Here is a 57,671-nt window from a genome sequence, read left to right as displayed (position 1 = left end):
CAACGATGGCGTTTGGCACAGCCGCCTGAGCGCGCGTGGCGCGGCCGCTTGGGTGCTGGCCATCGTGCTCACGGGTTTCTACGTCTTGCTCTACTTCTTCCCTGCCCAGCTCGGCCTGGGCATGGATGGCGAAGCGAACCGCGGGATCGTCGCGCTCTTCGATCCGCTGAGCCGCGTGCTCAGTGGCAACGCGGCCTCGCAATGGTTCGTGTACGGAGCGCTTTACACGTTCGCCATCCTCGCGATGGGCCTCAAATTCATCCTGAAGCATCGCCACAGCCGCTATCAGATCATCCGCACCTGCTCGGTGATGTTCTTCCAGCTGGGCTTCGCCTTCCTCATCCCTGAGTTGTTGCAACGGCTGAATTACCCCTACCACAACTTCGCCAACATGTGGCCGCTCAACTACTACTTCTTCGATGAGTGGAGCGTTCGCGGGCTATTGAACAGCGGCGGCTTCGGCCTCTTCATCCTCTTCAGCGGCGTGGCGATGATCTTCCTGGTGTCGCCGCTGCTCACCTACTTCTTCGGCAAGCGCTGGTTCTGTTCCTGGGTGTGCGGCTGCGGCGGACTGGCCGAGACGGCCGGTGATCCGTTCCGCCAGCTCAGCGATAAAAGCCTGCGCGCATGGAAAGTCGAGCGCTGGCTGATTCACAGCGTCCTGGTGTTCGCCATCGTGATGACAGCGGCCGTGGTATGGAGCTACATCGGCGATGGCAGCGGCTTCTTCGTCACGCGCGGCATGCTCACCGGTCTGCTGGCCCTGGTGCTCGGTGGCCTGGCGGTAGTGGCGCTCGTGCGGCCGGGCATGTTGAAGGAACTGCAGCCCGCGGTGCGTTGGGGGCTCGTGGGTGTGCTGGGCACATTGGTCCTGGTGGCGGTCACCGCATGGATCGGCGGCAGGTCGCAGCTCTTCTTCATGGAAGCCTATCCGCTGCGCGAGTGGTACGGCTTCCTCATCGGGGCCACCTTCAGCGGGGTGATCGGCGTGGGCTTCTATCCGCTGATGGGGTCGCGCGTGTGGTGCCGATTCGGATGCCCCATGGCGGCGATCCTCGGACTGCAGCAGCGCTTCTTCTCGCGCTTCCGGATCACCACGAACGGCGGTCAGTGCATCAGCTGCGGCAATTGCAGCACGTATTGCGAGATGGGCATCGATGTGCGCAGCTATGCCCAGCGTGGCGAGAACATCGTGCGCGCCAGTTGCGTGGGCTGCGGCCTCTGCGCCAGCGTTTGCCCAAGGGGTGTGCTGAAGCTGGAGAACGGCAAGCCGAGCGCCCGGTTGAACAATGCACCGCTGAGCATCGGTCCAACGGGAGTGAAGTTGGAGTTGTGATGGCCTTCTACGTGCTCATTCCGCGAGGATCCTCTGTGCATGTCAGGTCGTGGGGCCCTGGGCGACTCCATGGCCAACAGCCCACAACGCCCTTCAACCAGCACCATGCGCACCGCACTCCTCCTCTCCGTCCTCCCTTTTGCGCTTAGTGCGCAAACACTTGTCTCCACCCAGCCGCAGGACCGCACCGCGCTGCTCGAGGAATTCACCGCGATCAATTGCGGCAATTGTCCCTTGGGCCATGCCACCGCTGCCGGCTTGGTGAATACGCATGGCGACGACCTCGTGGTGGTGAATGTGCATGGCGGCAGTCTGGCCAACCCCGGCTCGGGCCAGCCTGACTTCCGTACCACTTTCGGGACAGCCATCTGGAGCCAGTTCGGCGTGAATGCGCAGCCATTGGGGCTGGTGAACCGCCGTCCGCACAACGGGAACACCGTGCTCGCACGCACGGTATGGGGCGCCGCCACGAGCAACGTGCTCGCACTGGCCTCACCGGTGAATGTGGGCCTTGCCGCGCAGTTCGACGACGCCACGCGCGAGCTCACGGTGCAGGTGGAAGCCTACTACACCAGCACGGGCTCCGGGGCGAACGACCGCTTGCACGTCCTGCTCACCGAGGATGGCATCATCGGTTACCAACAGGACTACATGAACGGTGCGCACCCGGCCTATTCGCACCAGCATGTCCTGCGCAGCTACATCTCACCGCTGTGGGGCGATGAGCTCATCGGACAGGACGTCGGCACGTTGCATCAGATGAGCTACTCCTTCACCGTGCCGTTGGAATGGGACATCGCCAACGGCAACGTGGTGGCCTTCGTGGGCGAGGATCAGGGTGAGGTCTATCAGGCCAAGGCGTTGGGTGCTGCAGACTTCTCGACCGGTGTGGGCGAGACCGTGGCCTCCTTGCCGGCCCCCTTGGTTCATCCGAATCCGGCGAATGATGCGGCGGTGATCGATGCGGTTGGTGCTGATCGCAGCTCGCCATTGGTCCGGGATGCAATGGGAAGGACCGTGCCTGTTCCCTTCAGCCTTGCTGATGGCCGCTTCATCCTGGATGTTTCGAGCATCCCTGCAGGCCTTTACTCCGTGCAGCTTGCGAACGCCTCGGCGGTGCGCCTCGTTGTGGCGCATTGAGCCACTGCGCGGATCGGCGATCTTGCGTGCATGGAGAAGAACAACATGCTGAAGACCGTCGCCTACCGTCCGCAACGGTTGCCGGCGGCGGAGATGATCGAGCGTTCAAGAGCGTTCCATGAACTGCTGAATGGAAGGCGCAGCGTGCGCCACTTCAGCGATGAGCCGATCGCTCCGGCCGTGATCGACAGCATCATCCGTGCAGCCGCCACTGCGCCGAGCGGCGCTCACATGCAGCCGTGGACCTTCTGCGTGGTGACCGACCCCGCGATCAAGCGCGCCATCCGCGAAGCGGCGGAGGAAGAAGAGCGCGAGAACTACAACGGCCGCATGAGCGCGGAATGGCTGGAGGACCTGGCGCCGCTCGGCACCGATGAGCACAAGGAATTCCTCGAGATCGCTCCCTGCCTGATCGTGGTCTTCAAGAAGGCATACGGCATCAAAGCCGATGGCAGGAAGAAGAAGCACTACTACGTTGACGAGAGCGTGGGCATTGCCAGCGGCATGCTGCTGGCCGCGGCGCGAAACGCCGGATTGGTCACGCTCACGCACACACCCAGCCCGATGAACTTCCTGGCCCGCGTGCTGCAACGCCCAGAGAACGAGCGCGCCTTCCTGCTCATTCCCATCGGCCATGCCGCTCCGGATTGCCAGGTGCCTGATCTATCGCGCAAGCCGCTGGAGGAGGTGATGGTCCGATATGAAGCCGGCGCGCTCTCGTAGAACCAGCGCCTTTTGACCCGGGAGCGCGCACGGCCCGGGCGCGTTAGCCGGGGCTAGCTGGTTCGCGTTACTGCACCATCAACCGGATGCTCTTCCCCAACGCAGCCCCATTCCACATTGGCCGCAGCAAATACACGCCCTTCGCGAGCGTCACAGTGCTCATAGTCGCCGCAGAAGAGCGCTGCACGAGCCGTCCGGTCATGTCGCGCCATTCCACTTGCGTATTCGGTGGCATGCCGGTGAAGCCCACCTGATCCATGGCTGGATTCGGGAACGCCTTCCAGTCGGTCTCGTCACCCGATTCGGCGATCGCATTCGCATCGCTGGCAACGGCCCAATAGTTCCGGATGAAGTTGTTGTCGGTGTTGCTCTCGTTGCGGAATCCGACCCGCGTGTAGCCCGTTCCGGATCCGGTGGTGTAGAAATAGTAGTAGAAATCCATCGTGCTGTTCGCGGGCAATTCAACCAGTGCTGTGTCCACGTCGGGCAGGTAGCACACATCGGCGCAGAGGGAGCTGGTCCAGCCCGCAGGCATGTTCACTTGCAGCTTCACGATCCGCACCAGACAATCCTCGGCGGTGGGGTTCGCGAGCGTGGCGTGGCCGGTGATGGTGGTGCCGGCGTCTCCCCAGATGGTATCGTTGCTCACGCTCTGCACGGTGAAGCTGCCGCCGAAGTCCTGCGTGCACTCGCTCGGAAGGCCCAGCAGCGAATCGATGTCGCAGTAGATATCGTCGTCGTTCCTGTGGAGCCAATCGTGGTGGCGGAAGATGCTGCCGTCGGTATCGATCAAGTAGGCATTGTTGGGCTGGGGACCGTAGTAATTCCACCAGTTGTTGCACGGCCCATCGAGGTAGATAGGTGCATCGATCTGCATGCTGTCCAGCAGCGCCTGCAGCACGGCCTTGCGGTCGCCATAGGTCTCGGGCTGCTCGTAGAGGATGCCTGCATTGATATTCTCCTGTCCCGTGTTCACCGCGCCGAAATAGGGGCTGATGTCGAGGTAGGGATGCGCCTCTGGGGTGTACACGATGATGGTGGTGAGCTGGCTTCCATAGAGGTCCACCACCTCGTTGATCACCGGCACCTTGTTGCGGAACACCGGGCAGGTGTAGCTGCAGCTGATCATGAGCACGGGCTTGCCCAGCAAAAGGGCTTCCTCCAGGTTGAAGGTGTTCCCATCCTTGTCGTAGAGGGTGAAATCGGCTGCGCTCTCGCCTTCAGGCCTGCCGCAGCTGGTGATGGGCGGCGTCTGGCTGGGCAGCGTGCAGATGGGGTCGTTGTCGGCGGGCATGGCGCCGATGCCGATGGAGGGCAGGAGCGTTGGCTGGGCCGTTGCCGAGATCAGGCCTAGGCTTGCGCCAAGTACGAGTGTGTGTCTTCTCATGGTCCTCTACGACAGTACGAAGATGGAGAAGGTTTGATTGCTAGCATTACCGGTGGCCTTGATCGCTCACCCGTCCATCGTCCATGGTGATGATGCGGTCCGTCCTCCGCGCGAAGTCCTCGTCATGCGTCACCACCAGTAGGCTCTGGCCCTTGGCAGCCAGCGCCTGGAAGATGCCGAAGACGATGTCGCTGTTGCGGCTGTCGAGGTTGCCGGTGGGCTCGTCGCACATGAGTATGAGCGGCTCATTGATGAGGGCGCGCGCGATGGCCACGCGTTGCTTCTCGCCGCCGCTCACCTGATTCGCGAGTTTGCGCGCCTGATGCGCAACGCCCATGGTGGCCAGGTGGGCCATCGCCCGTTCCTCCACCTCGCGCTCGCTGAGCAGGCCACGCTTCAGGCCGGGCAGCATCACGTTGCGCAGCACGCTGAACTCGGGGATGAGGTAATGGAACTGGAACACGAATCCGATCTTCTCGTTGCGCAGGCGGCTCAGGTGCTCGTGCGGCGCGCCGGTGATGCGCTCGCCGTCGAGGAGCAGCTCGCCCGCGTAGTCCGTGTCCATGGTGCTGAGGATGTACAGCAAGGTGCTCTTGCCGCAGCCGCTCTTGCCCATCACGCTCGCGAACTCGCCGCGCATCACGCGCAGGTCAACGCCCTTGAGCACTTGCGTCTCCACCGGGTCGTGGAACGACTTGGTGATGGCACGTGCCTCGATGATGGGATCGCCGTTGCTCATCTCATTTGCCGCGGATGATCTCCACCGGGTCAACGCGGCTGGCTTTGCGCGCGGGGAAGAGCCCGGCGATGAAGGTGGTGACGAGCGCGAAGGCCACGCCGATGAGGTAGTACTTCACATGGTGGTCCACCGGGTAGGTGGTCATGGTGGGCAGCGCATCGAAGTGGAATGGGATGCGGTCGATGCCCATGGCGAGCAGCCCGCCCAGCAGCAGCCCGGTGGCCGCCCCGAAGGCCCCGATGATCATGCTGAGGTTGATGAAGATCACGCGCACATCGCCGCCGCTGAAGCCCGTGGCCTTGAGGATGGCGATGCTGTCGAGCTTCTCGTAGATCATCATGTTGAGGATGTTGTAGATGCCGAAGCCCGCCACGAGCAGGAGCACCACGCTCACCACGTAGCTGATGAGGCTGCGCACGCTGCTGCCGGTCTCGAACTGCGCGTTGGCGGTCTGGATGTCGAGCGCATCCACGTCGAAGCGGCGCGCGTATTCCTTGGCCATTGCCGGGGCCGTTGCAAGGTCCCTCAGGCGCACCTGGATGTCGGTGATCCAGCTGCGCGGCTTGGCCAGCAGGTTCTGGGCGGTGGACAGTGATACGAAGCAGGTGACGTTGTCGAAGTCCGCCATGCCGCTCTGGTAGAAGCCGATCACCTTCAGCGTGAAGCGGTCGCCGGAGATGGTGGAGACTTGCACCGCATCGCCCAGGCCCGCGCGCATCTTATCTGCAAGGCCCTTGCCCAGCACCACGCCGTTTGCGCTGGCGGCAATATCCTGCACGGAGCAGCCGAGCAGGTAGTCGCTGAAATGGAGCAGCCGGTCCTCTTCCAAGGGATCTATGCCCTGAATGGCGCCGTTCACCTCGATGGTGCCGGCATTGAAGAAGACCTGGGCGGTCACCTTGGGCGCGATGCCATCCACGCGCGGATCCTTCCGTAGCGCATCGATGATGCCTGGCGCGTTGCGCACGGCCAGCTTATCGCTCTTGGGCTTGATCCGGTTGATGAACGGGTGCGCTACATCCTCGCCTGCCGAACGCTGGAGCAGGGGCAGGAGCTCCAAGGGCTGCTGGTCCGCTGGACGGATCTCGTTGTAGATGCGGATGTGAGGCGTGCGATTGAGGATGAGGCCGTCGAGCAATCCGTTGAGGCCGTTCATGAAGCCGCTCAGCGCGATGTACATGCCGATGCTCATGGCCACGCCAACCGCCGCGACCACGCTTTGGCGCATGCGGGCGCGCAGCAGGGTGACGGAGATGCTCAGGAGCAGCCGGTTCATCATCGCCTAAGGGAGAAGAATCGCCGTGGTGCCGTCGATGCCGGAGAGGATCTCCACGCGCTGCATGTCCCTTAGGCCCACCTGCACCTCTCGGCGCTCATCCTTGCCCACCAGCACGTATCGCTCATCCAAGAGGTAGGCCGCAGGGATCGTGAGCGCACGCTCCTTCCGGGCGAGCACGATGTTCGCCTCCACGGTGAGGTTGGGGTAGAGCACCGGTGGCGCTTGCTTGAAGATGGCCTCCACGGTGAAGGTGCGGGAGCGCTCGTTCATCAGCGGATCCACGCGCGACACTGTGCCTTCGAGCACCTGGCCCTTGTAACTATCCATGGTGATCAGCACGTCATGCCCGGGTTTCACGCGTACGATGTCGTACTCATCCACCTGCAGCTCCATCAGGAAGGCATCGGCGCGGCCCACCGTGGCCAGTGCCCGCTGCGGGTTGGCCAGCTCACCGCGCTCGATGAGCACGTCGTACACGCGGCCATCAAGGAGGCTCCGCACAGTATGGTCTCCCTCGGCGGAACGGCGCAAGGCCAGCTCGTTCTCGGCCAGGCGAAGCTCGTTGCGGAGTCGGGTTCGCGTCTCGCTGTGCGCCTTTTGCGCCGTGAGCCATGCATTGCGCGAAGAGGAATAGGCCAACTCGCGGCTATCGAGTTCAGCGCGGCTCCCGATCTGCTTGTCCCAAAGGGCCTTCTGCCGGGCGAATTGCAGGCTGTCGTTGGCGAGCCGGGTTCGGGCCTGTTCCACGGCAAGGCGCAATTGCTCAAGCACGGGCGAACCCACACTGGCGTTCTGCCGCAGCAGCTCCAAGGCGAGCTCGGCGCGCTGCGTCCCCAAACTGGTGGCGCGGTTGTCAATGGTGAAGAGGGCATCACCGGCACGTACGCTATCGCCGGCTTGCACATGCACCTCGGCTACGATGCCGTTCACCGCGGGGAAGGCCTGGTACTGGTCGCGTGCTTTGATGATACCGCTGGCATAGACCGCTTCGGTGATGGGGCCGGCCACTGGCGTGATGGTCTCCCGCTCGGGCCCGCAAGCCGCCAAGGCCCCGAGGACGACCACGAACATGATCTTCTGCATGCCGCTAAGATCGCGGACTTGCCGGTTGCCGGCATGACGCTCGTTACCCATCCGCGTCGAGGATAGGGTCATCCTTACGTTCTTTGCCGCTTGAACACCGTGCCCATGAGCAATCAGCAGTTCCGCAACCTCATCATTGTCGCGCTCATCCTGGCGGCCGCTGCGAGCCGCGTGATCCCGCACCCGTACAACTTCGCACCCATCAGCGCGATGGCGCTTTTCGGCGCCGCCGTGTTCCAAAGCCGGGCGCTGGCGATCGGGATCCCACTGGCTGCCACCTGGTTGAGCGATCTGCTGCTCAATAATTTCGTCTACAACCAGCACTACGAGCGCTTCACTTGGCTCGATCAGGGCTGGTATTGGATGTATGGATCCTTCGCCCTGATCGCGCTGATGGGCATGCTCACCTTGCGCACGATCAGCCCTGCGCGCATCATCGGAAGCAGCCTGGCCGCTTCGGCGATCTTCTTCCTAATCACCAATTTCGCCTGCTGGCCGGGCAATCCAACGTATGCACAGGACTTGGGCGGATTGATGACCTGCTATGCGGCAGGCCTTCCCTTCATTGGCGGCACGGTGCTCGGCGACCTCACGTACTGCGGCCTGCTCTTCGGCAGCTTCGCGGTGCTTCAGCAGCGTTTCCCGGAGCTGCGCGAGGCGAGGGCCCGGCACTGAGCGCCGCATTGCACCTTTGGGGCATGAGCTCGATCAGCAGCAACAAGGCCCCCGAGCCGGTTGGCCACTACCCGCATGCCCGCAGAGTGGGCGACTTTCTCTTCCTCAGTGGCGTGGGGCCGCGCGAACGAGGAACGAAAAAGATCCCCGGCGTGGAGCTGAACGCCGATGGTACCGTCGCCTCCTACGACATCGAGACCCAGGTGCGCAGCGTGTTCCAGAACGTGAAGTGGATCCTCGAGGATGCCGGCAGCAGCTGGGAAAAGATCGTGGACGTGACGGTGTTCCTCACCAATATGAAGGACGACTTCCCCACCTACAACCGGCTGTGGAAGGAATACTTCGAGAAGGACCCTCCATGCCGAACCACGTTGGAGATCAGCTGCCTTCCGACGCCGATCGCCATTGAACTGAAGGTGATCGCAACGGTGTGAGAAACAACCACGGATGGACACGGATGAACACAGATAGGTTCCTCCATGTGTTCACCGGCGCAGTGTTCCTGCTGAGCGCCTGCGCCACGAAGCGCACCACCAACCACGGCGAGATGTTCCCATGGCGCGATGCACGCACCGGCATTCTCCACCTGCATGCCACCTACACCGCGCCTTACTGCGGCGGGGCCGACCCCGGTCCCGAAGGAATGCCAAGACCGGAAGCCTGGCGGGGGAGCATGTACCTGCGCGCCGCCACACCGGACAGCACCGGCTTGATGGCGCCGAACGAGCTGGAACGACCGATCGTTGACACGATCCGCACCGACGGCACCGGCAACGGATACCGCGTGCTTCCTGCCGGGCGCTACCTTCTGCTCGACCAGGACCGCGTCACCGACGCGCGCTACAAGCAGCTTCTGCGCGACCATGCCGGACCCGGCATGCACACCGAGGCGATCGACAAGGCCTGCCTCGAGCAATGGCTGCGCGGGCCCTTCGGCGTGGTGTCCATCACGAGCGGAGACACGGTGCATGTCGAGCTTGAACTCTTCGATCAATGCCCGTGGTTCAACACGCCTTGCCTGGAATACCACGGGCCGCTGCCGCCGTGATCACCGCCGCATCGCCATCACTCTTCCGTAGGTGAGCGATCGCCATGCCCACTCGAATGGACCGTACTGGAACCGCGCCAGCCACCAATGGCTCCAGAGCATCTGCGCAATGAACACCGCAAGGGCCAAAGCCTCATACATCACGGCACTCACGTGCGTGCCCCAACCAAGTCCGATCCCCGTGAAAAGCGCCAGCGCAATGATCGTCTGCATCAGGTAATTAGTCAGCGCCATGCGGCCCATGGGTGCCATGACCATCAGCCGTGACTTCCATCGTTCATTGCGCCACAACAAAGCGAAACCGCTTGCGAACGCGATGGCCAATGGCACAACGCTCAAGGCGTAAGTCGCCGTGCGCACGAGCGAGGACGCTTCAGGGGGGTAACCGACATTGCTGTTCGCCCACCAGAGGACCACGGAGAATGGCAAACCCAGCGCGCAGCCCGCGAAGCAGATCCGTTTCAGCAGCGGCGCGTGGGCTTCCACATCCGCGAAGAGCTTTCGGCGCGACACCCACAGCCCGAGCAGGAAGAGACCGAGCACCTTCGGGGGTCGGTTCGTCTCGATCAGGTGCACGAAGCGGAACTTCCAACCGCGCTCGTTCATCTCCGTGAATTCGCTCCAACCACCATTGGCGCTGGCGAGAAAGGCGTCGAAGGTGGTGTTGCCGTAGCGCGCATCGCTCGCCTCCAGCCAGCGGACGAACGGCTCCACCGGGTCAACACGCGCGTTGGTCAGCACCACGACCGCATCAACGGCGATGGGCGAAAGGATGAGCGCGGCGGCGATGATCAGCAGCGTTCGATCGCTGAGCCCGCGGAAGAGCGGCAGCAACAAGCCGAGCACCGCATAGAGGAAGAGGATATCGCCCGCCCACAGGCAGCGCAGGTGCAGCCAGCCGATCACTAGCAGGATGAACATGCGGCGATAGAAGCGCCAAAGTCCGTCGTTGCCCTTCGCGAGGAAGAATCCGAAGCCGATCCCGAAGAGCAACGAGAAGATCGAATAGAACTTGCCGTCGATGAGGATGGTATGGAAGGCCTTTAGGGGCGCATCCAGGAAGGCGCCCGGCAATGCGGCCCTCGCTTCGGGCGACATGAACATGGCCAGTGAGAGCACAGCATAGTTGCTCCAGACCACACCGAATAGAGCGAAGCCCCGGAGGGCATCGAGGAGGTGGGTGCGTTCGGTGGCAGGGGCGATCGCGGCCATGATGTTGTTGAGACAGTGGCTCCTTGGATCCTATTGCTTGGTCGTTTCCCCACTTAGCCTGCCCGGCCATTTACTCACCATGGTGATCCAGATAACGAGGCAGATCCCGAACACGATCAAGCGGTTGGTTCCGCTCATACCGTTCTGGATCAGTGCATTAGTGCTGACCAGGCTGCCCAACAAATGGAAGCACGCTACGGAGATCACCGAGCCGGTAGTGTCAGTGATCCGCTCGAAGCCCCAGCTACCGAAGATGAGCAGGCCAAGGAAAACCATGTGTTCACCAATGGAGGCCGCGCTGAACGGGGTCAGATGCCAGGCGTACCATAGCAGGCCGACGATCAGCGCCCGCACCCAGATGCCACCGATGCCCATTCCGCGTACCTCATCGAGGAGATAACCCCGCCAGCCGAATTCCTCGAACAGCACGTAGCCCATGGACACCATGCCGATGATGGCACCATGCACATGACTGTCCTGTTGGCCAGCAGGATCGTCAACCCCAACCATAGCGAACAGCACGACCGGCACAACGGCCATCAACAAACTCCACCGTCGCGAGCTTCCGAAGAGAGTAACTCGGCCTGGCGGCTGGAACAAAGTGAGCACGACAAGGGCACCCAACAAGGGTCCTACACCCTCAAGCAGGTGTTTCAACGATGTCAGGCCAGCGGGCAGCGTGAGCGCCGTATACCAAGTCGGACCGTGAATGCGGAAGTACCATGAACACACCAACGCGATGCCGAAGAACACGGCGATGCGCAACAAAGCCGGTTGGCGCGACATGGAACGAAAGTAGCATGCACGGCAATGCGACAACCACTCAAGCTTGGATCCCAGTCGAGCGAATTGAGAGAACCATCACTCTCGGGGTTGCTGCTGCGTCCAGCAGTGCATGCCGCCGCCCCTCCAGTTGATGGCGCGCGGATCCACCTGCACCACCGAACGGTCGGGGAACAGCTTGGTCAGCACCTCGAGCACCCGCGCATCCTTCTCCTTCATGGATGATGGCTTGCCTTCGTGCCAATACGCGGGTGCGAAGACACGTCCGTTCGTGATCAGGAAGTTGAGGTAGCTCGCGGCCGGGATGTAGCGGATGCTGTCGCCTTCGTGCAGGTCCTCATAGCGCATCATCAGCATTCGGTCATAGCTGCGCTTCGAGGTCAACACGTGGTCGTGGAACTCGGTGTCCGGCGTGGGCACTTTGATGATGTTCAGCGCACGTCCTTCGCTGTCGCGGAACTGCTCGAGGATGCGCAGGTTCACTTCCATCCGCTGACGCGTGATGAGCTGTGCACTGTCCGTGAGGTCCGCATCATCGGGCCAAGCCAGTAGCACGGTGCTGTCGTTCACGAAACGGCAGAACTCATCCACATGCCCGCCGGTGCCTTGGTTGAACACATGGCCAAGGATGCGCGGCTCCAAGTACCACTGATCATCGGCCGGACCCTCCTTCAGCCAGATGATGTCGCGCACGCCGAGCACACGCTTCAGTTCGTGCTCCATGCTATCGCGGCTCCAACCGGGGTTGCGTTGCATGGTCACCGCTTCCACCTGCAAGAGAACGCCCTTGCCATTGACTTCCACCGCGCCGCCTTCGATCACCATATCGCTCTGCACCACAGGTAGTCCCATCCTACGCGCGAGCATGCTGGGGAAGCTGTCCTCGAAGGAGAGCAAGTGTGCCGGTGATCCCACCAGGTTATCATGGTCTCCGTAATAGTTCCAATCGGGATCCAGTACCGCGAGTGAACCATCGCGCTTTCGCAGGATGATCGGACCTGTATCGCGGACGGCGGGTGTGGCAAGGCTGTCGCCCATGACCTCCATGCGGTAACGGCTGCGCGCGATGCCCAGGCTGTCCCAGCGCGCGGCGATCGTCCGGGCGAGGCTGTCATTGTCGGCCGCACAGATCACCCGTGTTCCGGGATCCATGGCCAGCACCACCTTGTCCAGCACGGTATCCGTAGGTGCGCCGGAATAGGTGAACCAGATCGCTTCGTGCGGTTCCCATTCGGCGGGAAGAGCGTACTCCGGGATCTCCTGTTCCGGCGCACGGCAACCGACCAGCAGCGGAATGAACAACAGCACGGTCAGCGGTCGCATGCGGAAAATGGTAACCGCGTTCACCGGTGAAGGATGACTCGAGCCGATCTCGGTTCTCGCCCTTCCACCCGCACCATCACCAAATACAGTCCTTCGCGCAGCGTGCCCGGCATATCAAGTAGTACGTTGCTCGTCACCGACGACACCACTTGCGCATGCACGCGTTTGGCCGTGGCATCGAAGAGTTCGATCACCGCTTCCTTGCCGAAGTGCGCATCGTTCATGCTGATGTTCAACCGATCGTTCGCGGGGTTGGGGAATACGCTGAGGCCATCACCGATCGCGGTGGTGTAATTCGCGGGGTCCACTTCTTCCACATCCACCGTTACGCATAGCGCGTCGATCACTTCGGCCACGGTGACATCGTCGAACAAGTAGTACGCATTGCCGGACAAGCACTCGACCTCATCCTGGGGTTTCAATACACCGATGGTGATGTGCTCGTACGGTTGATCGGCGATGATCTGGCCACAGATGGTCTGCCATTCGTTGGTGACATTGACCGGACCGCCCTGCCATTCCATGTGCATGGGTGGATTGAATGGCGCGTACAACGCGGAGACCGGCTCCATGCTCAGGTGGGCCCCGAAGCCATCGCAACCGCCTTGGTCGCCGCGGAGCCGCACATTGAAGGCGATGAGATAGGGCACGCCAGGCGCCAATGGGACGCTCAACCGGCCACCGATCGCCTCGTGATACGATGAAGAAAGGGCAGAGGCGAACGCTCCGGTCACGCCACCTCCGCCGCGCGGACGTACATCGGATGCGAAGCCAGGTTGGCTCGAATTCAACTGATATGGTAGGCGGCGCAGGTCGTTGTACGCATTGCCGGAGGAGTAGCTGTCCGCAGTGGCCACTGCCGTATGCCAATCCGGGGCAAGACTGTAGCCAACGGGGTCGGGATAGCCATCAGGATCGAACTGGGTCGCGTTCAAGTCCGATTCCATGCCGGGGTTCACCACCAGGTTCGGCCCGAGGCAATCCAGATCGGCGCACGGGCTTTCCATGGGATGCGGGGTATGGAAGATGCCGAGCTTGCCACGCAGGGCGCCGGTATTGCGGCTGTACACGCGGAAATGGTACACCTGCCCATCGACCAGCGAACTGGGCAGCACCATGTAGTTGTAGCCGCACGCGATCGGCACGAGACTTCCGACGGGACCTTGGAAAAGCTCCAGCACCGCATTGTTGTCCAGGAAGTGGCAGGTGATCGTGGCCGGCTCGCCATCGTGCGTGAATTTGAACCAGATGTCGTCATCCGCGCTGTCGCCGATCACCGCACAGCCGTTGCTGGGGAGGCTTTGCGTGGCGTTGTTCGTGTTGAACTCCGCCGCATACGCGTCATGGTCGGAAATCGTCACAGCACCGCTCGCTTCATCTGAAGTACCGACCCCGCTCACCCACGGGTGTATGGTGCGGATGTAGTGCGGGCCGACCGTGCTGGAGAATACGCGCACCATCACCGTATCGCCTGTGGCAAGGCCCGTGACATTGACGCCATTGGTGCTCGTGCCACAGGCGAGTTCGTTCGCGAGCAAGGTGTCCGGTATGGTGGAGAAGCCGTGGAAGGTCTCGATGCGCATGGTCGCGGCGCCCTCCTCATAATTCATGCTCCCCACATCCACGCCCACCGTGTGCTGCGCTCCTGTTGCCACGAAGTAGAACCACACATCGCTCGCGGGTGTGCCCGTGCATGCGGCTTGTGCGAAGGACATCGAAGCGCCGTAGTTCACAAAGGGCCGCATCTGGTGCGTGAACGCATCACCGTTCGGGAGGAGCTCGATGGCACCGGCCATGTCATCGTTGGCTGGTGGCGCATAGAACTGGTGGCTAAACTCCGCGTTGTCCCCGCCACCGTAGGGATAGGTGCGAACGAAATAGGTGTTGCCCGGCACAAGGCCCGTGAAATTGGTCGCGGTCTCCTCCTCGCAGAGCAAGCTGGCGAGCGAGGCGCAGGTACCGGAGAAGAGCTCGATATGCACATCGAAGGTGACGTTGCGCGGTTGCACTACCAACGCTGCCGTGGAAGCCGTGGCCGTGAAGCTGTACCACAGGTCCTTTGATGCGGCAGCGCTGCCGCACATGGGAAGCGAAGAGGTGGCGAAGGCGAATCCGGTCCGTTGCGCGTGGTCGTAGTCGAGCACATTGGTGGGCACCAACGTGACCGCTCCTGCGCATTCGTCGTTCAAGGCCGCTTTCGCCAAGGCCACCTTCAACGGCCTTGGTGCAATGCCGCTCGTCCATAGGCGGAAGGTGTATATGGTGCCGACCACCAGGCTGTCCAGCGCAGTGCCTGTAGTGAAGCCAACGGAGCCGCATTCGATCGGGACCAGCGCACCACAGACGCCGGTGTTCAGTTCATACCGGAGCGCTGTGCCATCTGCGAAGGCACGCAGCAAGATGGTGGGCGCGGTGGCCGTGAAGCTGAACCACACATCGTCATCCGTTCCGGTTAGGCATGCCGTGGCGCTCTGCGTGGCGCCGTAGGTCACCGCATTCGTGTAGAGCAGCGGGTCATCCTGCTCCTGCACAGGCAAGCCGATCGCGTCCGTACAATCGTCGTTGGTGGTGAACCCGCGCGTTCGAATGCCGCCAACAGAGGCCCCGCCCACCTTCAGGTTGTATGTGTTGCCCGGGACAAGCGCGTTCAGGATAAGCGGGGTGGTGGTCCCTGCATTCACGATCCCATCCACACAGTTCGCATCGAAGAGCGCCATGCTGAAGGATCCCACCTTCTCGATCACCAGATCGGAGGACGGAGCGGTGAACCGGAACCAAACGTCCTGTAGTGTGGAGTAGTTGTTGACGACCGAGCCGGTCGCCGTTTCCACATTGAACCCATGCACCTGGCCGGGCTCTGCGGTCTCATTCACAGCTATGGTAATTGGGTTCGCGCACTCATCGTTCGCCGGTGGGCTTCCGATCGCTGCGCGGAACCACACATAGTTCTGCGCGACCGTGCTCTCGGAGTACACGCGCAGATGGATCACCTGGCCGGGTGCAAGGCCCGTGATCTCGCGGCGAATGTTCCAATCGTCCTCGCACCACAAGCTCGTGAGGCTTCCGCAGGTGCCGGTGAAGGCCTGCACCACCACATCGGACTCCGGCGAGATCACGACCATGTGCTTCGGAGCAGTAGCGGTGAAACGCAGCCACACGTCATCATCGCTCGCGGCGGCCACCCCGCAGCCCGCTTGCGACTGGGTGGCGCCAAGGGTCGAGAACTGCTGCCCCAGGGAGAGCGGGGTGATGTTCGGCGACGGAATGAGCTCCATGGCACCGACGCACTCGTTGTTCGTGATGGGATGCACCACGCCCCAGCGCAGCGTAAGAGCCCCAGCCACGGGCTGGTAGCTTCGGAAGTGGTAGGTGGTTCCCACCACCAGACCGTTCAGTGGCAGCGCACTGGTGACGCTCGCGCCTGTGGTGCAACCGATGCTGGTCAGCGACCCACACGCCCCGCTGAATGCCTCGATATGCACGGGGTACGAAGCATGAAGGTCGTTCACCACGATCAATGTGCTCGCCGTGGCCACGAAGGAGAACCACACATCGTTGTAGCCCGTACCGCTGCAAGCGGCAGGCGAAATGGCGTTGGCCTCGCCGGCATTGTTGCTCAATACCCACTCATCCGGCACCGCGCCGCTGCTCACCGCAATGGGATGGGCGTTGGCGCAATCGGGGTTGGTGGCGTTCTGGGCGAAGGCGAACGTTGGAACCAGAGCAAAAGCGAGGAGGGCGGTACGCATGGTCGTGGGAATTGCACGACCAAGGGAGTGCGTCGCCGGACGAATTGAAAGGAAGACCGAGGCTACGGGGAGGGATCGAGGGAACGGTTCACCCTCTCAACTCCCTCGTCACCTCCTCCAACCTCCTCCTGCTGATCTCCACACGCACGCCATTGCGCAGGCGCACACGCCCTTCGCCGTCGATGCCGTCCACGTGGCGGCGGTTCACCAACGCGCTCTTGTGTACGCGGATGAAGCCGAGCGGTGAGAGCATCTCGTCGTAGTCCTTCAGCGTGCGTGCGGAAACGAAGCGGCGCTCATCGGCGAGGTGCAGTGCGGTGTAGTTGTCGTCAGCCTGGCACCAGGCGATGTCGGCGGGGGCGACGGCGTGCGTGCGATCGCCGTGCGTGAGGGTAAGCTTGAGGGCTTGCTCATTGCGCGGTTCGATGTTGCTCAGGAATTGTTGCTGCACTTCAGGCGAGGTCGTTCCCTTCCGCTCCAGATGACGGTCGATGGCGGCGCGCAACTCACCCGCTTGCACGGGCTTGAGCAGGTAGTCGAGTGCACTGAAGCGGATGGCCTGGATGGCGTAGTGGCTGTGCGCGGTGGTGAAGATCACGTCGAAGTCCCAGCGCCCCAGCCGGTGCAGCAGCTCGAAACCATCGCCGCCGGGCATCTCCACATCGAGGAAGACGAGCTGTGGTTTGGTGTCGGCGATCAAGCGCGTCGCATCGTCGATGTTCTTCGCTTCGCCGAGCACCTGGACTTCCGGCGCCACATCGCGCAGGCGTCCACGAAGGAATTCGCGGGCGCTCGTTTCGTCGTCCACCTGCACGGCCGTGATCATGGCGGGAAGTTAGGCCAGCACCACTTCGACCCGCGTTCCTGCCGGTGCACCGTGGGTATGCAGGTCGGTGAAGGTCACGCTCCCGCGCTCCTGCAGGCGGAAGGTGAGAAGCTGCAACCGTTCATTGGTGAGCTGCAGGCCCATGCTCGGACTGCCATCCGTGAACTCGCGTTTCGGAGCAGCACTCCTTCCGATGCCGTTGTCCTCTACCGTGCAGATGATCCGGCCATCACGCTCGGCGAACCCGACGCTCACGTGCTTGTCACCTTCCTTCGTCGCCAGCCCGTGCCAGATGGCGTTCTCCACGAAGGGCTGCACCACCAGGGCGGGCACGGCGTCATCCTCTTCAAGCAGGGCGGGATCCGCGTCCACCTCATACACGAGGCCGTCCGCGAAGCGCAGCGCCTCGAGCTTCAGGTACTGCCGCAGGAAGTCCATCTCCTGGCTCAGGGGCACGCGGTCCTTCACACTGTGGTCGAGCACCATGCGCAGCAGCCGGGCGAAGCCGTCGAGGTAGCTCCCCGCCCCGACCGCATCGCCCTTGCGCACCAGGTTGCCGATGGCATGCAGGCAGTTGTAGATGAAGTGGGGGTTCATCTGTGTGCGCAGCACCTTCAGTTGCAGGAGGCGATTGATCTCCTCGATGCGTTCCTTCTGGTCCTTCAGTTCCGTGTTCAGGCCCTCGAGCACGGTCGCGTGCCTCCGCTTCTGCCGCAGGTTGCGCCACACGAGCAGCACGCCGATCAACAACAGGACGGCCATGGCGATGCTTCCATAGAGCTGCACATTGCGTACGCGCAGACGCTCCTCCTGCTCGCGCGCTTCGGCACCCAGCCGCGCGATCTCTTCTTCCTTCAATCGCGTTCCGAACTTCGTCTCAAGCTCCAGCAACTGCTCGTTCATGGCGCGCGTGAAGAGCGTGTCCTGCAGATCGCGCGCATGCTTCACCATCGTGTATGCACCGGGTATGTCGCCCATGGCTTCGAGGCACTCGGCGCGCAGTTCTGCCATGTCGATGGCCAGGTTGAGGGCGTTCCCGCTGACGGCGTTGAGCGAATCGCCCGTGGCGAATGCCGCGAGCGCATCGGTGTAGCGTTCGGCGTACATCAGTGATCGGCCGAGGTTGCTGTACGTCCAAGCCTGATTGTGCAGGTCGGTGCTATCCAGTTCGGCGAGAACGCGTTCATGCAGTTTTGCTGCTTCAGCGTGTTCTCCTCTTGCGCTCAACGTGCTTGCGAGGTTGCCAAGCAGGGCTTGCTTCACCACATGCTTGCGGTTGCCGAGCAACTTCAGGCCTTCGCGATAACAGTATTCCTCCGAATCAGCACGCTCGATGCGGCTGAACATGCTGCCCATGCTGTTAATGGCGAGCACATGTTGGATGGTATCACGGCCGAAGGTGCGGGCCAAGGCGAGGTGTTCCCTGCGGAAACGATCGGCTTCTTCGTAGTGCCTTCCTTCCACGTTGAGTTTGGTGAGCTGGTAAAGCGAGGCGAGGATCCGGGTAGTGTCCTTCAATTCCCGCGCGACGAGCCACGCGTTCTGCGCATGTTCCAGCGCGCCCCTGGGATCATCGCTCTGGTCAAGGGCGTATGCGAGGTGCCATTCGGCCTCGTAGAGGTCGATGGCTGGTGGTCGCGGGAGCGCATCCAGCACCTGCTCAGCTGCCTCGCGCAGTGAGTCCATCATGTTTGCCGAACGCAAGGCTTCGAGTCGGTCCCTTATGGGCTGTGCCCGAACCATCGCTCCAAGCAGGGCAAAAAGCACCGCGACAGAAAAGCGGATCACCATCCGAAGATCAGCATCAAAAGGATTACCCCGATCAGGTCCATCCACACCCCGGCCTTCACCATCTGCCGCATGGGAATGCGCCCCGTGCCGAAGACGATGGTCTGCATGGGCGATGCCACCGGAAGCATGAAGCCCAAGCTCGCGGCCAGCGCCGATGGCCAGAGGATGCTTTGCGGATCCATGCCCCATCGGTCCGCCATGGCGGCTAGGATAGGCAGCGTGAGGCTCGCGGTAGCGGTATTGCTGCCCAATTCGCTGAGCAGGCAAACGATCAGCGCGGTACTGCCGATCAACAGAATCATCGGCAAAGAACCGAGGCCCGCCATCGCTTCGCCGATGATGCCGCTGAGTCCGCTCTTATCAACGCCAGCCGCCAGCGCGAAACCACCGCCGATGAGCAGAAGCACGCCCCAAGGCACACGCTGCTCGGCAAAGCTCCAGCTCATGAGCGACCGTCCTTCTTCGTGCGTGGCGTAGGCATCATGCGGTTGCCGCATGCGCTTGCTCGCAGGGAGAAGGAAGAGCAGCACCGCGCCCATCACCGCCACGGCCGCATCGCTCACCTCCTTCAAGGCTTCGGCACTATCGCGCCAGCCTGTGAAGAGCTCCGTTTCGCCCTGTTTGATCGAATCGCCGGTCATCCACAGCAGCGCCACCAGCGCGAACACGCCTCCAGCCAGCCATTCATCGCGCGAGGCTCGGCCCAGCGCTTTCAGCCGCAGTTGCACAGCATCAGCGCCGCCGAGCGAATCGCCCTTCAGCTTGAATGCGATGCGCGTGAGCAGCAGCCAGGCGATCGCGAGGAAGACCGCAGCCAGCGGCAGCCCGGTGGCCATCCATTGCCCGAAGCCGATCGCATCCTGACCGGGATAGAGCTGCTTCCACAGCGCGATGAAGACGAGGTTGGGCGGCGTGCCCACCGGTGTGGCCATGCCGCCAACCGTTGCTCCGTACGCAACACCCAATAACAAAGGCACGACCAATCGCTTGCGCGCGTCAGCGGGCGCGTCCTCATCGTCGATCAGGCTCAAAGCGATGGGCAGCATCACCAGCGTTGCGGCAGTGCTGTTGATCCACATGCTGAGCAGCGCGCAGGCCGCCATCACGCCCAGAACCAGCCTTTCCGAGCTGCTGCCCACGCGCGCCATGATGCCTAGCGCGATGCGCCTGTGCAGCCCGCAGCGCTCGATGCCCAGTGCGATGATGAAGCCGCCCAGGAAGAGGAAGATGATCTCCTTGCCGTAATGCGCGGCGGTGGCGGGCACATCATCGATGCCCAGTACCGGGAAGAGCAGCAGCGGCAGGATGGAAGTGACGGGGATGGGTACGGCTTCGGTGATCCACCACAAGGCCATCCACGCCACGAGGCCCGCCATGAGGGCAGGTTGATGCCCGTGGTGGTGCATGAGCGCGAAGACCAGCAACGCGGCTAGCGGGCCGGCAATGATGAAGAGCCATCGCTTCATGGCGGGGTGAAGGTCTTGCTTGCACGCTGAAAGTGCGGCATGATGCGCTTCGGTTTCCGCCAGGTCCGTGCGCCAGGGGCGCGTCCTTCAGCAGAAGCGCCGAACAATGGAATCGACTTGCTGCGCGTACCCGCCGCCGAACAGGTTCACATGCACCAGCAAGGGATATAGACTGCAGAGGTCAACGCGGTCCTGCCATCCGATCGCAAGCGCGAGGTGTGCCTGATAGGCATCGTAGAAGGCATCATCGAATCCGCCGAAGAGCCGGGTCATTGCCAGATCCATCTCGCGGTGGCCGTAATACACGGCGGGATCGATGAGTACGGGATCCCCGGCGCTGCCGCAGAGGAAATTGCCGCTCCATAGATCGCCATGCAGCAGGGCAGGGGGTTCATGCGGGAACAGGCCGCCGAGCTTTCCGAATAGGCGCTCGAACCGGAATGCAACGCCTTCTCCGAGGTGGCCCCGATCGCGAGCCTTGCGCAGCAAGGGCTCCAGCCGGTGCAGGATGAAGAAGCGGTCCCACGAATCCTCTTCCGCATTGATCTGCGGGAGGCTGCCGATGTAATTGTCGCGAGCCAAGCCAAAGCGCTGCTGGGTATGCCGGTGCAATTGCGCGAGCCCGTAGCCGAAGCCCTCCCAGAACGCCCGCCCCTTGAGCCCTGGTTCCAACCACTCCATGAGCAGGAAGGCGTGCCCTGCGCTTTCGCCATGAGCGATCACGCGCGGCACTGCCAAGGGCCCGGCCGCCATCAAACGCTGCAAGCCATCGGCCTCTGCCTCGAACAGGCTAGGGAAGCGATCAGCCGTGTTCACCTTCACGAAGAACCGGCCTTTGGAGGCGTCGAGCCGATAGCAGTCGTTGATGCTGCCACCACCAACTGGGAGAACGCCCGAAATGGTCGTCTTTGCGCCGGAGTGCCTGCCTATGGCCATGGCCAGCTCGTCAATCAGTTCGCTCGGCAGGGCCATCGTGCGAAGGTGATGCGATTCCGTGGGATTGCACTAAACTTGCGGCCCCGTGCACGTACGGGTTCTGGTTCTGGGGAATTAGCTCAGCTGGCTAGAGCGCTTGCATGGCATGCAAGAGGTCACCGGTTCGACTCCGGTATTCTCCACTAAAGGCGGCTGATTCAAGCCGCCTTTCTTTTTGATGGTCGACGTTAGCGAGAGCGGATTCGCGAAGATCACCGGTTGATCCCGCAGTTCGCATGATCGGCTTTCGCCGGGATGAAGGGCCCCATCCGGGCCGCTCGTCGTTTCCGGCGATCCGGGCTGTTGATATTTCCGGTTCGATCCGGTGTCGGGCAGTTCGGCGCGCGCACCCATCTTCGCCGCCTCGGGTGCAGGCAGGTCCTGCAGCCGCACGTGGAAGATCCTGAAAGGGCGGGAGGAGGCGGTTTTGGATTGATGTAACCTGCAAGGGCTTGCGTCAATGGTAGGTAGGGTAGTCCTTCTCCCCCCTTTCGCCACGGAACCCGATCAAGCTGGCTTCTTGGAGACTTTGCGCAGCAGTGTATAAGTGTCACGCTGCGCATGCACGCGTGGTTTCCGGTGCCCTGCGCGACGGTACGCGTTGCGGTGCTTGGAATCGATGACCCGGGCCTTGGCCGTATCGGACCACTGCAGTTCCAGCAGGCGCAGCATTTCATCCTTGAGCTCCGGGTCGAGCAGCGGGAAAGCGACCTCTACCCGTCGGTCGAGGTTGCGCCCCATCCAGTCAGCGCTTGCCAGGTACACGCGCGGGGCACCGCCGTTGGCGAACACATAAGCGCGCGTGTGCTCCAGGTATCGGTCAACGATGCTGATGGCCTCGATGCGATCGCTCAGGCCGGGCACGCCTGGTGCGAGGCAGCAGATGCCCCGTATGATCAGCCGCACGGGCACCCCGGCCCGGGAGGCATCGTAGAGCTTGCTGATCAAGGCGCGGTCCTCGAGGCTGTTGAGCTTCAAGGTGATGCCGGCGGGCCTGCCCAGCTCTGCGTTCGCGATCTCCCTGTCAATCAGCGCCTCCAGTCCGTCGCGCAGCGAGAAGGGCGCAACCAGGAGGTGGCGCAGCCGCGGAAGCCTCCGGCGGTCGGCCAAATAGGCGAATACCTGTGCGGCCTCGTCAGTGATCGCGGTGTTGCAGGTGATCAGCGCGCAATCGGCATAAATGCGGGCGGTGCGTTCATTGAAGTTCCCAGTGCCGAGGTATGCGTATCGCTTGGAGCGGCCTTTCACGACGCGGTCGATCACCAACAGCTTGCAATGCACCTTGATGCCTTCATATCCATAATGCACTGTGGCCCCGGCTTGCTCAAGGCGCTCGCCCCACTTCAGGTTGTGGCCTTCATCGAAGCGGGCCTGCACTTCCACGAAGGCCTCCACCTGCTTCCCACGGTGCAACGCTTCGAGCAGGGCCTCGCAAACGCTGCTCTCGGTGGCCACCCGGTACAAGGTGATGCGGATGCGTGTCACGGCGGGGTCCTTCGCGGCACGTTGCAGCCAGTCCGGCACTTGGTTGAAGTCGTGGTATGGGAAATGCAGCAGCACATCGCCCTTGTCAACGGCCGTGAATGCATTGCCCTTGCGCAATAAGGGATGCGGGAGCGGCGGCCATGGCGCATCGCGCAGTTCCGGCCGGCCTTTCACCGGCATGCTGAAGAGGTCGCTGAAATGATGGTAACGGCCGCCCTGCACGAGATCGTCCTTGCCCAGGTTCAGCAGCGAGCGCAAAGCGCGCAACGTCCGTTTGGGCATGCGGCCATCGTATAGCAGTCGCGAGGGCACGCCTGTGAGCCGTTTGCGCAGGCTCTTTCGCACCTTTTCCTTCACACTGCCAGCGAACTCCTCATCGAGGTACAATTCAGCGTCTCGCGATAGTTTGACCGCATGGCATTCGATCACACGGTGACCTTCGAAGAGCTGTGGCAGGCAGATTCGCACGGCATCGTCGATCAGCATGAGCTCAGCCCGCTTCGGCCGGGAGGGAAGGGCGATGAACCGGCCGAGCACATCGCTGGGGATGTTCACGAGCAGCAGCCGGTCCTTGCCGTGCGCGCGGACCTTGGTCGCCACGCGGCACACGAAGTAAAGCTTGCGGTCCTCGAGGAAGGGCGCATTGCCCTCGCGAACGGCCGCCGTGAATAGCTTGGGCAGCACCATCCGCGCGCAGTAGGCATCCACGAATGTCCGCTGCTGGGGGGTAAGGTGCCGCTCATCGCGCAGCAGGATCCCTTTGCGCTCCAGGGCTGGGAGCAAGGTGCCTCGCCAAAGCCTGCCGAAACGCTGCTGCTGGCCCAGCGCCATGGTGTTGATGCGTGCGATCCGTTTCTCCGGCGGCACCTCGAGGGCCTTTCGCGTGACCTTGCCCAAGCGGGCCAGGCCGTGCAGGGCCGCCACGCGCACGCGGTAGAACTCATCCAGGTTGCTGGAGTAGATCGCAAGGAACTTCATGCGCTCGAGCAAGGGGTTGCGCGCATCCTCGGCCTCCTGCATCACCCGATCGTTGAACGCGAGCCAGCTGAGGTCGCGGTCGATGAACCGCGCTGACGCCATTGGCCGCTCCTTGTCCTTGTCCGCGGCGAGGCGATCATGGAGCCGCGCCAGGTTGATCCGCTTCTGCGCGCCGTAGCGCTTGCGCGCTTGCGGGGTGTGGAAGGTGTGCGCGTTCAGGTAGGCGAGGTTCTCCTTGAGCCAGGCGTGTGCGCTGATGCGCTTGCCGAGGAGGTGCTCCCGCTCTTCGCGAAGGAGTTCGCCGCGCGCATCGAAATCGGCCTGACCGGCCTTGGCGGAGTCGGCATCGCGAATGAGCCGTTGGGCGAGCGATCGCGGCCGGTGGCCCAGGCGCGTGCTGCGGATCATGGACGCTACCGCTTGGATGCGGCGTTCGCTCTCCCCGTGCTTGCGCATGAAGGCCTCTGCCAGTTCCGCGCTGCTGGCTTCATGGTCCTCTGCGCCGAGGGCATAGCCCGTGTCGTGGAAGAGGGCCGCCACCTCGAGCAGTTCCAGTTGATCGGGGCCCAATCCGCTTGCCCGGCCCAGCGCCACGGCGGTGCGCGCCACGCTCAAGGTGTGCTCCAAGTCGTGGAAGCGCATTTCCTTGGGCATGCGCCTGGCGAACCATTGGCGCACATGGAGGCGTGCGCGCTCCGCTAGGTTCCGTTCAATCCGCGGCATGGTGAGGCCGGCGAAAGTACCCGCTCGCTGAACGCATTTAACTTGGCCACGCCCGTATGGATGCCGAAGCCGCGCACCGTTTGTACCGCATGCTCGGCGGCGATTCCTTCGCATTCGTTCATGCCGGCTCCTTCAACGAAGGGCACACAGCGGATCTGATCGCCTTGGGGGATCTGGCCGCGAAGGGTTCGGGCCGGCCTCGGACCTTGCGTCAGCGGCTGGCTTTCGTCCTTGTTGAGGCCTACCAGAATGTCACCAGGCACAGGGCCTTGGTGCGCCCGGGAGCTCGCGAGTGCTCATTCACGGTGCGCGCGAACGCCGACCGGGACTCCGTTTCAGCCATGAATCCGATCAGCAGGAGCGAGGCAGCCGCGCTCGACGAAGCGCTGGACCGGTTGCGAGGGGCCACCACCGATCAGCTGCGCGGCTTGTTCCTTGCCAGGCTCAGCACCGGCGGAGCAACTGCTCGCGGGGGGGCTGGATTGGGGCTCATCGAAATGGCCCGTCGGTCGGGCCGCGACCTGTGCCACCGGATCATCCCGATCGATCAGGACCGTAGCCTCTTCGCGATTCGCGCGGTCATGTCGCCCGATCAGGATGAGCGCCAGTCAGAAGCGCACTTGGATGCGGACCTTGAATTGCACAGGAATGCCCTTGACATGGGGCTGGTGATGGCCATTCGTTGCGGCGGCGAGGCCGGTTTGCAAGAGCCGGTCCTCCGGATGCTGGAACGCGAGTTGGATGATCCAGCGATCCGGCAGCATGCGGGTCAGGCCTATTTGGCGGCAAGTTCCTGGATGAATGCGCATGGGGTCGGCCGCGCTGCGCTCTTCTGCTTCGGCACGGCCGATGGGAGCTTCTGGATGCGCGCGGTCTGGTCGGCAGCGGAGCCGGTCATGAGCCGCATGGTGCACAAGGTGGAGAGCATCGCGGAGCTATCCCGGCTCGAATTGGATCGCCGGTACCGCAGGGCGGTGATCGGGAATGAAGAAGATGCCGAGGAGATCGGGCTGTTGGAATTGGCGCGCATCCAGCGCAAGGCGTTGATCGTGGAGCAGCAGGAAGGCCTGGCCTCCTTCGCCGTGGCCTTGTGATGCGCTCCCCGGTGCTGCGCGCAACCGGTGCTCGTTCGAGCGCCGCCGCTTGGCATTCGTTCACAACCGCCGCGCAAGGATCGGCATGCTGTTCGGGTTGGTCCTACAAACCCGCACGCATGCTCCCGCTGCTCCAACAAGCGCTCTTGGCCCTGGGCCGCTTCGCCATCTGGTTCGACCACCGGTTCGGATGGTTCTTCACCAATGGGATGAAGGAGCGCCGTTGGCCCGATGGCCCGTCGCTCAAATCCTGATGCAGATGTTCTTCGCCTCGGTGAAGAAGCGCAGCGCCTCTTCACCTCCTTCGCGGCCAACGCCGCTTTGCTTCATGCCGCCGAAAGGCGTGCGCAGGTCGCGCATCATCCAGCAGTTCACCCACACGATTCCCGATCGCAGCGCACGAGCCGTCCGGTGCGCGCGTTTCACATCGCTGGTCCATACAACGCTGGCCAGGCCATAGACCGAATCGTTCGCGAGCGACAGCGCATGGGCCTCATCATCGAATGGCTGCAGCGTCACCACCGGCCCGAAGATCTCCTCTTGATTGGTGCGGCATCCCGGTCCCAGGCCCTCGATCACTGTCGGAGCGATATACCAGCCATCCTTCAAACGGCCTTCCAGCCGCACGCGCTCTCCGCCGCAGAGCACCGTGCCCCCATCGGCCCGTGCCTGAGTGATGTGCCCCAGCACCTTCTCCATGTGCGCCTCCGATACCACTGCGCCGAGGTCGCTTCCCGGGTCGGCTGGATCCCCCACGCGCAGGGCCTTCACGCGCTCGACAAAGGCCTCTTTGAAGCGATCGTAGATGCTGCGCTCGATCAGGATCCGCGAGCCGCAAAGGCAGATCTGCCCTTGGTTGCGGAACGAGCTGAGCACGGTGGTGCGCATCATCTCATCGAATTCGCAATCAGCGAAGACCAACACGGGGTTCTTGCCGCCCAGCTCGAGGCTGAGCTTCTTGAACAAGGGCGCTGCCACGCGCGCGATCTCCGCACCGGTTCGCGTGCCGCCGGTGAATGAGATCGCTGTGATCGCCGGGTGCGCCGTGATGGCTGCACCCACCTTGTGACCCAAGCCATGCACGATGTTGAGAGTGCCCTGTGGGAAGCCCGCCTCAGCGCAGAGTTCGCTCATCATGAACGCCGTGAGCGGAGTCACTTCGCTAGGCTTGGCCACCACGGTATTGCCGGTTGCCAAGGCTGGCGCGATCTTCCATGTGAACAGGTAGAACGGCAGGTTCCAGGGGCTGATGCAGCCGACTATGCCTATGGGCTCCCGCTCAGTGTAATTCACCGCCACGTCGTCCATGATATGCGCATCGGTGCGGGTGTGGAGGATGGCCGTGGCGAAGAAGCGGATGTTGGAGACCGCGCGCGGGATGTCAACCTTGCGGGCTAGGTGAATGGGTTTGCCGTTATCGCGGCTCTCCGCCTCAGCGAAGCGGTCCACTTGCTGCTCGATCAGGTCGGCTAAGCGCAGCATCGCTTTGCTGCGTCCCTCTCGGCCCAATGCCTGCCATTCGGGAAGTGCGGCGCTGGCTGCTTCCACCGCTGCTTGCACATCGCGCTCATCGCTGTCGGCGATCTGAGCGAAGGCACGGCCGGTAGCTGGTTCATGGTTATCGAGCCATGTGCCACCGATGGCCGGGCGCAAGACGCCGCCGATGAAGTTGAGGATGCGCTCCATGCGTGGCCGAAGGTAGTCGGGCAAGCGTGCTTCCTCCGGTCATGCACACCGGTGCGTGGGCTTTCAGGCAACAACGAGGCGCCCTGCCTGTGGCGCATGGCCTAAGATCGCGCCGTGCGTCGGATCCTCTTCTTCTGCGCGGCCTTCTCCGCTTCATTCCCTGCCGTCGCGCAGGAGCCCTTCGGTGTTGTCCGCGGAACCGTGCGCAATGCGGCAAGCGGTGCGCCGTTGCACAATGCCGCAGTCGTGGTGGAGCGAACGGTTCCGCTGCTCGGTGCGGCCTCCGATAGCCTTGGACTGTACCTCATTGCCCAAGTTCCTGTTGGCCTTTGGTCCGTGAAGGCGAGCATGGTAGGCTACGAAACGGAGTGGGTGCACGAGGTTTGGGTGCGCAGTGGCAAGGAATCGGTGCTGGAGATCGCGCTCAGCGCGGCGCGCGTGGAATTGCCACCCATCGAGGTCGGTATTGTTGACCGCTGGCAGGTAGCCCATGCCGGGGTGCGCTTGTTCACGGTGGAGCAGGGCCTTCGCTACCCCGCCATGTTCCAGGATCCCGCGCGCTTGGCTGCTGCTACGCCGGGCGTGGCCGCGCCGAACGACCAGGCCAACCACCTGATGGTGCGCGGCAACGGACCGTTGGCGAACACCTGGCTCCTTGAAGGCGCTGAGATGGTCAGCCCGAATCATCTGGGAAATGCAGGCACCGCGAGCGATCTGCCAACCTTGAGCGGTGGCGGTGTGAGCATCCTGAGCGCACAGATGCTCGGGTCATCGAGCCTGCGCACCGGCAACATGCCAGTGAGCCACGGCAACGCCCTCGGAGGCATCATGGACCTGGGGTTGCGCAGGGGCAATGCCCAGGCGCGCGAGTGGACCGCGCAGGCCGGTCTGCTCGGGATCGACTTGAGCACCGAAGGTCCGATCACCAGGGGCGGCGAGGATTTCCACTTGGTGAACTACCGCTACAGCACCTTGGGTCTATTGAGCGCGATCGGAGTCGATATCGGGGATGAGGCGATCAGCTTCCAAGACCTTTCATTCCATGCCGGTTCGCGCATCGGTGAGCGGGGCGAATGGCGCGTATTCGGATTGGGTGGCATCAGCAGCAATGTGTTCAAAGCGAAGGCGGATACCGCGCAATGGGAGTTCGATAAGGACTCGCGCGACATCGAATACAACAGCAGCATGGGCGCTTTGGGTGCCACCATGACCCTGCCTCTGGGACAGCGTTCCTTGCTGCGTGCCGCAGCCTTGTGGAGCGGAGCTTATCAGGAGCGCACCGAGTCGGAGAGGGACACCGCCGCCTTGGCGCCCTGGCGCGATTTCGCGAGCCTCTATGAGCGGAAGCTGAGCCTGGTTGCTGCGTTGGAGGGGACATTGGGCAAGCGCTTGCATTACGCGGTAGGCGGCAGCGCGATGGATCGCATGCTGGTGAATGTGCTCTCCGATACGGCCCAGGGCTGGTTGCTCCGCCCGTACGCCCAATTGCGCGCCTCCTTGCCATGGAGCATCACGGCCACGGCCGGCCTTGCATACAGCCAGTTCACCTTCAATGGCAGCGGTTTGCTCGAACCGCGCATCGACTTGATCAAGACCGTCCGAGGCAAAGGAGCCGTGCTGCTCAGTGCAGGCGTGCGCGGACAATTGCCCCACCACGTTGTGATCAATCTCTTGGATCTTTCAGCGGCATCCACCACGCTGGGCATTCCGGATAATCGAACGCTCGGTTTCCAGCGCAGCGAGGACCTCACCTTTGGATACGAGCATCGGGCCACTTATTACACATCCGTGCGTGGTGAGATCTACGGCCAGCGCATCAGCGGCGTGCCGGTTCCCTGGTCCGGATTCAATGGGATATCAGGACTCGAGGAGCCGCTCACCAACGCTTGGGACGAGCCGCAATACCTGCCCATGGAGGCCAAGGCCGAAGCGCGCAACATGGGTATTGAGCTCTCCGTGAAGCAGGCCATGAACAAGGGCTTCTATTGGCTGATGAATGGCAGCGTGTTCCGCAGCACCACTGTTGTGCAAGGCATGGAGCGGAACGCGCGTTGGGACGCTGGCTGGACAGCCAATGCCGTGGCCGGCAAGGAGTGGGGCAGGTCGAAGGATGACCTTGTGCGCACCTGGGGGGTGGGAATGCGGGCAATGGGCGTGGGCGGGCTGCGCTACACGCCCTTCGAGGCGGAGAATAGGCCTGGCGCGTGGTCATTCTTCCCCGGCGAGCCCTATTCGGCCAAGCTGCGCGATGCCTATCGCTTCGACCTTCGCGTGTACCTGAAGCGCGACCGCAACGGACGAACCGGGCTCTGGGCGATGGACGTGCAGAACGTGGCCAACACGCGTAATGAAGCCTATGAGGCCTTTGACTTCCGAAAGGGCGAGACCATCACGCGGTACCAGCTCGGCCTCATCCCCAACCTCAGTTACCGCGTCGAATTCTGAACCCCATGAAGACTATCAACCTCACGCTCGCGATCCTCTTCTTCCTTTTCGCTGGGCTGCAATTCAATGATCCGGACCCGTTGCCCTGGATGATCAGCTACACCGCTGTGGCCACCTTGTGCTCGCTTGCAGCGTTCGGCGGCCATTTCAAATGGATCACCATCGCGGTCGCGGTACCGCTGATCATCTGGCTCCTTGCGCTGTTGCCCGGCGTGATTGGCTGGATCGGCAGCGGCATGCCCAGCCTCACCGGAGCCATGAAGGCCGAGACGCCATACATCGAAGAGACGCGCGAATTCGGCGGCCTGCTCATGGCCATCGGGGCACTGCTGCATCTGTGGCGCCTTGCCCTGCGCGAAGAGAAGCGCTCGGCCGATTAGCCTTCAGCCAGAAAATCGAAAGGCCCCCACTTGCGTGAGAGCCCTCCGACCCCTTGTTGCGCTGTTCAGAGAACCAAAACCAAACCTCCTGTACAGCTCGATCAATCTGATTCCGCTCTTGCTGAGCGTGCGAGGCGATGCCCGACGGCCCAAAAGTACCCGCGCCGCTAGCGGCCCTTGTGAATGCCGCGTCAACGAACGTTAAAGGCCGTTAAGCGGCCGCCGCATCTGGCACCGCGCTAGTTTCGCTCGCGTGGAGAAGCGCAGCATCAGCGTGATGCTCATCGCCATCGTGGTGGCGCTGGCAGGGCTGCTCGCGATACAATCGGTCTGGATGCGCGAGACGGTTCGGCTGCGCGAGGAGCAATTCGAACAGCAGATGCGCCTTGCGCTCCTTCGCGTCAGCGACCGGGTCGAAGGCATGGAGCGGATGCGCGAGCTCAAGGGAGACCGGAGGGGGCGGCGCATGCTCGCGCGGCTCGACTCGCTCCGCGCCTCCGCTCGCCGGGACCCCGCCCTGGCCACGCTTGTTGAAGGGGAGTTCGCCGACCTGGATGCGCCGGGGCTCACGCCTGCTCCGCTAGAGTCGGACCGGGAGCACTACGAGGCCATGATCGCGGATCTGGTGCGGGGTATCCTTGCCAGCGACCAGGCGCGCGACATCCGTAAGCGGATCGATCCCATTGCCCTCGACAGCCTGGTTCAGCAGGAACTCGCTGGCCTTGGGCTCGATGGCCATGCGAATTGGGCCGTGTTCACCGCCAAGGGCGATCCGGTGGATGGTCTGGCCATGCCGGATAGCGCCGTGGCAGGTCTGGGCGAATCGCCATTCCGCACCCGCCTGTTCCGGCACGACCTCACCGGAGCAGAGCACTATCTCCATGTGCATGCGTTGCTATCACGAAGCACCTTGCTGCGCGGCTCATGGCCCATGCTGCTGGTCTCGGGGCTCTTCGCCGCCATGATCATCACCGCCTTCGTCTTCACCATTCGCACGGTGCTTCGGCAGAAACGGCTCAACGACATCCGGAAGGACCTGGTGAACAACCTCACCCATGAGCTCAAGACGCCCATCAGCACCATCGGCCTTGCTTGCGAGGCGCTGGCAGATCCTTCGATCCCGCGCACCGAAGAGCAGCTCCAGTCCTATACAGCCATGATCCGCGATGAGAACAAGCGTCTGGGCGCATTAGTGGAGAACGTACTGCAGAGCGCCATTGAGGACGATGGGCGCATGGTGATGAAGCTCGTTGACCTGGACCTGCACGCCGTGATCTCCGAGGTGGCTCGCAGCAGCGCCATGCAGGTGAGCCGGCGGGATGGGCGGATCGAGACCGATCTAGCCGCGGAGCTGCATCGTGTGAAAGCCGACCGCATCCACATGACCAACCTGCTCTACAACCTCATCGACAATGCCGTGAAATACTGCGACAAGGAGCCGCGCGTTCGCATCGCCACCAGCAGCAACGATGAAGGCATCACTGTGAGCGTGTCCGATAACGGCATCGGCGTGCCGGCCAGCGAGCAGCGCAAGATCTTCGACAGGCTCTATCGCGTGCCTACCGGCAACCTTCACAATGCCAAAGGCTTCGGCCTCGGGCTGAGTTACGTGAAGAGCGTGGTCGAGCGCCACCGGGGCCGCATCCGCTTGGAGAGCGCCGTGGGCAAAGGCAGCACATTCCATATTTTCATCCCGTTCCAAACATGACCCCGCACGCGCGATTGCTCGTCGTAGAGGACGACCCCAACCTGGGCAGTTTGCTCAGCACCTACCTGCAGGCCCGCGGCTTCGAGGCCGACCTGAAAGCCGATGGGAAACAGGGCGCCGCCGCATTCGGCAAAGGCAAGTACGACCTGATTCTTCTGGATGTGATGATGCCCTTAAAGGACGGATTCACGCTGGCCAAGGAGATCCGTGCGAAGGATCCGGAGGTGCCCATCATCTTCCTCACCGCGAAAAGCATGAAGCAGGATGTCGTGCTGGGCTTCCAGAGCGGCGCCGATGATTACATCACCAAGCCTTTCGGCATGGAGGAGCTCCTGCTGCGCATCAGCGCGGTGCTGCGCCGCACCAAGGGCGCGGAGCCGGCGCCCGAGGAGCCGGCGGTTTATGCGTTCAGCCATTCGGAGCTCGATCACCGCAAACAGATCCTGCGCACCCCTGCGGGCGAACGACGCCTCACCACCAAGGAGAACGAATTATTACGCCTCTTGTGCTTGCACCGGAACCAAGTGCTCGAGCGTTCCGTGGCCCTCAACAAGGTCTGGGGGAACGACAGCTATTTCAACGGCCGCAGCATGGACGTGTACATCGCCAAGCTGCGCAAGTACCTCAAGGAAGACCCGGCCACGGAGATCATCAATATACACGGCCAGGGCTTCCGCATGGTGGCGCCCGATCCGCAATGATCCATGCTCACCCGGTGTTGATGAGGGAAACACCCTCGTTATGCGCACCCAGCAGCATTCGCGGAGGACCGCCGCAGTTGGCTTCGGCCGTCGGTTCAGTATCGGATTGAGCATCGCATTGGCCTTCGTGCTCGTCGCCTTCGAGTGGAAGGCAGAGGCCAGTCCATTGGCAGCAGCGAGCGAATTGGCTCCGGAGCCTCCCACATCGGAGCCAGCACCTGTGCCTTGGTTGAGGCAGAAGAAGGATGAGCAGAAGGCCGCGAAGCCCCGGACCCGCAAGCAACCAGCAGGTCCGATAATCCCTGGTGAGGAGCCCGTAGCGCCGGAAAGCAAGGAAGCACCTGAAACAGGTCCGGCTGCGGAACCCGGTCCAATAGGCGATGATTCAACATCGGAGCGCGTGCCTTATGGTGATGAGCCGATTGAAACGCCCCCGGCGCCATGGAACGGTGTAGAGCAGCGGCCCTACTTCCGTAAATGCCTCGACTCTCGGAGGAGCAGCGTGGACGAATGCACCGAGCGCACCATCGAACTTCACCTGAAGCGGCATTTCGTGGTACCTGAAACGATGCGCCGTGAGGAGCGCACCACCGTCTCTATCGTGATTGATGCGGAGGGCCGCATCGCGCAAGTGGTCTGCGTGCCCAAGCCGAGCCCTGCGGTTTCTGCGGAGATCGAGCGAGTGATCCGGGCATTGCCGGAGATGAACCCGGCCACGCAGAACGGCAAGCCAGTGCCCGTGGTCTTCCAGTTGCCTTTCCGCGTTTCCCGCCTGTGATCGGTGCGCTCACGCCGGGCTGTTGTTAACCGGTTGCGGCATCGTGCTCAGCATACTCCGGGGCGCGGCTATCTTAGGCCCGCCGCAGGCAACAGTTGCTCGCGGTAGAACCAACAACCCAACGCATGAAGCACTTGTACCTTTTCGCGGCAGCTGCCCTCTTGAGCGCCGGAAGCGCCATGGCGCAGAACACCAAGCATCCCGATGGGATCAACCCTGAACTCCGCGGCCTGAAGGTCGAAGGGCGCGCCCTCCCTTGGGTGACTGCCCAGCGTGGCGGCGGCCCCGCCAACGATGAATGCGCTGGTGCCATCGTCATGACGGTGAACGGCGATTGCGTGCCTGTGGACGGCAACCTCGACGGCGCTACTGAGACCTTGGCGCCCGCCACCTGCAGCGGCTTCACCGCATCCGCCGCCAACGATGTGTGGTTCACCTTCACGGCCACTTCCACCTCGACCTTCATCAGCGTCACCGGTGCTTCCACGGGCACCGATCCGGATACCACGGGTGTTGATCCCGTGCTCCAGCTCTTCACAGGCGATTGCGGCAACCTCACGGCTGTGGGCTGCGTGGACGCCACCTTCCCGGCCGGCACCACCGAGACCGCACAGGCCACTACGGTGATCGGCACCACCTATTACTACCGCATCTACTACTGGCCCTACGGCGGTCCTCCGACCGATTACGGATTCACCACTTGCGTGTATTCCCCTGCCGCACCTTCCAATGACAACTGCGATGGAGCAGCTGCGCTGACCGTGGGCACCTTCTGCGGCCCGGTGAATTTCTCCGGTGATGGCGCAACGGAGAGCTTGCCCGGCGCGGTCTGCACGGGCTTCACAGGCAATGCGAACGACGATATCTGGTTCTCCTTCGTCGCCACGCAAACCACCATGACCATCGGGGCAACGGGAGCTCCCGGCGCTGGGGCAGCTTCTACCGTGTACGATGCGGTGGTGGAGGCCTTTGATGGTTGCGGCGGCACCTCGCTGGGTTGCATCGATGCCACGTTGAGCGCGGAGACCGAGACCCTGGAGCTCACAGGCCTCACGGTGGGCACTACCTATTACTTCCGCGTGTATCACTTCTTCACCGCAGCAGCCAACCCATACGTGGTTGCCGTGTGCGTGGTAGAAGGCGGCGGCATCAACATCAGCGTGCCCGAACTCGCTGCTGGTCAGGATTGGATGGTATTCCCGAATCCCGCCATCAACAGCGTTAGCCTGAGCTACGCTGGAGAGACGGGCGTGGGCAGCATTGAACTGTTCGACGTGGCCGGTCGCCAGGCACTCGTGCAGCGCGGCACGCTCACCAAGAACAGCACGCAACAGCTGAACGTAGAGGCTCTCGCGCCCGGCGCGTACACCGTTCGTGTAACGGTGAACGGCCAGCGCACCGAGCAGCGCTTGGTGATCGAGTAATCGGGACCGGATCCAATGAACGAAGGGCGCTCCATCGCGGGGCGCCCTTCGTCCATTCAGCGCAAGGGGTCAGAGGCAAGCTGTGCGCCCGCCATCCACCGGCAGGTTGATGCCGTTGATGCATGCGCCTGATGGCCCCGCAAGGAAGGCAACCGCAAAGGCGATCTCTTCGGGCCGAGCGAAACGACGGAGCGGTATCTCGGCGCGCATTTCCTCGGAAGCGTGCTCCTCGCTGATGCCCTGCTTGGAGGCCTTGTTTCGGATGATGGCCGTGAGGCGGTCGGTCTCCGTGGCACCGGGCAGGACGTTGTTCACCGTGATGCCGAAGGGCCCGAGCTCATTGGCCAACGTCTTGGCCCAATTGGCCACCGCTGCGCGAATGGTGTTGCTCACGCCCAGGTTATGCAACGGCTGCTTCACGCTGGTGCTGATGATGTTGATGATGCGGCCGTGCCCGCGCTGCTTCATGCCGGGCACCAAGGCGCGAGCAACGGTCTGGTAGGCGATCAGGTGCTGGCGGAAGGCGGCCTCGAAGGCAGCGGCGTCCGCCTCGTGCGCAGGTCCAGGAGCGGGTCCGCCGCTGTTATTCACGACGATATCAATCGGTGATTCGGCCGCGCGCGATGCGATCAGCGAGGCGAGGGTGTCCGTATCGCTCACATCCACGGCGATGGCGCGATGCGGGGAGCGCGTTGCAGGAAGTTCGTGCAGCAGGGCATCCAATCGGGCCTTGTCGCGGGCTACGGCGGTGATGCTAGCGCCCAGCCCGGCCAACACCCGTGCCGTTGCCCTTCCGATTCCTTGTGAAGCGCCCATCACCAGGGCATGTTGCCCATCGAGTCGGATATCCATAGTGGCAAAGGTGCGGCCCTGGTGCCAATCCTGCTCCGCGCTCAGCGCCCGGTTACTTTCGCCGCCAACACGACACGAGCATGTACGGCAAGCTGCAAGAGCATCTCCAGAAGGAATTGGCGGCCATTGAGCAGGCGGGCCTCTTCAAGCGCGAGCGCATCATCACCAGCGAGCAAGGCGCTGAGATCACCGTGAACGGCCGGACGGTGCTGAACTTCTGCGCCAACAACTATCTCGGGCTTTCCTCGCATCCAGAGGTGATCGCGGCTGCGCACGCTACCCTCGACGCCCACGGCTACGGCATGAGCAGCGTGCGATTCATCTGCGGCACGCAGGACATCCACAAGGAACTGGAAGCCAAGCTGGCCACCTTCCACGGCACCGAGGATACCATCCTGTACGCGGCCTGCTTCGATGCGAATGGCGGCGTGTTCGAACCGCTGCTCGGCGAGGACGACGCCATCATCAGCGATGGGCTCAACCACGCCAGCATCATCGACGGCGTTCGGCTGTGCAAGGCGAAGCGCTACCGATACGCCAACAACGATTTGGCCGACCTGGAGCAGCAGCTCAAGCAGGCCCGGGCCGATGGCGCCCGCCACATCATCATCGTCACCGACGGCGTCTTCAGCATGGATGGCATCGTGGCCGACCTTAAGGGGGTTTGCGACCTCGCGGACCGATACGAAGCACTGGTGATGGTGGACGAGTGCCATGCCGCAGGCTTCATCGGCAAAACAGGCCGCGGCAGCGTGGAGCATTGCGGCGTGATGGGCCGCGTGGACATCATCACCGGTACGCTGGGCAAGGCCCTCGGCGGTGCCATGGGCGGCTACACCACCGGCCGAAAGGAGATCATCGAGATGCTGCGGCAGCGTTCACGGCCCTACCTCTTCAGCAATTCACTGGCGCCATCCATCGTGGGGGCATCCATCAAGGTGATCGACCTGCTCAGCGCGAGCACTGAGTTGCGCGATCGCTTGGAGAAGAACGTGGACCGTTTCCGCAGCGGCATTGAGAAGCTCGGCTTCAAGACACGCGGCTCGGGTGCGGCCATCGTACCCGTGATGCTCGGCGATGCCAGGCTCAGCCAAGTGATGGCCGACAAGCTGCTCGAAGAGGGAATCTACGTGATCGGCTTCTACTTCCCGGTTGTGCCCAAGGATACCGCACGGATCCGCGTGCAGTTGAGCGCGGCGCACACCGATGCGCACATCGACCGGGCGCTTGCGGCATTCGCGAAGGTGGGCAAGGAGCTGGGCGTGATTGCCTAACGGATCATTGTTGATTCGATGAAGAGCGCAAGGCGGGACCTGATCCCGCTGCGTTCGAACTTTGGCGCGATCTTCGTCAACGAAATGCAAAATCCTTGAACATGCGCTTTTCAAGCTTTTCGATCGGCGCCTCAGTCGCGCTCCTGCTCTCCGGTGCTGTTGCATCCGCACAATCGTTCGATGTGGGCAGCAATGGAATCAATCTGGGCCTTGGCCTCGGTGGCGGCCGGTACTCCTACATCACGGGCGTCGGCAACTACCGGGTCTCACCGGCCTTTGTGCTTTCATACGATCGCGGAATCACCCAGCTCGGCCCCGGCGTGCTCGCCATTGGAGGCATGATCGCCAATCAAACGGTGAAGTATGAGTACAACTATTCTTCGATTGGGTACACCTACAACTACGACCGGCGCTGGTCGAATACTTTGATTGGCGCTCGAGGCACATGGCACTGGAATGACTGGCATGGCAACGACAAGCTCGATCTGTACGCAGGGGTATTCGCCGGTTATAACATCGGGACCTACCGTAACAAGTCGACCAGGACCGTGAATGGTGTAACAACTACCTGGGATGACGGGTATTCAGCCACCTCGAGTTACCTCAGAAGCGGTGTCTTCGCCGGCTGCCGCTACCTATTCACGCCGAAATTCGGCGTGTACGGGGAATTGGGCTACGGAATCGCCTACCTGAACGCCGGGGTCACCTTGGTGCTCTGATAGGGGCCTTGGCCCATTGAACACAACGGCCGCCCTATTCTGGGTGGCTGTTGCATTTCGTACCCGGCTGGTTCAGCCCCGGGGGTATTGATTGTGCTTGCATTTGCGCCAAGCCGCTATATTCGCAGCCCGTTTTCAGGGAAGTACCCTTTCAATCCGCAATCCCGTGGCATCCACGACCCACACCACCAGCATGGCCAACGAGGCCACCGTGCAGCAAGAATGGCTGCTGGTAGATGCTGAGAACGAAGTACTTGGACGCTTGGCCAGCAAGGTGGCCATGCTCGTCCGGGGCAAGCACAAGACCACCTTCACCCCGCATGTGAACTGCGGCGATCAGGTGATCGTGATCAACGCCGACAAGGTGCGCCTCACGGGCACCAAGATGGCTGACAAGGAATACCAGCGCTACAGCCTCTATCCCGGTGGACAGACCATCGAGACGGCCAAGAACCTGAAGGCCCGCAAGCCTGAGGCCTTGGTGGAGAACGCTGTGCGCGGCATGCTCCCCAAGAACCGCTTGGGCCGCCGCCTCTTCAACAACCTGCATGTGGTGGCAGGCGCCGCTCACAAGCACGATGCCCAGAAGCCCCGCACCTTCGACCTGAACACGATCAAGTAAGATGGCAACCATCAACAGCCTCGGTCGCCGCAAGACCAGCATCGCCCGCGTGATCCTCGCCGAAGGCAAGGGCACCATCACGGTGAATGGCCGCGACAGCAAGCAGTATTTCCCCATCCTGCTGCAGCAATACAAAGTGCAGCAGCCCTTCGCCCTCACCGAAACGGTTGGCAAGTATGATGTGACCGCCACCATCGACGGCGGCGGCATCACCGGCCAGGTGGAGGCCCTGCGCCTGGGCATTGCCCGCGCGCTGGTGAAGATCGACGCCGAGCACAAGCCCAAGCTCAAGGCGCTCGATCTCATGACGCGTGACCCACGCGAGGTGGAGCGCAAGAAATTCGGACGCAAGAAAGCGCGCAAGCGCTTCCAGTTCAGCAAGCGTTAAGGTCCCTGCGCTTGTTGGTCCCGGTCACGGGATTCAGCATCCAATTCGGGAGGACTCGGGTAAGACCGGCTACCATCCGAATGCCTGCACAACGGGAAAAAGGAAAGTGAAACCAAACAACAGGACAAGGACATGGCACGTGTAGAATTCGAGCGCCTGCTGGAGGCCGGCGCGCATTTCGGCCACCTGCGCCGGAAGTGGAACCCCAACATGGCCCCGTACATCTTCGGGGAGAAGAAGGGCATCCACATCATCGACCTCAACAAGACCAGCGCGAAGCTGGAGGAGGCCGCGAATGCGATGAAGAGCATCGCCCGCAGCGGTAAGAAGGTGCTCTTCGTGGCCACCAAGAAGCAGGCGAAGGACATCGTGGCTGACAAGGTGAAGCCCACCGGCATGCCTTTCGTGACGGAGCGGTGGAGCGGCGGCATGCTCACCAACTTCGCCACCATCCGGCGCACGATCAAGAAGATGGCCACCATCGATCGCATGAAGACCGATGGCACCTTCGAGAACATGAGCAAGCGCGAGCGCCTGCAGGTGATGCGCCAGCGCGAGAAGATGGAGAAGAACCTCGGCAGCGTGGTGGACCTCACCCGCCTGCCCAGCGCGCTGTTCATCGTCGATATCGTGAAGGAGCATATCGCCGTGGCCGAGGCCCGCAAGCTGAGCATCCCCACCTTCGCCATCGTGGACACCAACAGCGACCCAACGCTGGTGGACTTCCCGATCCCGGCCAACGACGACGCCACCAAGAGCATCGAGCTCATCACCGAGGTGATGATCCAGGCCATCAACGAGGGCATCGAGGAGCGCAAGAACGATAAGTCCGCTGTGGACGAGGGCGCAGAGGAGGACGGTGAGGGCGCCGAGAGCGGTGCCGCTGCTCCGGAACCAGCTGCAGCGGAAGAAGCCGCCCCAGCTGCTGAATCCGGGACCGACGCAACCGTCTCTTGAACCCTGGGGCAGGGAATTCCCGGCCGATACCAACCCAAACGGCCGCCGTTTAGGCCCTACCGGGATTACACCCCATCCTGACAAACAACCAACAATGAGCACCATGGCTATCACTGCCACCGACGTGAACAAGCTGCGCCAGATCACCGGCGCGGGCATGATGGATTGCAAGCAGGCCCTCACTGAGGCCAATGGCGATTTCGACGCAGCCATCGACATCCTGCGGAAGAAGGGCCAGAAAGTGGCCGCCAAACGCGCCGACCGCGACGCTACCGAAGGTCAGGTGATCGGCCTCACCAGTGCCGATGGCAAACGCGGCGTGCTGGTGTGCACCAATTGCGAGACCGATTTCGTGGCCAAGAACGCCGACTTCGCCGCAATGGCCAACCGAATCGCCAGCATCGCACTGGAGAAAGCCGCGGACAGCGTGGATGCGCTGAAGGCGATGGCGTACGACAGCAATGGCATGACCATCGCCGAGAAGCTCGTGGAGCAGACCGGGGTGATTGGCGAGAAGATCGAGGTGAGCGCCTGCCACCTGCTCTCCGCCGAGTTCGTATTCGCTTACAACCACCCGGGCAACAAGGTGGGCAGCCTCGTGGGCCTGAGCAAAGCCGGCTTCGAAGGCGTTGCGAAGGATGTGGCCATGCAAGTGGCGGCCATGGGTCCCATCGCACTCGACAAGGACAGCACCCCGCAGAGCGTGATCGACAAGGAGATCGAGATCGGCAAAGAGCTCGCGATCCAGGAAGGCAAGCCCGCCGACATGGCCGAGAAGATCGCCATGGGGCGCCTGAACAAGTTCTTCAAGGAGAGCACCCTGCTCGCACAGGAGTTCATCAAGGACAACAAGCTCAACGTGGAGCAGTACGTGAAGAGCGCCGACAAGGACCTCAAGGTCACCGGCTTCAAGCGGCACTCGCTCACGGTTTAGGCCTGCTGCTACTGGGTGGGAAGAAAGTCTTGGCGATTTCGCGCCGTGGCGCTTCTCGCTGCTCCGTGTTTGCATTTCGGGCTTGCTGCTGCGCCTAGTGGCTGCTTGCCATCGATCATGCTTCGGTGGCGAGCAACCCGATTAGCCCGCCTGCGGCCGGAGTGGTCACTCGAATAAGCTCCCCGGCTTCACGCTGGGCGCCCGGCCCAGGTGCTTGTACGCCCGCTCGGTGGCCTGCCTACCGCGCGGCGTGCGCTGCAGATAGCCTTCCATGATCAGGAACGGCTCGTATACCTCCTCGATGGTGCCCGCCTCTTCTCCCACGGCTGTGGCCACGGTATTCAAGCCCACCGGGCCACCGCTGAACTTGTCGATGATGGCGCCGAGGATGCGGTTGTCCATCTCATCGAGGCCGTGCGCATCAACACTCAGCGCTTTAAGCGCGTGCTGCGCGATGGCCAGGTCGATGGTGCCATCGCCTTGGATCTGGGCGAAGTCGCGTACGCGGCGCAGCAGCGCGTTGGCGATGCGCGGCGTGCCCCGGCTGCGGCGCGCGATCTCATCGGCGGCCTCGGGGATGATGGGCACGTGGAGCAGCCCTGCGCTGCGCTTCACGATCCCCCTCAAGGTGGCGCTGTCGTAGTAATCGAGGCGGCTGTTGATGCCGAAGCGTGCCCGCAGCGGCGCGGTGAGCAGGCCGCTCCGCGTGGTGGCGCCCACGAGCGTGAACGGGTTGAGCGCGATCTGCACCGTGCGCGCGTTCGGGCCAGCATCGATCACCAGGTCGATGCGGTAATCCTCCATGGCGCTGTACAGGTACTCCTCGATCACCGGCGTGAGCCGGTGGATCTCGTCGATGAAAAGCACATCGTGCGGTTCCAGGTTGGTGAGCAGCCCGGCGAGGTCGGCAGGCTTGTCGAGCACCGGCCCGCTGGTGATGCGGATGCCCACGCCCATCTCTTGTGCAATGATGTTGGCGAGCGTCGTCTTGCCCAGGCCAGGCGGACCATGCAGCAGCACATGGTCCAACGCTTCGCCGCGCTGCTTGGCCGCTTGCACGAATACCTTCAGGTTGTCGGTCACGGCCCTCTGCCCAGCGAATTCCTCGAAGCGGCGCGGTCGCAGCACTTGCTCCAGCTCCTTGTCGGAGGCGGAGCGCTGCTCGTTGCGGACATCGAACCCGTCACTCATGGCGCCGAAGGTAGCGGTGCTCATTCCTGCGCGCCACGCACATCGCGCCACATGTCGCCAAGGAAGACGCGCAGGCCGAATAGGTACACCGGTGCGGTGAGCCGTTCGCCCAGGTCATCGCCGGTCTGGATCACCAGCCGGAAGCCCCAGCCCGCACCAAGGGCGAAGTAGCGCAGGAAACGATACTGGATGGTCATGGCCGGCTCGTACAGGATCAGCCCTGACCGGGCGATGGTGCGGCGCTTCCCCTCGGCATCTCGATAGCTCAGCGAGCCGGCGCCGAAGCCAAGCTGCACGGGAATGCGGGCTTCCCAATGGCCGCGCCGAAAAAAGGCGTAGTCCGCATAGGGAGCCACGTAGCCCATGCGCAGCAATCCGCTTTCCGTGCGCCCATCCACCTGCGCATCGCGTGCCTCGGAGGGGAAGAGCATGGAGTAGCCAAGGCCGTATTGGAATCTCTTCGCATGGTCAACTCCGACTTTAAACCCTAGGAAGCGCACGCTCCGGTTGCTGATGAAGCCTCCGCGCACATCGAGCCGTGCCACGATCCGCCCGGGTTCTTGCAGGAAATGGCCGACGCTGTCGAGTAATTGCCCCTGCGCGCTATGTGAAGCGAGGAGCAGGAGGAACAGCAGATTACGCGTGGACATGGAGCCGCCCAAAGGTGCGCCAACCGCGAAGTCCTCGCCGCCCCGTGCCCCAGCCTTTCTTTGCACGATGCCTTCTGGATTGGTCCTTCGAAGCACCGGCAGCCGCTATCTCGTGCGCGCCGATGATGGCAGCCGTCATGAGTGCGTTGCGCGCGGACAGTTGCGCATCAAAGAGTGGAAGAGCACCAATCCCGTGGCGGTGGGCGATCGCGTCACCTTCGAGCCACAGCGCGATCCTGAGCATCCGGGCAGCATCATCGACCTGCACGACCGGCGCAACTACCTCGTGCGCCGTAGCGTGAACCTGAGCCATCACAAGCATGTGATTGCCGCAAACCTCGACCAAGCGCTGCTCATGGTGGCGGTGGCCAGGCCGCGCACGAGCTTCGGTTTCATCGATCGCTTCCTCGTCACCGCGGAGACCTATGAGGTGCCCACTGTCATCGTGTTCAACAAGGTGGACGACTTGCAGGGTGAGGAGGAGCTCGACCTACTCGCCGAGTACCAAGAGGTTTATGAAGGTGTCGGGTACCGCACCATCATCACATCGGCCGTCGATGGCACGGGCATCGATGAGGTGAAGGGGCTGCTCGCCGGCAAAGTCACGCTCATCAGCGGGCACAGTGGAGTGGGCAAGAGCACCTTGATCAACGCCATCGACCCCAGTCTCGACCTCTTCACCCTCGAGGTGAGCGCGGCCAGCGGCAAGGGCGTGCATACCACCACGTATGCGGAGATGTTCGAGCTGCATAGTGGAGGTTGGGCTGGCGCTCTTGGCCAAAGCTCCTTGGATGGTCACGGTGAGCCACTTGCCACAGTCCCTCAACCCGCCTTCATTATCGATACGCCCGGCATCAAGGGCTTCGGCCTGGTTGATCTGGAAGAGCACCACATCGGAGATCAATTCCCCGAGATGTTCAAGCGCAAGGGCGACTGCCGCTTCAATGATTGCATGCACAGGGAGGAGCCGGGCTGCGCGGTGCGGAAAGCGGTTGAAGAAGGGGCCATCGCACCCAGCCGCTATCGTAGCTACCTTGACATGCTCGAAGGCGTGGATGATGAGAGCGCCTATCGCCAGGACTGAACAACGCTTTTGCCATGAATGCATCCTTGAACCCTTGGCTCTTGCTGTCGGCAGCCGTTCCGTTATCTGCGCTGATGGCCTGCTCCGGCCAGAAGCCTGTTGCGTCAGGCGTGGATCATGAAGCCTTGCTCGCGCAGCAGGGAACCGATGCCGTCCTCTGGCAGCATGCTTCGGCCGAGGCGCATTGGCTATATCTCCAAGGCTATGAGTTCGCGACGAGCAGATTGGAGGCAAGGCTCGAGGCCATTGATCATGAGAAGCAGATGGTGGACAGCAGGGAATGGGACAAGCGCCCCTTGGCTGTCATCGTTGATATCGACGAGACCGTGCTCGACAATAGTCCTTATCAGGTGAGCGCGATCAAGCATGATCGGACCTTCGATCAATCCGCGTGGCGCGAGTGGACGGATAAAGCCGCCGCCAAAGCGAGCCCGGGAGCACTCAGGTTCTTGCAGTTCGCGAAGTCAGCCGGATGCGAGGTCTTCTACATCACCAACCGCGACATCCGCGAGAAGGCCAGTACGCTGAAGAACCTGAGCGATCTGGGCTTCCCTGATGCGGATGAGAAGCATCTGCTGCTCATGGAGGGCACCAGTGACAAGAGCGAGCGCCGGGAGCGGTTACGCGCCACCCATCAGGTGCTGCTGCTCGTTGGCGATCAGCTGCGCGATTTCGATGAGCGATTCAAGGACCGCAGCGTGAACAACGGATTGGATCAGCTGAAGGATCTGCACGACAGCCTCTCGCAGTACTTCATCCTGATGCCAAACCCCATGTACGGCACCTGGCGCGACGCCATCCACGGCAGGGGCACCGATGCTGAGAAGCATGCGCGGATGAAGGCATGGTTCGAGCAGAACGGCTATTGAGATGCGCGCCGTGATCCAACGCGTGAGCGGCGCGAGCGTGCGCATCGATGGGCGCGAGCATGCCCGGATCGCCGCAGGCTTGCTCGTGCTGCTCGGGATCGAGGCCGGCGATTCAGAGGCGGACCTGGAATGGCTGTGCGGCAAGGTCATCCGGATGCGGCTCTTCCCGGATGCCGATGGCGTAATGAACTTCGACATCACCCAGGCGCACGGCGAGTTGCTCGTGGTGAGCCAGTTCACCCTGCACGCCAGCACGGCCAAAGGCAATCGGCCGAGCTACATCCGTGCGGCGCGGCCTGATGAAGCAATGTCGCTGTACCTGCGTGCCAAACAGCGCCTGGCTGAAATGCTGGGCCGACGCGTGCAGAGCGGTGAGTTCGGCGCCATGATGGAAGTGGGCCTCATGAATGACGGGCCGGTGACCATCATCATCGATAGCAGGTTGAAGGAATAGCGCTCAGCGTTCAATCGCCACGCGGACCGCGGTTGAGTGATCTCCGGCGATTCGGAGCTGGTACACGCCAGGGGGCGCACCGAGCGGGTCGACCATGGCCCGATCGGGATCCCCGCGCACCAAGGAAATGGGCACTTCGCGCCCCATGGCATCGAAGAGCTGAACAAGGTGGTCAGCGCTGACTCCGGTAACAGCGAAAGGCCCGGTAGCTGGATTCGGTGACACACGGGCGCTCGGGCTGAAACGCACCGACCTCACCTGCGACAGGGTCTCGCTGCCATCGAGGTCAAGCATGCGTAAGCGGTAATACGAATTACCCAGGATCGGCGCCCGGTCCTCCAGCTTGTATAGGATCGGACTGTTCGATGTGCCCGCTGCGGGCATGGTCGATAGCTCGCTCCAAGCTTCGCCGTCGCTTGAGCGCTCAACGATGAAGCGCGAGGAGTTCGATTCATTCGCTGTTACCCATTCGAGTGCCACGGTGTTGGCTTGCGCGTGCGCATCGAAGAGCAGCATCTCTACCGGCAGCGTCGAGCAGCTCACAACGGCTGTCCCGCCGAACTGCAAGGGAACGTTGGTGGTCACTGAGCTCCAGTTGCTGAAGCAGATGAGCCATTGCGTCTGTGATGCCACGTTCAGGGGCGGCTCGAAGTTCGAGGGGTCGCCACCGGCGGGCGGTGGAGCGGCGAGTCCGGTGCCGCCGAAGGACACACCATTCCAATTGCAGCGCACAGGTGCCACCTGATTGGCCGCCACTTGCGTGCATGTGCCGATCCCATAAGGGTACATGATCCAATCATAGAAGCCGGATTGCGTGCCTAGTCCTCCGAAGGTGAACGTGAGCGAACCGCCCGTGAGCACATTCACCACCATCCAGGTGCTGTTGAGCTCGCCCGCGCGCAAGCAGCCCCAATTGTCGCTTCCCCAAGGGCTGGGAACTCCATCAACGAGGTAATCGGGATTCCCGAGCGATCCGAGTGGCGGTATCTCGTAGGTGTTCCCATACCCATTGGGGTCGATCTGGAAGTTGATGTTGGTGCAAATGTTCACCGCCTGGTTGCAATCACTGGCCACCGTCGGAGGGGGGACATTCGAGGTGGTGATGCTGAAGGTTCCCGGGCACGGGCTCGGAGGAGAAGGCCAAGTGTCGAACAAGATCCAGTACTGCACGCCAGCCGTGAGGGTCAACGTGAGCGATTGGCTGGCGGCGCTGCCGCTCACCGAACCTTGGCACAAACCGCCAGCGGTCGGGCAATTCGCGCTGAACACCCAGATGCTGCTCCAGGATTGACCGGTATAGTTGATCACGTAGCTGCCCGTGGTGGTTGGCGTCACGGTATACAGCGCTTCATTGCCGCCGAGGTAGAGCGTGCTGGCCGTTCCGCAGAAACTGGTCATGTTGGCAGCGGTGATCAGGTTCGATCCGTGGCAGGCCACCGGCTGTCCGGTAACCGGCAGGCTCGGGATGTTCACGGCAGTGCAGGAGCCGGGCGGCGGAGTCCCCGTGCATGAAGTGCAGGTGATGGTCGTGGTGCAGCAATTGGTCGCGGTGCCGCACGCGGCGCTGGTATTGTAATGGATGTAGTATGTGCCGGCCACAGTGGCCGTGAAGGTGAGAGCCGAGCTGCCTTGGGAGATTACCGGCCCGTTGAAAAGGCCCTGCCGCACGGTGATATAGCCGCCGCATGAGTTCGAGACGGTATAAGTGGCGCCAGCCGCCACCCCGGTGATCGTGTTGTACTCGGTTTGGTAGGTGCAGGTGCTGATCGTCACCGGCGTGTTGTTGGTTGGAGCGGCAACGGTGCCGAACGCCACCGAATTGAGGCAACCGCTGGCGCCTCCTCCGCACGAGGTGCAGGTGATGGTCGTGGTGCAGCAGCTGGTAGCCGTACCGCACGCGGCGTTGGTGTTGAAATGCAGGTAATAGGTCCCGCTCACGGGTGCGGTGAAGGTGACCGGTGAATTCCCATTGGCCACAACGGTCCCATTGTAGGTATTGCGGCGCACGGTGATGTAGCCGCCGCAGGAGCTCGTGACCGTGTATGTGGAGCCTGCCAGGATGCCATTGACCGTGTTGTATTCCGTTTGGAACGTGCAGGTGCTGATCGTGAGCGGTGTGCTGTTCGTTGGGGCGGTCACCGTGCCGAACGCAGTGAGGTTGGTGCATTGCCCGAAGGACCACGAGGCCGCTTGCACGCTGAACGCAACAAGCATGGCACCGAAACGGATCCGGCGCGCATGAATGCTATGCAGCCTGTGCTGCCTCATCGGTCAATTGGAGCCGGGTCGCCGCAATCATCGGCGTTCACATGGCGGAATGGGGTTTCGCGAACGGCGTTGCGGCCGTAGCAGCGGATCTGCACGCCCAATGGCGCGAGCAACGCATTGATCTGGTTCTTGTTGATCGTGGCATTCTCGGCCACATGCAGCATCATGTTGCGCGTGCGGAGGTCGAAGCGCGCCATCAGCACATCAGGTTGCTGCTCCAGGAGCAGGCTCGCCGTCCGGGCGTGCTGGGCATCCTGCAATCCATCAACCGCGGCCTGAACAAGGTCCTGCGCTGCGGAGCGGCCGGCTGGCCCAAGCAGCAGCAGCCCGAAGGCAAGGAGCCGCAGCGCCGGATTCACGGCAAGCCACACACCTTTGTTGAAAAATCGGCCGGTCATGGAAAGCGAAGCTAGGGTTTCCGAGTTAAGAAGCAAGCCCCCTGTAAGATGGCTGGCGGCTGAGGTGGATGCTTGGATCGCTGCCCACGGGGTGCGCTACTTCAGCCCGCTTACCAACATGGCCATGCTCGCCGAAGAGGTGGGGGAGGTGGCCCGCATCATGGCCCGCCGGTACGGTGAGCAAAGCGAGAAGGAGAGCGACCAGGGCAAGGACCTCGGGGAGGAGCTGGCCGATGTGCTCTTCGTGGTGCTCTGTTTGGCCAATCAGACGGGAACGGACCTGCAAGCAGCCTGGGAGCGGCGCATGCAGGCAAAGGCCGAACGAGATGCCGGGCGCCACGGATCCAATCCGAAGCTCCGCTGATCCGTGGCACGGTGCTCGCCGAAGGCGGCGCCCTACTTTCACGCCCCACGCAAAAGACCAATGATGAATCGATCCTTGACCGGCCTGCTCATGGCCGCGCTGATGCTGCCGGCCGCGGCGATCGCCCAGACCAAGCCCGAAGACAAGGTGAAGGTGCGCGTGCGCCTGGCACCGGAGAAGAAGCCGGCCGTGGTGATGACCCCCTACGCCATTTTCCGCAGCAGCCCTACGGCCGTGATGGTGATGCAGAGCCCGGAATTCGATGCGCGGAGCCATGTCAAGAAGGGCCCCAGCATCGACGTGTACGATTATGAGAAGCTCATCCATGAGCGCAGCATGGAACCGGCCATGAAGCGCATGGGCCAGGAGCAGCTCTTCCTCGATGACCTCGTGTGGTACAATGGCAAGCCGATGATGATCGCGCGCAACCGCCGCGACGAGGATGTGTCGCTCTTCTACCAGCACCTCGACCCGCACCTCACCAAGCCGCCTCCCTCCTTCGACCCCATCTGTTCCTTCCCCGTGCAGGCCAAGGTGTTCAGCACCACCGTCGTGAAGCCCGGCACCCTCACGCGCGATCGATTCCGCACGGCGGTGGCGCGCGATTCGAGCCACATGGTCATCTACGGCCCGCACATGGTCGATCCAGATGGCAACGCCTTCCGCCTGCTCGTAGCCGTTGACCGGCAGATGAATGCCATCTGGCAGCATGTGCTGCGCATCGATTCCAAGGCCGAGCGCACCGAGGTGGTCGATGCTGCGATCGATGCGAAGGGCACGGGCTACCTGCTCCTGCGCAGCCGGGCCAAGGGAAGGCCGTACGCTGGCGGCAGCTTCACCTACGAGACCACGCTCTATCAGTTCAACAAGGACGACATCGCGCCCATGCCGCTCTCCCTTCCTGAAGGAGCGGTGCCTACCGGTGGCATCCTTCGCGACTTCGGACAGGGCATCGTGTGGGCGGGCATCTATGCCACCAGCGGTGAAGGCAGCGGCAAGCTCGAGGGCAATTTCATCGCCACGATGGAGCCTGATAGCACCGGTAACCTGCCCGCGCGCTGGCTGCCCTTCACCGGCGAGCCGCTCAGCGACGAGGAGATATCCGAGCGCAACGAAGCGAGCGAAGTGGCGGAGGACGATGATGATGAGGAAGGGAAGAAGAAGAAGTCGGAGAAGCGCCTCGATTGGGTCACCGACGTGGTTGACCTGCTCGAGCGCGGCGATGGCGGCTGGTACATCGTGAATGAAGTGGGCTTCACGGTATCGCGCATCGACGGCGAGACGCGCCGCGCGCGCCGCACATATTATCACGGCCCGGTGCTGGCCCGCAGCCTCGACAAGGAGTGGAACCAGCAATGGAGCACGCTGTACCGGCGCTGGGCCATCACCGGCAGCGCGGTCACCGGCAGGCTCCTGGCCACAGTGTTCGACAAGCAGCTCTACCTCTTCCTCATCGACAGCGATGAATTGGCGGAGCAGCGCAAGCTCAAGGAGCGCATCAGCCCGAAGGATCCCGGCAAGCCCAATTCCGTCTATGCCTACTTCGACGACAAGGGGGGCTTCCGCACCAAGGCCATCCTCAAAGGCGATGTCGCCCGGGACTTCATCGGCGGCTGGGACCTGGTGCGCACCGGCAAGGACCAGTACGTGGCCTTCGGCGCCGACGCCATGGGTGTCGCGCGCTACCTGCCCGTGCGCATCGACCTCACCAAGGATGTGAGGAAGTGATCAGCGCGGCTGCGCATTGATGCCCGCCAGGATGCGCGCTGTCGCGCCCACGCGCTCGCGAACGTAACCGAGCGCCGCGAGCGATGCGGCCTCGCGGGCGTTGCGATCGCGCAGCAGGCCTTCCAGCAGCTCGCGCAATCCACCCGCGTCGCGCACCTCGAAGCCGCCGCCCGCATCGATCAATCCGCGCGCCTCGGTGAATTTGCGGTGCCTGGGCCCGAAGATCACCGGCCTCCCCCAAGCCGCAGCCTCGAGGATGCTGTGGATGCCATCGCCGAAGCCGCCGCCCACATAAGCGATGTCGGCATGCTGGTACAGACGTGCCAGGATCCCCATGCGATCGACCAGCAGCGTGCGCGCGAAGAGCGGGTCCTCATCCGGTGGCGCGGTGAGCGGAAGATCCGCCGAAGCACCATGGAGCAGCGAATCCAGCTCGCTCCATCGCACCACGGGTGGCTGCATGCGCTGCTCAATGCTGTCCAAGGCCGAAGGCGAGGGCTCATGCGGCACGATCAGCAGCCGCGGTGCCTTGGGCATGGCGCGCAGCGCATCGGCGATCATTGCCTCATCGGCCGGCCAGGTGCTGCCGGCGATCAGCACCGGCGCATCCATGGCGCGGTGGTAGGCTTGCCCAATGGGCAGCCGGGCGCCCTCGCGCGCGATCGCATCCACCCGATCGAAGCGCGTATCACCGCTGACGGTGACGTTGCCGATCCCAATGCGGTCGAGCAAGGCCCGCGAGCGATCATCCTGTACGAATAGGCGGGTGAAGCAGCGCAGCATGCTGCGCTGCGCTCCGCCGTACCAACGGAAGAAGGCCTGCTCAGGCCGGAAGATCCCGGAGATCAAAAAAGCGGGGATCGATCTTGCCTGCAAGCCCTTGAGCCAGCTTGGCCAGAACTCGTACTTCACCCAGAGCACCACGCTCGGCTTCACCGATGCGATGAACCGTTCCGCATTCTGGCGGCCATCCGCCGGGAGGTATTCCACAAGCGTGGCCCATGGCAGATCCTTCCGGGCCTCATAGCCGCTCGGGCTGAAAAAGGTGATCAGCACAGGTGCGCCGGGCCGTTCGCGCCTCAAGGCCTCCAGCACCGGCAGGCCCTGCTCGAATTCGCCCACGCTGGCGCAGTGCATCCAGATGCAGCCCTGCAGGGCATCGCGCTTCTCAGAAAGGCGGTCCCAGAGGCCCTTGCGGCCAGTGACCCAAGCCTTCGCCTTCGGCGAGAAGGGCGCCGCCGCGCGGATCGCGAGATGGTAGAGCACGGCGCCGAGGCGGAGGAGCGTGGCCATTCAGTACCGGAACTTCTCGTCGGGCTTGCGGTGGATCGGCAGGCTCAGCCCGGCGCGGATCCCGGTGAGCAGGTCGAAGCGATCGCCGCTGTTGTACCGCTCCGTATCGAAATTGAATGCCCGCAACGGCTGCGTGAACCCAGCCATGACCTCCAGGCCAATGTGGTAGTTCACGAATCGGCGCTTGCCATAGTGCTGGTAGCCCGCGTAGCTGAGCACCGCTGGGCCTGCTGTCAGGCGGTCGTAGCCTTCGAGGTATTCGCCTTCGAGCTGCGGCACCACGTTCTTCTGCGTCTGCACGCGCACCTTGTGGCGCATATAGCCCCCGCCCATCTTCAGCACCAGCCCGCTGTTAGGGTTGGGGCCGATCACGGGGATCAGTCTCCCTGCAACGCCGAAAAGCGCCCATCCGCGTTGCAGCAGGAACACATCGGCCATGATGCCATCCTGATCCACCACCTGCCCGGCGCTGTTGATCAGGTTGCGCAGCATGCCAGGCTCAATCACCTTGTTGCCGAAGAGGAAACCGGCCTCCACGCCGAGGAGCCATTGCTTCTCGCCTTTGCGCCAGATGCCGACCCCCAGGTTGCTGTTATCGCGGAAGCGCAGTGCCAGATCGCCGCCTGGCCATTGGTGCGCGTAGCCCACCTGCACGCTCACCAACGGGATCGGCTCCTTCTGGATGCTCTTCAGCTCCTGCGCACAGGCCGCCACCGGGACGAGCAGGAAAGGGAGCAGGTTGATGCGCATTCGGACGTGCTGATGGCAGCGCGGCGAAAGTAGCGCGGGGCGCGGGCGGGGGCGCGTCCGCGCGGCACAGGGTGCGCAGCAGCCACGTTCTATCTTCGGCGCCGCTTTCACCGAATCCATTGCGCATGCAGACCTCGACCCCGATGAAGCCCATCCAGATGGTGGACCTGGTGAGCCAGTACCACGCCATCAAGGATGAGGTGGATGCAGCCATGATCCGCGTGATGGAGAGCGCGATCTTCATCAATGGTCCTGATGTGAAGGACCTGGAGAGGGAGCTATCCGCCTACCTCAGCGTGAAGCACAGCATCGGCTGCGCCAACGGCACCGATGCCCTGCAGATCGCCATGATGGCGCTGGGCCTGCAGCCCGGTGATGAGGTGATAACGGCCTCCTTCACCTTCGTGGCCACCGTGGAGGTGATCGGCCTGCTGGGACTCACGCCCGTGTTCGCCGATGTGCAACCGGGAACCTTCAACATCGACCCTGACGACATCAAGCGCAAGATCACACCGAGGACGAAGGCCATTGTGCCCGTGCACCTTTTTGGGCAAAGCGCCGACATGGAGCCGATCATGGCCATCGCCCAGGAGCACGGCCTCTTCGTGATCGAGGACAATTGCCAAACGATCGGCAGCGACTACACCTTCTCCGACGGAACGAGGAAGAAGGCCGGCACCATCGGCCACATCGGCACCACCAGCTTCTTCCCCAGCAAGAACCTGGGCTGCTACGGCGATGGCGGGGCCATCTTCACCAACGACGATGAGCTGGCGAAGAGGATCCGACGCGTGTGCAATCATGGCAGCGATGTGCGCTACTACCACGAAGTGGTGGGCGTGAACAGCCGCTTGGACAGCATGCAGGCCGCCGTCTTGAGGATCAAGCTGCGTCGGCTGGATGCCTATGCAGCGGCGCGCAACCGCGCGGCCTCCGCATACGATGCAGCGTTCTCGAGCATCCCCGGACTCAGCATCCCCGAGCGGAGCAAGAGCAGTTCCCATGTGTTCCACCAATACACGCTGAAGGTGGCTGGTGGTAAGCGGGACGCGCTGAAGGAACACCTCGAGAAGCACAGCGTGCCGGCCATGATCTACTACCCTGTACCCTGCCACCTGCAGAACGCGTACAAGACCGCCCGCTTCGCGGAAGGATCATTGCCCGTGACCGAATCCATCACCCACGAAGTGCTCTCACTGCCTATGAGCACCGAGCTCGACGAGCAGCAACTGGCGCACATCACTTCCTCCGTAAGGAGCTTCTTCAACTAACACCAATCGATCGCGCCTGTACGGGCGCGAAATTTCGCGCCCCAACATGAACATCGCAGTAGTAGGAACAGGATACGTAGGCCTTGTGACAGGAACCTGCTTCGCCGAGACCGGCAACCACGTGATCTGCGTGGACATCGACGCGAACAAGGTGCAGATGATGAAGGATGGCAAAGTGCCCATCTACGAGCCGCATCTCGATGTGCTCTTCGAGCGCAACATCCGTCAGGGCCGACTGCATTTCACCACCGACCTGGCCAGCGCCATCAAGGACGCGCAGATCATCTTCCTCGCGTTACCGACGCCGCCCGGCGAAGACGGCAGCGCCGACCTGAAGTACGTACTGGGCGTGGCCGATGACCTGGGCAAGATCATCACCGATTATAAGGTGATCGTGGACAAGAGCACCGTGCCCGTGGGCACTTCAGAGAAGGTGCATGCCGCCCTGGCCAAGCACGCCAAAGCGGACCTGTTCGACGTGGTGAGCAATCCGGAGTTCCTGCGTGAAGGCTTCGCCGTGGATGACTTCCTGAAGCCTGATCGCGTTGTGGTAGGCACCAGCAGTCCTCGTGCGCAGAAAGTGATGGAGGACCTCTACAAGCCCTTCGTGCGACAAGGGAATCCGATCATCTTCATGGATGAGCGCAGCGCGGAATTGACCAAGTACGCCGCCAACGCCTTCCTCGCCACCAAGATCACGTTCATGAACGAGATCGCGAACTTCTGCGAGCGCGTGGGCGCCGACGTGGACAAGGTGCGCATCGGCATCGGCACCGACAGCCGCATCGGCAAGCGCTTCCTCTTCCCCGGCATCGGCTACGGCGGCAGCTGCTTCCCCAAGGACGTGCAGGCGCTGGCCAAGAGCGGCAACGATGCCGGCTATGAGTTCCAGATCATCAAGGCCGTGATGGAGGTGAATGAGGACCAGAAGACCTCGATCATCCCCAAGATCAAGAAGCACTTCGGCGACCTCACCGGCAAGCACTTCGCGCTGTGGGGCCTTGCCTTCAAGCCCGATACCGACGACATCCGCGAGGCACCCGCCTTGTACGTGATCGATGAGCTGGTAGCCGCTGGCGCTACCGTCACCGCATTCGATCCGGAGGCCATGCCCAACGTGAAGAAGCTGATGGGCGAGAAGATGGGCTTCGCGAAGGATGAGTACGAAGCGCTCCAGGGCGCGGACGCGCTGATCATCGCCACGGAGTGGGCCTTGTTCCGCACGCCTGATTTCAAGCGCGTGGCGGAGCTGCTCAGGGAGAAGGTGGTCTTCGACGGTCGCAACCTCTACGACTTGGATGAGATGCAGAAGCTCGGATTCACCTACGTGAGCGTGGGTCGTCAGACCGTGAACGTGCGCGCGAAGGCTAACGCCTGAACCATGACGAAAGCGAAGGAGCGAGTCCTCATCACCGGTGCTGCCGGTTTCCTCGGCTCGCACCTCTGCGACCGCTTCCTGAAGGAGGGCTACCACGTGGTCGGGATGGATAACCTGATCACCGGACGGCTGAAGAACATCGAGCACCTCTTCAAGCGCGAGGACTTCGAATTCTACAACCACGATGTCTCCAAGTTCGTGCATGTGCCTGGTGAGCTGAAGTACATCCTGCACTTCGCTTCACCGGCCTCGCCGATCGATTACCTGAAGATCCCGATCCAGACCTTGAAGGTGAGTTCGCTGGGCACGCACAATCTGCTCGGCCTTGCCAAGGCGAAGGGCGCGCGCATCCTCGTGGCCAGCACCAGCGAGGTGTACGGCGATCCGCAAGTGCATCCGCAGACCGAGGACTATTGGGGCCACGTGAATCCCATCGGTCCGCGCGGCGTGTACGATGAAGCCAAGCGATTCCAAGAGGCCATCACCATGGCCTACCACACCTACCACGGCCTCGAGACGCGCATCGTGCGCATCTTCAACACGTATGGCCCGCGCATGCGGCTGAACGATGGCCGGGTGCTGCCCGCCTTCATCGGCCAGGCCTTACGCGGCGAGGACCTCACCGTATTCGGCGATGGCTCGCAGACGCGCAGCTTCTGCTACGTGGACGATCTGGTGGAAGGCATCTACCGACTGCTCTTGAGCGACTACGCAGGCCCGGTGAATGTGGGCAACCCCAGCGAGATCACCATCGCGCAGTTCGCCGAGGAGATCATCAAACTCACCGGCACCACGCAGAAGGTGGTGTACAAGCCCTTGCCACAGGACGATCCCATGCAGCGACAGCCAGACATCACGCTGGCGAGGAAGCTGCTCGGCTGGGAACCGAAGGTGGCGCGCGCCGAGGGCCTGAAGATCACCTACGACTACTTCAAGTCTTTGACGAAGGAAGAGCTGAACGAAAAGGAGCATTTCAGCTTCGAGGGGTATGTGAGGAAGTAGGGCTACTGCTTGACCCAGCGCAGCACCTGCCTTCTGCCATCGCCGGAAGTGATGGAAACGAAGTAGGTGCCAATCTCCCAAGTCGAAGTTTCGGTGGGTGCGTTCTCGGGGAGGTTGGCTTGCGAATGCACCATCCGCCCGAGCGGGTCGCGCACTTCAACGGAGGCAGAAGCCGAAATGCCGATGATCGAAAACTGGACGGCGCCGGGGTTTGGCGCGAGCGAGATTGCAGTTTGCATGGAGCGACTAGCGGCCCCCAGCGCAATATCGCAAGTGATACCGCTTCCCGTGGTGACCTGCCAATCTGAATAATGCTGCAAACGAAAGAATGAAGGATCCATCGGCCCATAGCAATCGTAACCGTAATGGGGGAATTTCCTTGGAAGCCCGCCAATTCGTTCGATGATGGCCAAGGTATCCGACCCGAAAGGCTGCCCATTGCCCCATGTTGAGACTCCGGCTGAATCCAAATAGGCCAGGCTCCATGTCCGAAGGTTCTCTCCCCCAATCACCATGTGACCGGTGTCCTGTATCTCGAGCATGCCGAAGTAGCCGCACGTCATAGGCTGCGTGGTCGGGGGCCACCAGCGATCGCCAGGCACACCCAGGTAGTACAGAGTATCCCACGGCGAGCCTCCAGCAACGTTGTGCTTGTAATAAACTACATCCCCTTGAAGGCTAACCCAATCCCTAAAGCCCCAGATGTCGCTCACACAGCTAGTATCCACCCCGCCTCCGGAGACATAGTTCAGATAGCAGATGCGTCGGGTGCACTGCTGGGCCAGCAAGCCATCAATCATGGTGTCGCCGGTGTACATGTAGATGTCGAGATAAGGGCTTAAATGAAGCTGCTCATAGACCCAGCAGGCGCCGGGGGCCCAGAAACCTTGTGCCAGAACACCGCCACCTTGAACAGAAAGCAGAAAAAGGAGAAGCGTCTTCTTCACTGTTTGACCCATTTGATGTTCCGCTGCTCGCCAGAGGCTGGGGCCAAGCTGATGATGTAGGTGCCTTGCGGCCAATGCTCCGTCCTGACCCGTGCAGCCGGAGCCAAGCGCGATTCAGAGTGCACGATCCTCCCAAGTGCATCGCGGACGGCGATGGTGATGGGCGTGATGTTGTCAAGGATAAAGTGATCGCCGCCGGGGTTGGGGTGAGCAATCATCGGAGCGGATGTTGAATCATCAGGCAAGGACGTGGTGATGTCGCAACCGGATCCGGATGGGAAGGAAATCTCGTTATCAGAGTAGTGAATCAGTTGAATGATTTCCGGGTCGAACCATGGGTCTTCCAGACAACTGGTGAATAGTGGCCTCCTTGGTCGAGAGCCAATACGGGCGATCACGTTCAGCGAGTCTCCCGGGATGAACATCGGTTCGAGCCAAGGCAGGCCATCCATATTGAGGTACGCGAGTTCCCAAGAGTCGAGATCCACACCGTCAATGGTCGTTGTGCCTACGGACTGTATCTCCAGCATGCCACGCGGTGGACAGGAAGTGTCGGCGTACATCGGCCACCAACGATCTCCCACATCGCCTAGGACATAGAGCGTATCCCAATCGTTCCAGAATGGATAGGGTGGGAATGGCCAAGTGTTTCTGTGCAGGACGACATTGTCCTGCCAAGTGACGTACTCCTTGCTGATGTAGGTGTTGGTCGGTCCATTGGGTATATGTTCTACCAGCGTGTAGAGCGCCACCTGTGCTTGCATCCCATCCACCACGGTATCGTTAGTGTACTGGTAGTGATGGTCGCGAAGGACCCCTATGGCGTCGCCTTGGTAAAGCCAGCAAGCCCCAGGTGCCCACCATTGCTGCGCCATCCCTCCCAGGCTCGAAGCAGCAGCTAGCACCAGCGTCAAAGTTCCTCTCATGTCCAAGGCGTTGGGACCGTGAATCTACCTCTCAGACGTCCCTTTCACCCCTTGGCTGCCGCCCCTTTCCCATGCCCCTGCCTTCGGTACCTTCGCCACCCCTTTGCCGGAGCCTCTTCCCATGCCCTACATCGCCCACCCCACCGCCGTCATTGACGAGGGCTGCGTTATTGGTGAGGGCACGCGCATCTGGCATTTTTCGCACATCATGCCTGGGTGTACAATCGGGGAGAACTGCAACATCGGCCAGAACGTGGTGGTGAGCCCCGGCGTGAAGCTTGGGAACAGCGTGAAGGTGCAGAACAACGTGAGCATCTATACCGGCGTGGAGTGCGAGGACGATGTGTTCCTGGGGCCGAGCATGGTCTTCACCAACATCATCAACCCGCGCAGTGCCGTAGCACGGAGGGACCAA

Annotated in this window: 51 protein-coding genes and 1 tRNA gene (2 of these 52 only partly in view); 29 read left to right on the top strand and 23 right to left on the bottom strand. The window is 62.4% G+C overall.

Annotation, left to right across the window (positions count from 1 at the left end; genetic code table 11):
- The 3 genes from IPM12_02100 to IPM12_02090 all read left to right on the top strand — a co-directional run.
- Positions 1–1,336, top strand: the 3' portion of a protein-coding gene (locus tag IPM12_02100; protein ID MBK9146593.1) for a 4Fe-4S binding protein. Its footprint begins 236 nt before the window's first position; only the last 1,336 of its 1,572 coding nucleotides appear in the window; its start codon lies beyond the left edge, outside the window; it ends in the stop codon at positions 1,334–1,336.
- Between the two features lie 105 nt (positions 1,337–1,441).
- Positions 1,442–2,476, top strand: coding sequence for an Omp28-related outer membrane protein (locus IPM12_02095; protein ID MBK9146592.1), 1,035 nt, complete (start codon positions 1,442–1,444; stop codon positions 2,474–2,476).
- A 45-nt stretch (positions 2,477–2,521) separates the two neighbouring features.
- Complete coding sequence (locus IPM12_02090; protein MBK9146591.1) at positions 2,522–3,199, top strand: nitroreductase family protein; 678 nt, start codon at positions 2,522–2,524, stop codon at positions 3,197–3,199.
- Between the two features lie 67 nt (positions 3,200–3,266).
- On the opposite strand, the gene IPM12_02085 is transcribed toward IPM12_02090, so the two are convergent.
- From IPM12_02085 to IPM12_02070, 4 genes are read right to left on the bottom strand one after another with little or no spacing between them, the layout of a single operon-like run.
- Positions 3,267–4,586, bottom strand: coding sequence for a hypothetical protein (locus IPM12_02085; protein ID MBK9146590.1), 1,320 nt, complete (start codon positions 4,584–4,586; stop codon positions 3,267–3,269).
- 46 nt (positions 4,587–4,632) lie between these two features.
- The gene (locus IPM12_02080; GenBank protein MBK9146589.1) at positions 4,633–5,325 is read right to left on the bottom strand and encodes an ABC transporter ATP-binding protein; all 693 of its coding nucleotides are present in this window, start codon (positions 5,323–5,325) and stop codon (positions 4,633–4,635) included.
- A 1-nt stretch (position 5,326) separates the two neighbouring features.
- Complete coding sequence (locus IPM12_02075; protein MBK9146588.1) at positions 5,327–6,604, bottom strand: ABC transporter permease; 1,278 nt, start codon at positions 6,602–6,604, stop codon at positions 5,327–5,329.
- A 3-nt stretch (positions 6,605–6,607) separates the two neighbouring features.
- Positions 6,608–7,687: an efflux RND transporter periplasmic adaptor subunit gene (locus tag IPM12_02070; GenBank protein ID MBK9146587.1), complete on the bottom strand. Its 1,080-nt coding sequence runs from the start codon at positions 7,685–7,687 to the stop codon at positions 6,608–6,610.
- Between the two features lie 105 nt (positions 7,688–7,792).
- Here IPM12_02070 and IPM12_02065 point away from each other — a divergent pair, with 105 nt between their 5' ends.
- Genes IPM12_02065 through IPM12_02055 form a run of 3 tightly spaced genes read left to right on the top strand, consistent with a single transcriptional unit; the run spans position 7,793 to position 9,410 of the window.
- Positions 7,793–8,362 (top strand): hypothetical protein, encoded by a 570-nt coding sequence (locus tag IPM12_02065; protein ID MBK9146586.1) that lies wholly within the window; start codon positions 7,793–7,795, stop codon positions 8,360–8,362.
- 23 nt (positions 8,363–8,385) lie between these two features.
- On the top strand, positions 8,386–8,796 hold the full coding sequence (locus tag IPM12_02060) for a RidA family protein (GenBank protein ID MBK9146585.1): 411 nt from the start codon (positions 8,386–8,388) through the stop codon (positions 8,794–8,796).
- Positions 8,797–8,819: 23 nt separating this feature from the next.
- Positions 8,820–9,410: a hypothetical protein gene (locus tag IPM12_02055; GenBank protein ID MBK9146584.1), complete on the top strand. Its 591-nt coding sequence runs from the start codon at positions 8,820–8,822 to the stop codon at positions 9,408–9,410.
- On the opposite strand, the gene IPM12_02050 is transcribed toward IPM12_02055, so the two are convergent.
- The 8 genes from IPM12_02050 to IPM12_02015 form a co-directional block, all read right to left on the bottom strand.
- Positions 9,411–10,622 (bottom strand): DUF418 domain-containing protein, encoded by a 1,212-nt coding sequence (locus IPM12_02050; GenBank protein ID MBK9146583.1) that lies wholly within the window; start codon positions 10,620–10,622, stop codon positions 9,411–9,413.
- Between the two features lie 30 nt (positions 10,623–10,652).
- Positions 10,653–11,408 carry a CPBP family intramembrane metalloprotease gene (locus IPM12_02045; protein ID MBK9146582.1) on the bottom strand — a complete coding sequence of 252 codons (756 nt, stop codon included), beginning with the start codon at positions 11,406–11,408 and terminating at the stop codon, positions 10,653–10,655.
- Positions 11,409–11,483: 75 nt separating this feature from the next.
- Positions 11,484–12,728 carry an agmatine deiminase family protein gene (locus tag IPM12_02040; GenBank protein ID MBK9146581.1) on the bottom strand — a complete coding sequence of 415 codons (1,245 nt, stop codon included), beginning with the start codon at positions 12,726–12,728 and terminating at the stop codon, positions 11,484–11,486.
- 20 nt (positions 12,729–12,748) lie between these two features.
- On the bottom strand, positions 12,749–16,477 hold the full coding sequence (locus IPM12_02035) for a T9SS type A sorting domain-containing protein (GenBank protein ID MBK9146580.1): 3,729 nt from the start codon (positions 16,475–16,477) through the stop codon (positions 12,749–12,751).
- 88 nt (positions 16,478–16,565) lie between these two features.
- A complete protein-coding gene (locus tag IPM12_02030; GenBank protein ID MBK9146579.1) occupies positions 16,566–17,303 on the bottom strand; it encodes a response regulator transcription factor in 738 nt (245 codons plus the stop codon).
- Between the two features lie 9 nt (positions 17,304–17,312).
- Positions 17,313–18,989, bottom strand: coding sequence for a histidine kinase (locus IPM12_02025; GenBank protein ID MBK9146578.1), 1,677 nt, complete (start codon positions 18,987–18,989; stop codon positions 17,313–17,315).
- 98 nt (positions 18,990–19,087) lie between these two features.
- A complete protein-coding gene (locus IPM12_02020) occupies positions 19,088–20,560 on the bottom strand; it encodes an SLC13/DASS family transporter (GenBank protein MBK9146577.1) in 1,473 nt (490 codons plus the stop codon).
- 87 nt (positions 20,561–20,647) lie between these two features.
- Positions 20,648–21,532 carry a fructosamine kinase family protein gene (locus IPM12_02015; GenBank protein MBK9146576.1) on the bottom strand — a complete coding sequence of 295 codons (885 nt, stop codon included), beginning with the start codon at positions 21,530–21,532 and terminating at the stop codon, positions 20,648–20,650.
- A gap of 72 nt (positions 21,533–21,604) precedes the next feature.
- On the opposite strand from IPM12_02015, the gene IPM12_02010 reads away from it, so the two are divergent.
- Positions 21,605–21,678: transfer RNA gene (locus IPM12_02010), tRNA-Ala, on the top strand.
- A 364-nt stretch (positions 21,679–22,042) separates the two neighbouring features.
- Here IPM12_02010 and ppk1 read toward each other — a convergent pair.
- On the bottom strand, positions 22,043–24,721 hold the full coding sequence (ppk1, locus tag IPM12_02005) for a polyphosphate kinase 1 (protein MBK9146575.1): 2,679 nt from the start codon (positions 24,719–24,721) through the stop codon (positions 22,043–22,045).
- A 56-nt stretch (positions 24,722–24,777) separates the two neighbouring features.
- Between ppk1 and IPM12_02000 the strand changes: the two genes are divergently transcribed.
- On the top strand, positions 24,778–25,815 hold the full coding sequence (locus IPM12_02000) for a hypothetical protein (protein MBK9146574.1): 1,038 nt from the start codon (positions 24,778–24,780) through the stop codon (positions 25,813–25,815).
- A gap of 243 nt (positions 25,816–26,058) precedes the next feature.
- On the opposite strand, the gene IPM12_01995 is transcribed toward IPM12_02000, so the two are convergent.
- The gene (locus IPM12_01995) at positions 26,059–27,501 is read right to left on the bottom strand and encodes an aldehyde dehydrogenase (GenBank protein MBK9146573.1); all 1,443 of its coding nucleotides are present in this window, start codon (positions 27,499–27,501) and stop codon (positions 26,059–26,061) included.
- Positions 27,502–27,615: 114 nt separating this feature from the next.
- Between IPM12_01995 and IPM12_01990 the strand changes: the two genes are divergently transcribed.
- From IPM12_01990 to IPM12_01965, 6 genes are all read left to right on the top strand, one after another.
- The gene (locus tag IPM12_01990) at positions 27,616–29,946 is read left to right on the top strand and encodes a TonB-dependent receptor (GenBank protein ID MBK9146572.1); all 2,331 of its coding nucleotides are present in this window, start codon (positions 27,616–27,618) and stop codon (positions 29,944–29,946) included.
- Between the two features lie 5 nt (positions 29,947–29,951).
- Positions 29,952–30,326, top strand: coding sequence for a transmembrane 220 family protein (locus IPM12_01985; protein ID MBK9146571.1), 375 nt, complete (start codon positions 29,952–29,954; stop codon positions 30,324–30,326).
- 253 nt (positions 30,327–30,579) lie between these two features.
- Positions 30,580–32,034 carry a HAMP domain-containing histidine kinase gene (locus tag IPM12_01980; GenBank protein ID MBK9146570.1) on the top strand — a complete coding sequence of 485 codons (1,455 nt, stop codon included), beginning with the start codon at positions 30,580–30,582 and terminating at the stop codon, positions 32,032–32,034.
- The gene (locus IPM12_01975) at positions 32,031–32,735 is read left to right on the top strand and encodes a response regulator transcription factor (protein MBK9146569.1); all 705 of its coding nucleotides are present in this window, start codon (positions 32,031–32,033) and stop codon (positions 32,733–32,735) included. Before IPM12_01980 ends, IPM12_01975 begins: the two co-directional genes overlap by 4 nt.
- A 106-nt stretch (positions 32,736–32,841) precedes the next feature.
- On the top strand, positions 32,842–33,513 hold the full coding sequence (locus tag IPM12_01970) for a hypothetical protein (GenBank protein ID MBK9146568.1): 672 nt from the start codon (positions 32,842–32,844) through the stop codon (positions 33,511–33,513).
- Positions 33,514–33,638: 125 nt separating this feature from the next.
- Positions 33,639–34,937 (top strand): T9SS type A sorting domain-containing protein, encoded by a 1,299-nt coding sequence (locus IPM12_01965; GenBank protein MBK9146567.1) that lies wholly within the window; start codon positions 33,639–33,641, stop codon positions 34,935–34,937.
- A gap of 69 nt (positions 34,938–35,006) precedes the next feature.
- Here IPM12_01965 and IPM12_01960 read toward each other — a convergent pair whose 3' ends face one another.
- Positions 35,007–35,789, bottom strand: a complete 783-nt coding sequence (locus IPM12_01960) for an SDR family oxidoreductase (protein MBK9146566.1) — start codon at positions 35,787–35,789, stop codon at positions 35,007–35,009.
- 80 nt (positions 35,790–35,869) lie between these two features.
- On the opposite strand from IPM12_01960, the gene kbl reads away from it, so the two are divergent.
- The 6 genes from kbl (at position 35,870) to IPM12_01930 (ending at position 40,683) form a co-directional block, all read left to right on the top strand.
- Complete coding sequence (gene kbl, locus IPM12_01955) at positions 35,870–37,063, top strand: glycine C-acetyltransferase (GenBank protein MBK9146565.1); 1,194 nt, start codon at positions 35,870–35,872, stop codon at positions 37,061–37,063.
- 101 nt (positions 37,064–37,164) lie between these two features.
- Complete coding sequence (locus IPM12_01950) at positions 37,165–37,782, top strand: hypothetical protein (protein MBK9146564.1); 618 nt, start codon at positions 37,165–37,167, stop codon at positions 37,780–37,782.
- 193 nt (positions 37,783–37,975) lie between these two features.
- A complete protein-coding gene (gene rplM / locus IPM12_01945; protein MBK9146563.1) occupies positions 37,976–38,404 on the top strand; it encodes a 50S ribosomal protein L13 in 429 nt (142 codons plus the stop codon).
- 1 nt (position 38,405) lies between these two features.
- The gene (gene rpsI / locus IPM12_01940) at positions 38,406–38,792 is read left to right on the top strand and encodes a 30S ribosomal protein S9 (GenBank protein ID MBK9146562.1); all 387 of its coding nucleotides are present in this window, start codon (positions 38,406–38,408) and stop codon (positions 38,790–38,792) included.
- 132 nt (positions 38,793–38,924) lie between these two features.
- A complete protein-coding gene (gene rpsB / locus IPM12_01935; protein MBK9146561.1) occupies positions 38,925–39,749 on the top strand; it encodes a 30S ribosomal protein S2 in 825 nt (274 codons plus the stop codon).
- A gap of 103 nt (positions 39,750–39,852) precedes the next feature.
- Entirely contained in the window at positions 39,853–40,683 is an 831-nt protein-coding gene (locus IPM12_01930; GenBank protein MBK9146560.1) for an elongation factor Ts, read from the top strand.
- 165 nt (positions 40,684–40,848) lie between these two features.
- Here IPM12_01930 and ruvB read toward each other — a convergent pair whose 3' ends face one another.
- The gene (gene ruvB / locus IPM12_01925; GenBank protein MBK9146559.1) at positions 40,849–41,874 is read right to left on the bottom strand and encodes a Holliday junction branch migration DNA helicase RuvB; all 1,026 of its coding nucleotides are present in this window, start codon (positions 41,872–41,874) and stop codon (positions 40,849–40,851) included.
- Positions 41,875–41,894: 20 nt separating this feature from the next.
- Positions 41,895–42,524, bottom strand: a complete 630-nt coding sequence (locus IPM12_01920) for a hypothetical protein (GenBank protein MBK9146558.1) — start codon at positions 42,522–42,524, stop codon at positions 41,895–41,897.
- A gap of 67 nt (positions 42,525–42,591) precedes the next feature.
- On the opposite strand from IPM12_01920, the gene rsgA reads away from it, so the two are divergent.
- From rsgA to IPM12_01905, 3 genes are read left to right on the top strand one after another with little or no spacing between them, the layout of a single operon-like run.
- The gene (gene rsgA / locus IPM12_01915; protein ID MBK9146557.1) at positions 42,592–43,608 is read left to right on the top strand and encodes a ribosome small subunit-dependent GTPase A; all 1,017 of its coding nucleotides are present in this window, start codon (positions 42,592–42,594) and stop codon (positions 43,606–43,608) included.
- 14 nt (positions 43,609–43,622) lie between these two features.
- Positions 43,623–44,477 carry a 5'-nucleotidase, lipoprotein e(P4) family gene (locus tag IPM12_01910; GenBank protein MBK9146556.1) on the top strand — a complete coding sequence of 285 codons (855 nt, stop codon included), beginning with the start codon at positions 43,623–43,625 and terminating at the stop codon, positions 44,475–44,477.
- Position 44,478: 1 nt separating this feature from the next.
- Complete coding sequence (locus IPM12_01905; protein MBK9146555.1) at positions 44,479–44,931, top strand: D-tyrosyl-tRNA(Tyr) deacylase; 453 nt, start codon at positions 44,479–44,481, stop codon at positions 44,929–44,931.
- Positions 44,932–44,934: 3 nt separating this feature from the next.
- On the opposite strand, the gene IPM12_01900 is transcribed toward IPM12_01905, so the two are convergent.
- A complete protein-coding gene (locus tag IPM12_01900) occupies positions 44,935–47,199 on the bottom strand; it encodes a hypothetical protein (GenBank protein MBK9146554.1) in 2,265 nt (754 codons plus the stop codon).
- Complete coding sequence (locus IPM12_01895) at positions 47,196–47,597, bottom strand: hypothetical protein (GenBank protein MBK9146553.1); 402 nt, start codon at positions 47,595–47,597, stop codon at positions 47,196–47,198. Before IPM12_01895 ends, IPM12_01900 begins: the two co-directional genes overlap by 4 nt.
- Between IPM12_01895 and IPM12_01890 the strand changes: the two genes are divergently transcribed.
- The gene (locus IPM12_01890; protein ID MBK9146552.1) at positions 47,596–47,961 is read left to right on the top strand and encodes a nucleotide pyrophosphohydrolase; all 366 of its coding nucleotides are present in this window, start codon (positions 47,596–47,598) and stop codon (positions 47,959–47,961) included. The genes IPM12_01895 and IPM12_01890 overlap by 2 nt on opposite strands.
- 63 nt (positions 47,962–48,024) lie before the next feature.
- On the top strand, positions 48,025–49,689 hold the full coding sequence (locus IPM12_01885; protein ID MBK9146551.1) for a hypothetical protein: 1,665 nt from the start codon (positions 48,025–48,027) through the stop codon (positions 49,687–49,689).
- Here the strand turns inward: IPM12_01885 and IPM12_01880 are convergent, their stop codons facing one another.
- Together IPM12_01880 and IPM12_01875 are read right to left on the bottom strand one after the other, a co-directional pair.
- Positions 49,690–50,982 (bottom strand): 3-deoxy-D-manno-octulosonic acid transferase, encoded by a 1,293-nt coding sequence (locus IPM12_01880; GenBank protein ID MBK9146550.1) that lies wholly within the window; start codon positions 50,980–50,982, stop codon positions 49,690–49,692. It lies immediately after the preceding gene.
- Positions 50,983–51,732 (bottom strand): hypothetical protein, encoded by a 750-nt coding sequence (locus IPM12_01875; GenBank protein MBK9146549.1) that lies wholly within the window; start codon positions 51,730–51,732, stop codon positions 50,983–50,985. It lies immediately after the preceding gene.
- 143 nt (positions 51,733–51,875) lie between these two features.
- Here IPM12_01875 and IPM12_01870 point away from each other — a divergent pair, with 143 nt between their 5' ends.
- The 3 genes from IPM12_01870 to IPM12_01860 are packed head-to-tail and all read left to right on the top strand — an operon-like array spanning position 51,876 to position 55,383.
- Positions 51,876–53,003: a DegT/DnrJ/EryC1/StrS family aminotransferase gene (locus tag IPM12_01870; GenBank protein MBK9146548.1), complete on the top strand. Its 1,128-nt coding sequence runs from the start codon at positions 51,876–51,878 to the stop codon at positions 53,001–53,003.
- 46 nt (positions 53,004–53,049) lie between these two features.
- The gene (locus IPM12_01865; protein ID MBK9146547.1) at positions 53,050–54,381 is read left to right on the top strand and encodes a UDP-glucose/GDP-mannose dehydrogenase family protein; all 1,332 of its coding nucleotides are present in this window, start codon (positions 53,050–53,052) and stop codon (positions 54,379–54,381) included.
- 3 nt (positions 54,382–54,384) lie between these two features.
- Positions 54,385–55,383: an SDR family oxidoreductase gene (locus IPM12_01860; GenBank protein MBK9146546.1), complete on the top strand. Its 999-nt coding sequence runs from the start codon at positions 54,385–54,387 to the stop codon at positions 55,381–55,383.
- A gap of 2 nt (positions 55,384–55,385) precedes the next feature.
- Here the strand turns inward: IPM12_01860 and IPM12_01855 are convergent, their stop codons facing one another.
- A complete protein-coding gene (locus tag IPM12_01855) occupies positions 55,386–56,330 on the bottom strand; it encodes a T9SS type A sorting domain-containing protein (protein ID MBK9146545.1) in 945 nt (314 codons plus the stop codon).
- Positions 56,327–57,256, bottom strand: a complete 930-nt coding sequence (locus tag IPM12_01850) for a T9SS type A sorting domain-containing protein (protein MBK9146544.1) — start codon at positions 57,254–57,256, stop codon at positions 56,327–56,329. Before IPM12_01850 ends, IPM12_01855 begins: the two co-directional genes overlap by 4 nt.
- Positions 57,257–57,377: 121 nt before the next feature.
- Here IPM12_01850 and IPM12_01845 point away from each other — a divergent pair, with 121 nt between their 5' ends.
- Positions 57,378–57,671, top strand: the 5' portion of a protein-coding gene (locus IPM12_01845; protein ID MBK9146543.1) for an N-acetyltransferase. It continues 279 nt past the right edge of the window; 294 of the gene's 573 nt are visible here — the first part of the coding sequence; its start codon is at positions 57,378–57,380; the stop codon falls past the right edge of the window.

Source organism: Flavobacteriales bacterium, assembly GCA_016716605.1.
Classification (GTDB): domain Bacteria; phylum Bacteroidota; class Bacteroidia; order Flavobacteriales_F; family PHOS-HE28; genus PHOS-HE28.
The sequence above is the reverse complement of the archived record's forward strand: the minus strand, read 5'-3'. Positions and strand labels throughout refer to the sequence as shown.

Coding starts and splice junctions, on each gene's coding strand:
- IPM12_01950 (MBK9146564.1), top strand. CDS start 37,165: ATGCGCTTTTCAAGCTTTTCGATCGGCGCCTCAGTCGCGCTCCTGCTC.
- IPM12_01960 (MBK9146566.1), bottom strand. CDS start 35,789: ATGGATATCCGACTCGATGGGCAACATGCCCTGGTGATGGGCGCTTCA.
- ppk1 (MBK9146575.1), bottom strand. CDS start 24,721: ATGCCGCGGATTGAACGGAACCTAGCGGAGCGCGCACGCCTCCATGTG.
- rpsI (MBK9146562.1), top strand. CDS start 38,406: ATGGCAACCATCAACAGCCTCGGTCGCCGCAAGACCAGCATCGCCCGC.
- rpsB (MBK9146561.1), top strand. CDS start 38,925: ATGGCACGTGTAGAATTCGAGCGCCTGCTGGAGGCCGGCGCGCATTTC.
- IPM12_02095 (MBK9146592.1), top strand. CDS start 1,442: ATGCGCACCGCACTCCTCCTCTCCGTCCTCCCTTTTGCGCTTAGTGCG.
- ruvB (MBK9146559.1), bottom strand. CDS start 41,874: ATGAGTGACGGGTTCGATGTCCGCAACGAGCAGCGCTCCGCCTCCGAC.
- IPM12_02060 (MBK9146585.1), top strand. CDS start 8,386: ATGAGCTCGATCAGCAGCAACAAGGCCCCCGAGCCGGTTGGCCACTAC.
- IPM12_02050 (MBK9146583.1), bottom strand. CDS start 10,622: ATGGCCGCGATCGCCCCTGCCACCGAACGCACCCACCTCCTCGATGCC.
- kbl (MBK9146565.1), top strand. CDS start 35,870: ATGTACGGCAAGCTGCAAGAGCATCTCCAGAAGGAATTGGCGGCCATT.
- IPM12_01865 (MBK9146547.1), top strand. CDS start 53,050: ATGAACATCGCAGTAGTAGGAACAGGATACGTAGGCCTTGTGACAGGA.
- IPM12_02035 (MBK9146580.1), bottom strand. CDS start 16,477: ATGCGTACCGCCCTCCTCGCTTTTGCTCTGGTTCCAACGTTCGCCTTC.
- IPM12_02015 (MBK9146576.1), bottom strand. CDS start 21,532: ATGGCCCTGCCGAGCGAACTGATTGACGAGCTGGCCATGGCCATAGGC.
- IPM12_02055 (MBK9146584.1), top strand. CDS start 8,820: ATGAACACAGATAGGTTCCTCCATGTGTTCACCGGCGCAGTGTTCCTG.
- IPM12_01875 (MBK9146549.1), bottom strand. CDS start 51,732: ATGCGCATCAACCTGCTCCCTTTCCTGCTCGTCCCGGTGGCGGCCTGT.
- IPM12_02085 (MBK9146590.1), bottom strand. CDS start 4,586: ATGAGAAGACACACACTCGTACTTGGCGCAAGCCTAGGCCTGATCTCG.
- IPM12_01905 (MBK9146555.1), top strand. CDS start 44,479: ATGCGCGCCGTGATCCAACGCGTGAGCGGCGCGAGCGTGCGCATCGAT.
- IPM12_01880 (MBK9146550.1), bottom strand. CDS start 50,982: ATGGCCACGCTCCTCCGCCTCGGCGCCGTGCTCTACCATCTCGCGATC.
- IPM12_01885 (MBK9146551.1), top strand. CDS start 48,025: ATGAATCGATCCTTGACCGGCCTGCTCATGGCCGCGCTGATGCTGCCG.
- rsgA (MBK9146557.1), top strand. CDS start 42,592: ATGCCTTCTGGATTGGTCCTTCGAAGCACCGGCAGCCGCTATCTCGTG.
- IPM12_02045 (MBK9146582.1), bottom strand. CDS start 11,408: ATGTCGCGCCAACCGGCTTTGTTGCGCATCGCCGTGTTCTTCGGCATC.
- IPM12_01995 (MBK9146573.1), bottom strand. CDS start 27,501: ATGGAGCGCATCCTCAACTTCATCGGCGGCGTCTTGCGCCCGGCCATC.
- IPM12_02000 (MBK9146574.1), top strand. CDS start 24,778: ATGGATGCCGAAGCCGCGCACCGTTTGTACCGCATGCTCGGCGGCGAT.
- IPM12_02080 (MBK9146589.1), bottom strand. CDS start 5,325: ATGAGCAACGGCGATCCCATCATCGAGGCACGTGCCATCACCAAGTCG.
- IPM12_02090 (MBK9146591.1), top strand. CDS start 2,522: ATGCTGAAGACCGTCGCCTACCGTCCGCAACGGTTGCCGGCGGCGGAG.
- IPM12_01965 (MBK9146567.1), top strand. CDS start 33,639: ATGAAGCACTTGTACCTTTTCGCGGCAGCTGCCCTCTTGAGCGCCGGA.
- IPM12_02020 (MBK9146577.1), bottom strand. CDS start 20,560: ATGAAGCGATGGCTCTTCATCATTGCCGGCCCGCTAGCCGCGTTGCTG.
- IPM12_02030 (MBK9146579.1), bottom strand. CDS start 17,303: ATGATCACGGCCGTGCAGGTGGACGACGAAACGAGCGCCCGCGAATTC.
- IPM12_02070 (MBK9146587.1), bottom strand. CDS start 7,687: ATGCAGAAGATCATGTTCGTGGTCGTCCTCGGGGCCTTGGCGGCTTGC.
- IPM12_02025 (MBK9146578.1), bottom strand. CDS start 18,989: ATGGACTCACTGCGCGAGGCAGCTGAGCAGGTGCTGGATGCGCTCCCG.
- IPM12_01895 (MBK9146553.1), bottom strand. CDS start 47,597: ATGACCGGCCGATTTTTCAACAAAGGTGTGTGGCTTGCCGTGAATCCG.
- IPM12_01930 (MBK9146560.1), top strand. CDS start 39,853: ATGGCTATCACTGCCACCGACGTGAACAAGCTGCGCCAGATCACCGGC.
- IPM12_02075 (MBK9146588.1), bottom strand. CDS start 6,604: ATGATGAACCGGCTGCTCCTGAGCATCTCCGTCACCCTGCTGCGCGCC.
- IPM12_01910 (MBK9146556.1), top strand. CDS start 43,623: ATGAATGCATCCTTGAACCCTTGGCTCTTGCTGTCGGCAGCCGTTCCG.
- IPM12_01870 (MBK9146548.1), top strand. CDS start 51,876: ATGAAGCCCATCCAGATGGTGGACCTGGTGAGCCAGTACCACGCCATC.
- IPM12_01920 (MBK9146558.1), bottom strand. CDS start 42,524: ATGTCCACGCGTAATCTGCTGTTCCTCCTGCTCCTCGCTTCACATAGC.
- IPM12_01850 (MBK9146544.1), bottom strand. CDS start 57,256: ATGAGAGGAACTTTGACGCTGGTGCTAGCTGCTGCTTCGAGCCTGGGA.
- rplM (MBK9146563.1), top strand. CDS start 37,976: ATGGCCAACGAGGCCACCGTGCAGCAAGAATGGCTGCTGGTAGATGCT.
- IPM12_01890 (MBK9146552.1), top strand. CDS start 47,596: ATGGAAAGCGAAGCTAGGGTTTCCGAGTTAAGAAGCAAGCCCCCTGTA.
- IPM12_01860 (MBK9146546.1), top strand. CDS start 54,385: ATGACGAAAGCGAAGGAGCGAGTCCTCATCACCGGTGCTGCCGGTTTC.
- IPM12_02040 (MBK9146581.1), bottom strand. CDS start 12,728: ATGCGACCGCTGACCGTGCTGTTGTTCATTCCGCTGCTGGTCGGTTGC.
- IPM12_02065 (MBK9146586.1), top strand. CDS start 7,793: ATGAGCAATCAGCAGTTCCGCAACCTCATCATTGTCGCGCTCATCCTG.
- IPM12_01900 (MBK9146554.1), bottom strand. CDS start 47,199: ATGAGGCAGCACAGGCTGCATAGCATTCATGCGCGCCGGATCCGTTTC.
- IPM12_01975 (MBK9146569.1), top strand. CDS start 32,031: ATGACCCCGCACGCGCGATTGCTCGTCGTAGAGGACGACCCCAACCTG.
- IPM12_01985 (MBK9146571.1), top strand. CDS start 29,952: ATGAAGACTATCAACCTCACGCTCGCGATCCTCTTCTTCCTTTTCGCT.